Below are 57,671 nucleotides of genomic sequence, written 5' to 3' on the forward strand. Positions count from 1 at the left end.
AGCCCTGTTTTAACAAAAGGCTGGACGACCACTAAAGTTCTAATACAGACATTAATTACCTATGAAGATTGGACTCGCTGCCGACCACGGTGGCTTCGACCTTAAAAATCAAATTGCCGAATGGCTCCGCGGGGCGGGCTTCGAGACGACGGACCTTGGGGCACAAGCCTACGATGCCCGGGACGACTATCCGGATTTGGTGTACCCGCTGGCTAAAGCCGTAGCTGCCGGCAAAGTCGACCGGGGTATTGCTGTGTGTGGCAGCGGAGTGGGCGCGGCGATCGTGGCCAATAAGGTAAAAGGGGTCCGCGCAGCCCTCATCACTGAAACCTACTCTGCCCGGCAGGGGGTGGAGCACGATGACATGAACCTGCTTTGTCTTGGTGGACGGGTCATAGGCACTGAACTGGCCCGGGAACTGATCTTTGCTTTCGCAAAAGCGCAGTACAGCGGTGAAGAACGCCATAACCGCAGGCTGCAAAAACTTCAACAAATCGAAAATGCCAACAATGGATAATAAAGGATACGACTTCGGCATGATTGGCCTCGGTGTAATGGGCCGCAATTTCATCCTCAATGTGCTTGATCACGGCTTTTCAGCTGCCGGGCTGGACCTGGATGCTGAAAAAGCAGCAGCACTGAAAAAAGAAGGAGAAGGCAAGCCCGTGATGAGCACAACGGACACCGCCACGTTCGTAAAGGCACTCGCCCAACCTCGCAAAATCATGCTGCTGGTTCCGGCTGGCAAAGCTGTGGACAGTGTCATTGAATCCCTCCTCCCCCACCTCGATAATAAGGACCTGATCATTGACGGAGGGAATTCCTACTTCCCGGATACCGATCGCCGCTTTGAACAGCTTAAGGCCAAAGGCATCCGCTTTATGGGCATGGGAGTTTCCGGTGGTGCAGAAGGTGCAAGGCGGGGGCCGAGCATCATGCCGGGGGGAGCCCCGGAAGCCTATCAGTTGGTGGCGCCTATTCTGGAGGCGGTGGCGGCCAAAGCTAAAGGCGAGCCCTGCGTGGCGCACCTGGGCAATGGCGCTGCCGGGCACTACGTCAAAATGGTACACAATGGCATAGAGTATGGGCTGATGCAACTGCTGGCAGAAGCCTATGACATCCTCAAAAATGCAGGTAAGCTGGACAACCCCGCTCTACATGAAGCTTTCAAAAAGTGGAATGAGGGTGCCCTTGAGTCCTACCTCGTTGAAATCACCAGCAAGATTTTTGCTCAACCGGATGATCAGGGCGAGGGATGGCTGGTGGATAAAATCCTGGACAAAGCCAAGCAGAAAGGGACAGGCAAATGGACTTCCCAAAACGCAATGGACCTCGGCATCCCGGTACCTACCATTGATGCGGCAGTGACTATGCGTGGCTTATCCGCCTTAAAGGCAGAACGCACGGCCACCGCCCCGCGCTATAGCCGGTCTATTGAAAGCTACCCGGCTGTGGATCAGGGGCAACTCGTTAGTCAGGTGGGGGAAGCTCTTCACTTTGCCTTTATGATCACCTATGCACAGGGCATGCACCTGCTGGCAGAAGCCTCCCGGGAATATCATTTCGACCTAAACCTGCAAACGGTAGCCAAGATCTGGCGGGGCGGATGTATCATCCGGGCAGAGATACTGGAGGATATGCGTCAGGCCTATCAGCAGGAACCGGAACTGAACAACCTGGTGCGGTCGCCACTCTTCCAAAGTTCGTTGCTCTACGGGCAGCGTGGTGCGAGGAGCGTTATTCAGACTGCTGCACAGTTTGGTATCCCCACTCTTGCCCTATCCTCCACTCTGAATTATTTTGATGCTTACCGCGACGAGCGCCTGCCGCTTAACCTGGTACAGGCACAACGGGACTTTTTCGGATCGCACACTTATGAGCGGACGGACCGGGAAGGTGTTTTTCATACAGCATGGGAGTAGGCAAGCGGTAGGAGCGCAAAAAACAAACCCCTTCGACCAGGCATTTACTGCGATCAAAGGGGTTTGTTCTAAGGTTGATGTAGGAAATGACTTATCCGCCGAAACGATAGCCAATCGCCAACTTACCCGTGAACATGATTTCCGGCCAATCGACAACGTTGGTTTCATCGTCAATACTCACGTTATCAATAAAGGCTCGCCCTATACCAAATCCTAGGTCAAAAACGATCCCGCTATTGCCTACGACTTTATAACCAACGCCGAAACCTAAACCAATACGAGTTTGGGAATATTCCGAGACAAAAGCATTATCGTTACCGTCCCAACTGCGGTTTATGAAACGTAGAAATGCACTGGCATAGAACTTATCTGCACCGTCATCCGGATTAAAATAATACTTGCCATAAGCTGTGATCGGTAGGTTGAAATAGTCAAATGCTCCATCGTCTCCGAAGCCTACCCCGATCTGACCCTCCACACTGAAGTTGTCTTTCAACATGAAATCAGCACTTGCGCTAAGGTTACCAAACAGAAGACCGATCGGGTTAACCATTACATCGACCTGCGCCTGAGCTTTGGTAAGACCTGCGAGTGCAAAAACACCTACCAGCAATAGTGGTTTTACAGATTGTTTCATAAGGTTTTAGTTTTAAATTAAAACAATGGCGTAAAATTAAGAATTGGATTGAGAAAACCGGGGGAGGTCAATTAAAAAGTCTAAATTTGAGTGAACCTTAACACATCTTTAGCAATTATATTTGGTTAAGCTTTGCCCGGATCACCATATTACAACATCATTTCATGCATCAATTAGACCAGTTTTTTAAGTCTAGCCGTGATTTCCCTAAGATAGAAGTGGAGAAAGGATTCCGGTTTATCGAGTACCGGTCCTATGAACGGATGAACCGAATACGCACCTGGTCCTCTCAGCACTTTATCGTTTTCGTATTGCAGGGAGAGAAAGTTATTGAAACAGGGGGCGCCAAATTTCCTGTAACGGCAGATAAAGCATTGTTCCTGCGCAAGGGCAGCTATCTGATGTCTGAAAAACCTATTGATCAGGGGGTATTCCAGAGTGTCCTGTTTTTTCTGGACGAACCTTTTTTGGAGCAGTTTGCCCGTCGGCATGCGGATTTGCTCCCCAGCCCCAACCGGGCCAGTCAGGCACAGGCGATCCGGTTGCACATCACGGAACCCGTAAGCCAGTTTTACCATGCGGTACTGCCTTATTTCAACACGCCCCTCAACGAAGCCCGCCGCCGGGGCCTTACCCTCAAACTGGAAGAACTACTGCTCAACCTGATTGCTGAGCCTGAAAACGCAAGCTTTGCTTTATTTCTGAATGGACTGCTACAGAGCAAGCCTACTATTGCCTCTGTAATGGAGCAGAATTTCATGCTCAATTTACCCCTGTCTGCATTTGCCCAACTGGCCCAGCGCAGTCTTTCCGCGTTTAAGCGAGACTTCAAAGAAGCCTATGCCCAACCGCCCGGCCGGTGGCTGCACGAACGCCGGCTTGAACACGGTGCGCATCTGCTGGAACATACCGGGCTGCCAGTCACTCAAATTACTTTTGAATGTGGCTTCCAGGATTTATCCCACTTTAGTGCGGCTTTCAAAAAGGCTCACCGGTTAAGCCCCTCCGATTACCGGAAAAGGGCTGCTGCACACAGCTTTTGAGCTCGGTACCAAAGCATTGGGCATTCAGGATGCCGTATTTTGCCCTAAAAAAAATGTCAACCACTACACCACTTAACTTTCTGGACAACATCCGTCCGCTCTTCAGTTATTACAAGTCACTTGGTGAACGAGCGATGGCACAGGCCCCTGACGACGCGCTCTTTCAAACTACCGGTAATAGCCAGAATAGTATTGCAACCATCATCAAGCACCTGCACGGCAATATGTTGTCACGCTGGACCAACTTTCTGACTGAGGACGGGGAAAAACCCTGGCGGGACCGGGAAGGGGAATTCCATCCCACCTTCGTCAATCGAGCCGAGGTCATGCAGGCCTGGAAAGAAGGCTGGGCTTGTCTGTTTGAAGCGATTGGCCTCTTAAAGCCTGAACAGCTGCAAGACCTCATCTACATCAGAAACGAAGGGCATACGGTACTGGAAGCCCTGCAGCGTCAACTTGCTCATTACAGCTACCACTGCGGTCAAATCGTACTACTGTCCAAACATGCAGCCGGGCAGTATTGGCAATCTTTAAGCATTGCCAGGGGCGAAACACAAGCCTACAATGCAAAGCGGTTTGAACAACCAAAGGAAAGAAAGCGATTCTACGAATAAGAAAAAAGTTTCATATCTAGCCATGTTCTATGCATGACTCTTAAAAAAATAGACGATAAGACCTTATTACACATTTCATTTATGTGAATATTTTTTTACTTTTGTAAAGACACTACATTAATAAGTCGATTTAACGGCTTGAGAGCTTAATCTTTAGCGACTACCAACGCGAAGCCTGCTGAACCTAAAGCTCCGAGAGGCAATCAACATCAAACAAAAGCACAGTTGCGACCAACCCTGCCTTTCCCCGATCGATCTGAAAACTAAATCATTTTACAGTAAAAGAAACGTCTTCATTTTTTGGCATAGTAATTGCACTTGACTTGAAGAGTTTCTTTAATATGTAAAATAGCTTGATATGAGAAAACAGAAGAACGAAACCGTAACACTAAATCAGGGCGATAGCGATATCACACTGGATTATGCCGAGCTGCGAAAAGCTGTATTGGTTTTGCGCGCCATCAACCATAAGCTGCGTCAGCGGATTATCGGGCTGTTGGAAGAAAGCGAAAGCATGACTGTAACCGATATTTACATCAAACTGCGGCTTGAACAGTCTGTCGCTTCACAGCATTTAGCTATTCTGCGGCGTGCAGGAGTGGTTGATACGGAGCGACAGGGCAAGTTCATCAACTATTCGCTAAACCGGGACCGCATTGCGCAAATTTCCCGCCTGGTGGATGAGCTGGCTTCTTAATCAGGCTAGCCTTCTTTTCCTTCAATAAGCGCATACTTTTTTCATGACTTCTTTGGGAAGTTCATTTCTGTTTGTCAATGCCCCCAGCTTGACCCTGTGTGTTTATGCCACGATCTGATTGTAGCTGTTACAGTTCAAAGCAATAAAAAAGCGGTGCCGGACCTGAATCCGAAACCGCTTTTTCATTTTACAAACCTAGTGGTCTGTCAAGTGTTAATTTATGGGTTGAGTGGGAGCGAATTTTGAGGCTAATCAAGGCGGATGTTCCCGCGCATAGCAGCGCTACGTAAGGGGTTATCCAACGAAGAGTAGCCTCAAAAGTCGCCGCAGGCAACCCCTAGTTTTAGTCTTGACAGACCACTAGCTTCAGCAGCAATAGCGGAATAATTTCTCCAGCCTTTTGCTGCCTACACTAAAGCAAATTATTTCCTTAATAAGACCACAGATCGTGCTCAAAGTTGAAGATCTCCTGACGGATCCGTTCTGACTCCATAAGTAAGTCTGTACCGGAGAGGTAATCTTCAAGACGGCGGTCAAATACATTAGACTCTTTATAGATATAGCTTGAGAAGAACCGCATCTCAAACAGGTCCTCGTAGCTCATAGGGCTGGAGTCATTGGCAATATTGAACACGCGCTCCCTTGCCAGTACTTCGCGAGCTTCAGGGTAGTAAACCCAGAACATAGGGCGCTCATATCTGAAATTGCCATTATCATCAAACTCCTCGATAAGCGGTGCAATACCGAGGATGCGTACCTGCATGGTAGAGGTTTCCTCATCGAAGAACCAAATCTCCTTCAGGCGATAACGCTTGACGTCAGTAGGGTCAACTTCGTTGCGGACAACCTGGAAAGTCTCTTCGTACGTTTCCGGGTCTACGGTGGCGATGGTATCCACACTGGCACCCATTGAGGCTACCTCATCGGGCGTAAGGGGAATAGAGAATTTATCGTCCTCAGTGCTGTAAACAGTAATTTCACCAGCTTCAGCAGCTTCCATCAAAATGGTGAAAAACGGGCGCTCAGGATAAGCGAAAGCAAGGTTCATCTTCTCACGTACGTCAATGACCCGCCAGATGCGCTTTTCCCAGAAAATGTCTGCCTCACGGATATGGTCGTAAGGTAAAACGCGCTTCTCGAAGGTCAGGCGCTTTTCTACGATATCATCGAGGGGCTTGTCCGCATTCATCTCCCCTGACTCAGTCATGATGATGTTATCGGGGGTCTGTGCATTAAGCGGACCAGCGAGGAAGAACATCAACAATCCTAAGCTGAAAAATTTCAGAGCGATCTTCATGGCTGATTTTTTAATTTAATTTGTTTGAACGAGAATTTGACCACGGCCAAAAGCCTTAGGATGCGAAAAATACTGCTTTTCCTATGAAGGAAGAAAGTATAGCAGCGGATTAACACCACGTTTTTCCTTTTCGCGCCACCAGATGACCGCAAAAATAAACTATACGCAATACGAAGTGGTTTGCGACATCGGAGCAAGCCACTTCCCAGCGTAAATGCTGACATTGAGTAGGTTTGCTGTGGCAAACCACTTAATCGTCAGTATAATCTGTTACAGTGGTGCGTTCTTGGGAATTATTCCGGCTAGATTGAATATATAGTTTTCTGCTACGCACCAGCTTTCACGGCAAGCCATCAAAGCTTTTCTGTATTAGAACTAACGGCAATTTCACGGCTGCTATTTTACAACCTCTGCAAAATAACAGAAATTCCTACCGCTTAGATTTTCAATACATTAGCCCTTTCAGGCTGAATGGACTTCAGCCAGCTCTCCCGTTTGAAAAGCTGGCTGAAACCGCTAAATCCAATCAGGTAAATAAATACCTTACTTGATTTTGAATACCATTGAGTTGATCGGGCGGCCCACTTTATCACCAGGGCAACGAGCCTTCACATCATCATAGTAGTAGATATCGCCCGGCTTAGCCTGATTAACCAAACGGCGGGACTGATCATTGTATCGTGCGCCGGCGTTGATTACTTCAACAGGGTCCTGACGGGAAGCCACATAAACCAGGGTGAAGCCCTGAATCTGACAAGTGGCATCAAAGTCAAAGTTATCCAGGAATGCTCCTACACCGCCTTGTGCTTTGAAGGTACCGTTACCCATGGTTCCACCGCTAGACTGAGAAAGGCGGGCAACCGGGTCAGGAATTTTCTTGACGCGGAAGTCAAATGTAGTACTAGGCAGACCACCACCAGAAAGGATGATTTTTGCGTCACCTGGCTTATCTGCTGTGACCACATACTTACCACTGGCTTTATTTGTTGCCCGGATAGAACAACCGGAAGCCCGAACATCAAGATCGTTGGAAGACACACCGGAAGCAGAAACAGATACGGGGTTATCCACACCGATGTAGAATACATTCATCTTATCCGCAGAAACGGTAGCAGAACGGGTACCTACTTCATATTCGTAGATGCTTTCCCCTTCTGACACTTCGCCGGTCAGTGGGTTACGGACTTCTACTTTCAGCTTCAGCTGCTTGTTACCTGTAGAAGTGGTGCGGGTGGTGTACTCCGCTTTACCGCCTTCGCCTACAGAAACAGCACTGCCGTTGACGTAGATATTGATGTCATCCGGGTTGATCTGAGAGCTGTAGGTACCTACAGAAATCTCTGCCTTGAATGGATCACCCTTAATAACGTATGCTTTCTCAGCCTGAACGACCGGGAAGAAAGAGTCAAACTCAACCACACGGCCGCCGGCCAGCTCAGCCATACTGTTGATCAGTGCAGCTTCAGAGCTTTTTGCATCAGACTGCATCTGGCTCATGAGCGGGAGTACAGCAGCAAGGGGCATCTGACGGAATTTAAAGTCCGCCCAGCTCGTCTTGTCTTTGCTTGCCTTCCAGGTTTCGTCATCGATGCCAAATGGAAGGTTGTTGCCGATGTTCTCGATCCGGTTGTTGATTTCTGCGTCTTTCAAACCAAAGGCTTTGCCATGGTTGCGAAGCAGATCGGTATAGATCTTAACAAGTTGCTCTTTCGTTTTAATGATTTCAGCCTTGAGTTCTTCCCCACGGCCTTCATCTACGAGCATACGGGTAGTGATATCTTTGTTTTTCTTACCCTTTGGGACCACCTTACCATAGCTTTCGGTGTAGTCATCATCATCCACTTCACCGTTTTGGTTACCTGCGGAGTCAATCAGATTACCCCGAAGATCATTGACGTAGCTGTTGAAGCTGGAAATGGTTTCACGAACCTGATCCACGGCAGGTTCGATTGGGCGGTACTTGGCTTTGGACTCGTCGCTAAGCAGGCTTTTCAGCCCGCCTACTGTTTGCTCCAACTGAGACTCTACAGTTGCGATACTTTCTTTGTTACCGTCATCCAGTGTAAAGAAAGCATTCATTACCTCGGCCGATACGTTAAGGGCAAGTAGCGCGGTCAGCACCAGATACATGAGGTTAATCATGAGCTGCCGCGGTTCCTTAGGTATTGACATGCTATATAGCTTTTAGAAAATTCAAAAATAGGGGTGCGTCAACTCAGATTATTTGCCAACGTTTGACATGGCAGAGATTACGTTGCCATACACGTTGTTCAGCTGTGCGTAAGTGCCGTTCAGCTGTCCGATGTTCTGGTTGAGTGCGTTGAGCTGCTCCTTGTATTGCTTGGTGTCTTCCAGTGAGTCAGACAGGTCAGCCATTGCTTCATTCAGTTTAGAGTAGAAGTTGCTCATGGCTTTGATCTGATCGCTCGTACCGGAAAAGTCCACTTCCTGTAAAGCTTTTAATGAAGATAAGCTTTTGGACATGGTTTGCAATTCAGAGAGCATGCCTCCAAGCTGCTGCTCCACAACTTCTCCGTTCAGAGGAGCTGCTGCAGGAGTATTAGGAGTGCCGCCGGCCGTCAGTGGTGCAATATTTGAGCTGTAATCGCTCAGGCCTGGGTACAACTTGTCCCAGTAGTAGTCAGGCTCAGGGCCGATAAGACCAAGGAAAAGGAAAATAAATGCCTCAACGGACAGACCGATGATCAACATTTCGGAAGCGCCTTCCCAGCTTTCAAGCTTAAAAAGTGCACCCATCAATACCACTGATGCACCGAGACCGATGATCAGGTTTTTAATGTACTTAAACCCTTTTGACTTCAAGAAACTCATCTTAGTTCTCTTTTAATAGTTTTGATGATCTAAATTCTTAGCAATTTGGGAGATTGATTCCTCCAAACTCTACCACATAATGCACTGCTCCTGATTGGTTACAGGCTTCAATAATTTTTTTCGCTTTTTCCCAGCAATCGAACCGGACATTTAAAGAAATGCCCCTCAAAACGGCGTCAATCACAGACTTGTCTGAGGCGTGAGAAAAGCTTTGATGAAATGATGAGGTGAGCTTATAGATAGAGGAGATAACCAAAAACATATTGGATGCATGCCCCTTATATTCAAAGCATGCATCCAATAATAATTATGGTGTTATCATTAGAAATCGTTCAGTGAACGACCCAGGAAAGTCAGTGCACAACGGAACCCGATGTAGGACTTCGTTGTATCCTGATACTCCCAATGGCGTGTGCCAGTCTGAAGGAAATGCGCAACATCCTTCCATGAACCACCGCGAATCACTTTGCGCTTATACGCTTCAGGATCATCATCCTTTGCATCATAGCGGATATCAGGGTTGAGGTCATGCAGGAAAGAATATGCGTTGTCGTAGTAAGCGGTTACTGTCCACTCCGCAACGTTACCGCTCATGTTGTACAGACCGAAATCGTTGGGGAAGTAAGCATCTGCACGCACTGTGTAATAGCCACCGTCCTCAGGGTAGTTACCACGGCCAGGCTTGAAGTTGGCAAGCAGACATCCCTTAGCATTACGAGTGTAGTACAAACCCCATGGGTACATCGCTACATCGTGGCCACCGCGTGCTGCATATTCCCACTCGTGCTCGGTTGGCAGGCGGAAGTCCTCAGAGTTGATACCATCGCCCCGTGTCAGCGCGTAAGTATTCCACAGCTTGGTACGCCAGTAAGCGAAAGCATTCGCCATATGCCAGTCCACACCCACTACCGGGTAGTCGTCAAAGGCAGGGTGCCAGAAATAGTTCCGCGTCATTGGCTCATTATAAGAATAGGCGAAATCACGAACCCATACAAGCGTGTCCGGATAGACATTCACCTTGCGGCGCTGAATGAAGGCATTGCGCGGAGAACGCCCCTGATCATGTGCGGCCTTCTGCCAGTCGAACCACTCGTATTCGAATACCAGCTTACTGGCATCGAGTTCTTTCTTACCAGCAAAACGGTCATCGCCCTGATAGTACAAATCTTCCAGGGTTTCGTCTTCCCAGTCGATTTCATACTCCCAGTCGATCCGCTCTTCACCGTCTTCGGTTTCGACGTAGTGGTCGAGGTAAGAGTGAGCTAATGAATCCCGGACCCAGTTAACAAACTGGCGGTATTCGTTATTGGTGATTTCGGTATCATCCATATAGAATCCCTGAATAGAGATGGCTTTCTGACGCTGCACGAACGTATTACTAACGTCCTGGTCAGATGGGCCGATGTGTAACGTACCGGAGGGTACGTAAACCATTCCATATGGATTAATTCCTTTCCAGTCCGGGCGGTCTAATACACCTACCAGCTGGCCGTTTTCACTGCTGCCACAGGACGCGGCAACAAACACTAGCAAGACTAGTGAAAGCTTGATTAATTGTTTCATGTTAACACCCTTGTTTTCCTTCAGAATATATAATGCGGTCTAATAAACGCAGTCGTAAATATAGGCTGTTTGCCTATCTTATCAAAAATTAATTTTTTTCTTTTCTGTTTCTGCCCACGAAAAGCCGGGCAGCTTACATTTTGAAAAGGGCTGGTACAGCAGGCTCCCGCTGTTTAACAGACTTGAATCAATGCAACCACTTTTGTGGTTAAAATAATTCTGCCCTGCCAATTTCCTTTTAGAAAAGAACCGGACCACCGAGCCACATCTGTCATTTCACGCCTTCCCACTCAAAATCAGAGGGAACGTGGGTTATAAATGATCTTGGGTGGACGGCCGGTACCCAGCGATTTATTCAGATTATAGCTGACCATAACTTCGTGCGAGCCATTGCTCACCTGATTCAAAGTAGACAGCGTAAAGTCATAGGCATAACCTACTGTGATATTATCACTCAGCTTGAAGCCAACGATTGCCGCTACAGCATCAATCGAATTGCTGTCGTAACCTCTAAACGAAGCCCCTGCTATTATATTGTCGTTGTAATGAAAAAGGGCAGCAATATCAGTTTGGGTCTGTATCAGGTCTGAACGCACCAACAACGCCGGATGGAAGCTGACCATAGAGCTGAGGTCGAAGTGGCCTTCCGCATTAAAGAAGAAAGCCCGGGAAAGGCGGATACTTAGTGCGTCCCCAACCGGCGTAACCGGCTCAGTAAGGTTACGGACGGCTAAACCGGCTTCAAACCGCTCCGTCAGCAGATAAAGGCCTGCCCCGTAAGTGAGCGCACTGCCTGAGACTGCAGTGACCGGCAGAAGATCATCGTTATGAATTAGGATTCCATCCGAAGGGGAATAGTCGCCATCCGGTGTGCGGAGTGCGGCACCATCGAGGGTGCGCTGGGCATACCCCACGCTGCCGCCTGCAGCAAGGATGCCCCAGCGGCCAAGCTCCACCTGATAGTTGTAGGATAGGGATCCGGTAGTGCGCTGCCGGGCCCCCAGTTCGTCATTCTCCAGGTTCAACCCAAAGCCGCTTCTAATCACGCTTACCGGCAGGTGCACGCCGATATTTTGAGTAACCGGATTGCCGGGAAGGCCCTGCCACTGCGACCGGTAGATGCCTGTAGCGACCAGAGAGTTCTCCATCCCTGCATAGGCGGGGTTCCAGTTAAATTTGTTCATCATGAACATGCTGTACTGAGCAGCCTGCTGAGACCAGCCTATACCGGTAATCAGCGTAACCAGAAATATTGTCAATAAATGCTTCATGCTTGCCGGGTTTGAAATTTTGATGATCATCCGTTGTTGTTTAGCAACTCAAGCGCTGCTGCTACCGTATCAACGGGGCGTTTACAGGCATATTCTTGGCACACATATATATTGGTATCACCACCAGTATCCCTGCCAGCCAGCAAAGGCCAGTCTTCATTTGCTGTTGCGGATGCCATCACAACAGCATTCGGGATAAAAGATTGTTGCAGATGTATGGCTTTAGCAGCAGCCTGTTGCCCTACTAAAGCTATTTCGTAATAGGGATAGCTTTGGTATAATAATGCGTTCGCCCAGCGCCCGAAAGAATTGGGGTACTGCTCTACTGAGGTTTTTACGCCCCGCAACATATCAACGGCCAACTTACTGAAAACTGGTTTACCAAGGAGCAACCCCAGTTTATGGAGGTTGTGTGCCATTGTAGAGTTACCGGAAGGCGTTGCGCTATCGTAAAGTTCCCTTCGTCTAAGCGGGATATCTTCCTGGGACTGACCAGTAAAATAAAACAAATTATGCCCGGAATCAAGGAAGTGGTCCATCAGATACCTACATAAGTCTCCGGCTTGACGCAAAAGTGCTGTATCGAGATTGATTTGATAAACCTCGATGAGGGCTTCAATAAGAAGGGCGTAGTCGTCGAGAAAGGCATCATATTGTGCCATCCCTTCCTTGTAAGTGTGGAAAAAGGAAACACCATCGGGCTGCCTGAACTTGTCCAGAAGGAACTGAATATTGGCTACTGCTGTATCCAGATAGTCCTGCTCGCCAATTGCTGCATAGGCTTTGGCATAAGCCGTAGTCATCATGGCATTCCAGCCCAACAGAATTTTGTCGTCAAGCCCCGGGCGCACCCGCTGCTCCCTGGCATTGAACAGCTTCATGCGGCCGGCGGCGAGGGTAGCCTGTAATGCTTGCGGATCTTGTCCGCGAGCGGTGCAAAAATCATCATTAGAAACCGGCCGGTGCAAAATATTGGTGCCTTCCCAGTTGCCGCCCGGGGTGATGTCATAAAACGAACAAAACACCTCAGCATCATCGCCCAGCAATTCTTGCACCTCCTCATAAGACCAAACATAAAACCTCCCCTCCTCCCCTTCTGAGTCTGCATCAAGTGCAGCGTAGAAGCCACCTTCCGGACTGGTCATTTCTCGTTTGACCCAGCCCAACGTTTCCCGTAAGGTGGTTTCATAAATTGGATTGGGCGTGTGCCTATGGGCATCCGCCAGCAACCCTGCGAGAAGGGCATTATCGTACAGCATCTTTTCGAAATGAGGCACCAGCCATTTCCGGTCAGTGGCGTAGCGGGCAAAACCGCCGCCAAGCTGATCATAAATACCGCCTCGTATCATTTGACTCAGTGAAAAATGAAAGTGCTGCAGCGGCGCTTCATCACCTGACAAGTAAGCGTATTCCAGTAAGTACCGCAGCCCCATCGTACCGGGAAACTTCGGCGCACTGCCAAAGCCACCGTGTTTGCGATCAAAGGACTGTGCCAGGTTTTCGTAAATGGCTTTGGGGCCACCCGTGGAGAAAAGTTCCTCCGAAGGAACATTCAAAAGATCCTCTTTGAGAAATATGGTGTCGCTTCGAGCCACAGAGTCCATTAGCCGGCCGGCCTGCTTTTCCGCTTCCTCATACCGGTCATGAAAAGCATCTTTCATATACTGTAGTACCTGAATCCAGGAGGGGCGGTTATGCATTGGCCGGGGCGGGTAATAAGTGCCTGCGAAATAAGCTCTGCGGTCAGGCAGCAGGAAACAATTTAAGGGCCAGCCACCGCTTCCGTTTATCACCTGGCAAACTTCCATATAAATCTGATCGACATCAGGCCGTTCCTCACGATCCACTTTGATGTTGACGAAATGCTCGTTCATAAAAGCGGCGACTTTGTCATCTTCGAAACTCTCCCGCTCCATTACGTGGCACCAATGGCAAGTGCTGTAGCCTATGCTAACCAGAATTGGCTTATTTTCCGCTTTGGCTTTTTCGAAAGCCTCTGGTTTCCAGGCATACCAATGGACAGGATTGTTAGCGTGTTGCAGAAGGTATGGGCTCGTTTCTTGCCGTAGTCGATTCATATATAAAGCAGTGCTTTATGGAAGAACGGGAAGGCAGCAGCTGTAGTTCACGGACAATCCAATTCCAGTAAAGCCTGAATCAGGCAGACAAAATTTGGATGAGGTTGTCATTACCCTGCATACGGGCATGATCGATGGGGGAATGCCCTTTATGGTCTTTCACTACCGTATTCGCACCGTGGGCCAGCAAGATGCGGGCGATGTCGGCCTGCCCGAATGTTGCAGCGAATGTTAATGCTGTGGCACCGTTGTGATTTTGAATATTCACGTTGGCACCTTTGGACAGCAGCATCTTTACAATATCATTGTGCCCTTTGTAGACCACTCCCATCAGCGCGGTGTTCCCGGAAGCATCCTGTGCATTGATATTGGCACCTTTTTCCAGGAGGAATTCCGCTATAGCCTGACTCCCGGTATAGGTGGAAAGTACCAAAGGCGGGAAACCACGCTGATCAGGAATATTAATGGATTCGGGGTTAGACTCGATTGCTGCAGCTACGCCTTCCAGGTCATTGGACCGGATAGCATCGAACAGTTTTTCGTTCATAGAGCGTCATGTGTAGTTGGTTTCTAAATCTCAGATATCGCCAAGATAACGCCCGTTTCACCCTATAAGTTCTTCTGTCGATACAGGAAGCAGGAACGCTTTGCAGTCTATAACCCGAATTCAGGCAATCGCGTAGGAAGTCAACCGGCATTTGACCTTAAGGATCTGGCGGATTTCCTCCAGCTCCACCGTGTAAGGCTTGTATACGTGGTCATTATCAGAAATCAACCGAAGGCTGGTGACCCGGTCTCCTTCGCGGACCTGCTGAATCCGCTTGGCCACAACAGAGTCCGTAACCACAACATAAACATGGTTATCCCGCAAAGGCTCCCCTCTTTCGATAGGGTCGCATACGACGAGGTCTCCGTTAGTGATGGTCGGCATCATGCTGTCCCCCTGAATCTCAAAGGCGATCAGCTCTCCATCGAGGTTAGGGATGGAAAACTTGGTAAGATTTTTCAGGTAGGAGCTATCCTGATGCTCAAGTGCGTAGCCAGCCATGGCCTGCTCAGGGACCAGGGTGATATTGCTGCGGCTGCCCATTTGCCGCTCGCTAATAGAGCGCACCGGAATTTCTCCCGGCAGGGTTGCGCCATCGGCAAAAATATCATCTGCAATCCCAAAGAGGTAGTTTGCATCGACACCGTAGGTTTCAAACAAGCGGTGCAGCTGATCGACGGTAATATTCCGCTGCCCTTTCAGAATACTATTGATGACATGATTGTAAGTCCCTAAATGTTTGGCAATATCAGACTTGCCCTTAATGAGATTCAGGCGCTCCAGCTCATAATAAACATCCTTAAAGCGCTGATTTACAATGTGGTCGGAAAAATCTGCCATTTTAAATGAAAATGTTTTAAAACAAACTTGCTTTTTAAAAACTTATTGTTTTATATTTGTAGCAAGAGATGAAACAATAACTCAATTTGTTGCGAAAGATACAAAACGTTTTGCAAAAAACCTAATTCATATGCCTACCTACCAACAACATAAGTATGCCGTGCGGGAGAAGGAGCAGACTGCCGCCCGCCAGCCCCGTCAGGAAAAGGTGCTCAGCCGTTCTTCCCGATCAGCTATCCATTTGCCAACGCTGCAGGAGCTTTTACATAAGCTTGGCATTGGCCTTCAGAAGCTATTTACTGCACTGCGGTTCCGGTTTCATCAGGCAACCGGTGGTACGCTAAGTGAAGTGCGCCTGCCTTGGTTTAAAATTGCGCTGGCAGCGATTGCTTTCTTTATCCTGACGCAAAAAAACATTCAGTTTTCGATCAATATGAAGTCGCCCATGTCTGGCTTTTCTGACGACCGGGAGGCCGATGGGCAGGCCGAACAGATGTCTTTGGCACAGCCTATCTCCCTTAGAAAGAGCGCTCCTCACTTGCCCACTCTGTCCAAAAATCAGGTGGAAGCCTATGTGGAGCGCTTCGGCAAAGTTGCACAGGCAGAGCAGGATAAATATGGTATACCGGCCAGCCTGAAAATGGCACAAGCCATATTGGAAAGCCATGCAGGGCTGAGCGAAGCAGCAAAATCCCGGCACAACCACTTTGGTGCTCCATTGGCCAACCGTATTTTCGACAGCGCCTGGGAGAACTGGCGTGCTCACAGCCTGATGCTGGTCCGGTATTTTCCGGAATTAGCCGGGCAGCACGCGCCGGCAGCAGATTGGGCCGCCGCACTGCAGCAATCGGACCTGGTCAGTGACAAAAACTATGCAAAAAAATTAATGGCAGCCATTCACCAATACCAACTGGATGAACTGGATTAGCCTAAAAATCTCTCCTTAAGTGGTTTTCTCATGATTGAAGCAGGCCGCCCCATATGCGGGGCGGCTTTTTTTGCCCGGAGCCCAAAAACGTGTTACCACCTTCTTAATGCGCCCCTATACAAAAACATGTTTTCCCGGGTAGTGTTATTGCAAATAAATCCCGTTGCTCATGTCCACTTATTCCAGCTTCAATCTGAATTACGCGCCCGGCGTTCAATCGCTTGTACCTATTCTGTATACCGCCTGGGCGGACCATATCCTTACACCTACTGAAATAAAAACGCTGCGCCGGCTGGCAGAGGAAGCGCCTTTCCTCACCGCTGAAGATAAAACGACGCTACTTCAGTGGGGACAGCCTACCCGCCCTCCTTCGCCTCATCTTTTTCGCTATTGGGAAGTGGAACTGCAAAGGGCTGCCGAGCAACTGCCAGCTGGCAAGCCCCAAACCCTGGCAGAGCTGGGCTTCTACATGGCTCAACAGGCAAGTGAGCAGCCGGAGCAATGGGATTCACCAGAAATTTTACAATACCTCACAGCATTTGAAGCCGCTCTTGGGCAGGTCAGCCTGGATACACACCGGTTCATTTTCAATCTGCCAGAGCCCGACCTGGAAGGGCAGGCACCGGGCACGCCATCCTATCAGGACCTAAAAGCAGTACTCGACGGAGACTTCGGCGAAATCAGAGACCGGATGCGTACTTTCCTTTCCGACCCTGTTTTCCAATACAGGGAATACAACGATAAACATCAGCACCGGGAGCAAGTCGTAGAGTGGCTCCATCTGTTGTCTGAGCAGGGATTTGGCGCCCTCGCCTACCCTTTTGCGCAAGGCGGGCAGCACGATATGGGCACTTATGCCACCGTTTTTGAAATGCTGGGCTACCACGACCTCAGCCTGGCCATCAAATTTGGCGTGCAATTTGGATTATTTGGCGGCAGCGTACAGCAACTGGGCACCGCCCCCCATCACAAAAAATACCTCGAAGCCATCGGTAAAGGGGAACTACTGGGATGCTTTGCCATGACTGAAACCGGGCATGGCTCGAACGTGCGCGGCCTGGAAACCACCATCACCTATGATGTTAAAAAAGAAGAATTTGTAGTACACTCTCCAAAGGAAGAATCTGGCAAAGAGTACATAGGCAATGCTCTTCATGGGGAATTAGCTACCGTATTTGGGCAATTGATCGTAAAGGGGGAAAGCCATGGCATCCACGCTATTTTGGTCCCATTACGGGACAAATCCGGAGCCACCCTTCCCGGTATACGGGTGGAGGATTGCGGTACCAAACTGGGGCTCAATGGAGTAGACAACGGGCGCATCTGGTTCGATGCAGTTCGAGTGCCCCGGGCCAATCTGCTTAACCGGTTCGGTGATGTTTCCAAAGACGGTCAGTACAGCAGCCCTATCGAAAGCCCGGCCCGCCGGTTTTTCACCATGCTGGGCACACTCGTAGGCGGGCGGGTATGCGTACCCCGGGCTGGCTTAAGCGCTGCCAAATCGGGACTAACCATAGCCATTAAATACGCACTCAAACGGCGGCAGTTTGCGCCCCGTCAAAACGAACCGGAAACCTTATTGCTTGACTACCCGAGCCATCAGCGCCGCCTGATGCCAAAGCTGGCTAAAGCCTATGCTCTGCATTTTGCCTTAATGGAACTGAGTAAGCGTTTTGTAGCTCACGAAGAAGAGGACATGCGGGAAATAGAAAGCCTGGCCGCCGGGCTGAAGTCCGCCGCCACCTGGTTTACTACCGAAACCTTACAGGAATGCCGGGAAGCCTGCGGGGGCAAAGGCTACCTTTGGGAGAACCGCATTGCCGACCTGAAAGCCGACACCGATATCTTCACTACCTTTGAAGGGGATAACACGGTACTGGCTCAGCTCGTGGCCAAGGGCCTGTTATCGAAATTCAAAAAAGCCTTTAATGAAGAAGGCAACCTGGCATTACTCCGTTATGTTTCCAACCGGGTAACCACGGCGGTCACGGAGCAGAACCCCTTCGCCGTGCGCAACACCAGCCGAGGGCATCTGCTCAGCGAAGAATTTCACAGTAGTGCCTTTGATTTCAGAGAGAACCGGCTTACGGCTTCCTTAGGGCAACGTTTACGGGGGCACATCAAAGCAGGTATGCCTTCTCATGAAGCCGCCATGAAGTGCCAGCCTCATATGATTGCCCTGGCCGAGGCTTACGTGGACCGGGTGACCCTGGCTGCTTTTCAAAAATCACTCCGGCAGGATATGCCGGCAACGGCTCAGGCCGCTCTTCGTACATTATATCAGCTTTATGCTTTGCACACTATAGAGTCCCACAAAGGCTGGTACCTGGAAAGCGACTACATGCTTGGCGTCAAAACCAAGGCTATCCGCAGTGAAGTGGACCGGCTGTGCGCAGAAGCCCGAACGTGGGCTAATGTGTATGTAGAGGCATTCGCAATTCCCAATCCACTACTCGGGGCCGCAATCGTGCAAACCAAAGATAAATCATGAAAACTCTTATCTTGCCCATCCCTAAACAGGAGCGAAAAAGCAGTCCCGTATGAAATCAGTCATCCAAAATATTTTTATCGCAGTGGTTAGCGCTGCCTGTACTTTCCTGTTCATGCAGCGGTTCTACCAGCAGCCACAGACTGTGGCTCAGCCCGCTGCTACAGCTCAACCATTACTAACCGGCCAGGAACCTTCCGGCCCAATGCCCGACATTGAAGCGCCAATTAATCAGCGCCCCCGGGCATGGGCGGAAAGCCCTATTGAGGACTTCGTCAACACCTCCAAGCTGGTCACATCAGCAGTGGTGAACATCAACACGCTAAGTGCCAGCGGATACCGGGTCTCTTCCGGCTCCGGGGTGATCATAGCTACAGACGGCTACATCATCACCAACCACCATGTGATAGAGGATGGCGCCAAATACGAAATCACCATGTATGACAAGCGTAAGCTCGAAGCTGAGCTTATAGGTTCCGACCCCACTACCGACCTTGCGCTGCTCAAACTTGACGTCCGGGGGCTTAAACCAGTACTTTACGGCGATTCCGACAAAGTGGAGGTTGGACAGTGGGTCCTTGCAGTGGGCAACCCCTTCAACCTTTCTTCTACTGTGACTGCAGGTATTGTGAGTGCCAAAGCACGCAATATCAATATCTTGCGTGGATCGTACAGCATCGAGTCTTTCATACAAACGGATGCCGTAGTCAACCCCGGCAACAGCGGAGGCGCACTGGTGAATGAAAAAGGCGAACTAATCGGCATCAATACGGCCATCATCAGCGAGTCGGGTGGCTACGAGGGCTACTCCTTTGCTATTCCCGCTAATCTGGTCCGGAAAGTGGTACGCGATATCCGTGAATTCGGCACAGTGCAACGGGCTATCCTTGGCGTAGGCATTGCTGAAGTCACCGGCGAGATCGCCCAGCAACAGGCATTGCCAGGCGTAGCGGGTGTCTATATCAACAGCGTCAGTCAGGGCAGTAGCGCAGCAGAAGCCGGTCTGCGGGAAGGCGACGTGATCATCAGTATCAATAATGCCAGTACCAACTCCGTGCCTGAACTGCAGGAGCAGATCGCCCTATTCCGCCCTGGCGATAAAATAAGCCTGGAGTTTTACCGGCAGGGGCAAAAATTCCGGCGGGACAACGTGGTCCTGCAAAGCTTATCGGAAGCCGGTAGCCGGTAAAAGATCAGCTACTGACCGGCACGAGTGCTTTGAATAATGTGGTGTGCTCCTCTACATCAAGCTCATAGCTTGTCCCGGCAGGTATAAAGAAGGCTTCTCCCTGCGCGAAGACCTGCCCGTCGTTACCGGAGACAACTGTTCCTTCGGTAACGAGTACAATCTCTGCTGTCTTAGGAGGCTCAGGCTTGTACTTTCCTCTTTCCGGGAAATACACCCGGTTCAGCTGAAAGTCGGCTGCCGGTGTTTTATAGGCTGCTTCGAAGCTGTTAAGCGCTTCTCCTTCCAGAACTTCCGGCGTGACCGCATCAAACTTCAGGTGGCTCAGCAGCATAGGCACATCCACATGCTTGACCGTTAGGCCGCCCCGGAAGACGTTGTCTGAATTGGCCATGAGTTCCACGTTGACGCCTTCCAGATAGGCGTGCGGGATGCCCGCGCCCTGAAAAATGCCCGCGCCAGGAGAAATGTGCACAAGGTTGAACAAGTAAATGGAAAAAATGCCCCGGTCATAATCGCTGCCTTCTCCACCATATTGTTCAAATGCTCGCTTAGCCCAGAAATCAGGGTATTCCTTATCTGTCAGGTGAGCCCTTGACAATCGGGACTGAAGGGGTTGCAACACCTCATTTATTTGTTGTTGTGGCCACTCCATGATGGTTTTGTACAAACCATAAATGCCTGAATCCTTCAGAATAGGTTGTAGTGCTGCAAAAGCAGGCTCTGATTCCAGGGTCGCCAATATCTCAGCTTCCGGTTTGAACCCATGTAGCAACCAGAAATCCGTGAGGGCTACCATAACTTCGGGCTTGTGGTTGTCGTCCTTGAAGTTGCGGTGAGGCGCAGACAGCGGTATTCCGGCCTTGTTTTCCGCTTCGAAGCCCTGCACTGCCTGTTCCTTGGTGGGGTGGGACTGAATCGACAGCATTTCACGTACATCCAGCACCTTAAAAAGAAATGGCAGCTGATCGCCGAATTTAGCCCGGGAAGCCCCAAGAGCATCAGGATGGGCAGCCAGCCAGTCCTTTAGCAAAATTTCTTCACCCCCATCAGTCAGCACTGCTGGCCCACGGTCGTGTACGCCCATCCATAACTCTGCGAAGGGTTCCTGATCAGGATTTTTCTGCCGAATCAATTCAGGAATATATTCATATCCGCCCCATGCGTAATGTTGCACGACTCCTCTAAGCGGAAATAGCGTTTCGTTGTTTTTCATTTTGATACCTTTACTATGCTGGCTAAGTAGTTTGACAGACCTGCCTGTTCGGCCATGGCCTCTCGGATGGGCAGGCAGGAATAAATGATACCATATTCTTTAGGATTCACTAATATTTCCCCACAACCTCCCTTTGATCAGTTGTTTAGAAAATTTTAGCGAATCAAAATGGTATCAGTTATTTTTTCTCCGTCACTAAGATAAAAACTCCCTTCGGATAAACGCCCGAAAGCCGCCTATCTCTTAAAGCAAAAACAGGTAGCTCAACTTTGTACACGATACTGTATTTATTTAAGAAACTCTGAATTGGCAGTCCATTTGCCAATACAGGCGGAAAAAAATCAAAATCCAACTTATTTGTGACAACACAAAACACCAAAAACAACAAACACACAAAATAAAAATCAACCCAAACTACTGAAAATCAGAAATCTAAACAACAAAAACAAACTCCAAAGTGCAACACACTAGATTTAATAAGGAATTCCCTTGAACTTTGTTGGTATCAAACAAAAGGCATTAGAAAGGTCTATCCTCTTCTAATTTCTCCATCCGGAACAAACCACAACAACTAAGGCTGCTTATTGCATACTGGGCATGATGATTCAATCAAAGTCCGGAAAGTTTCTTTTTTCTGGGGATAACGATTCAACCCTTACTTTGAACAACCTCCTGACCAAACATTCTCTGACAACACAACTTCAGATAGCTCCTCCGGGAGCTTTCTGTATTTTTGGCCCAGCCGTTGTGACCCAAATCACTGATTAACCGCCCGCGTGCCTGCATCTTTGTAAAAAAACAACAAGACCATGTTTGGAGTATTCAATCAAATATTCGGAGGCGGCGCAGAGGCCGTAGATGTGAAAGCTTTAATCGATCAGGGTGCACTGCTTATTGATGTACGCACCCCGGCAGAGTTCAACAGCGGTGCCGCACCTGGCGCTAAGAACATTCCATTGCAGGAGCTGCAGCACCATATTGGCAAACTGAAGCAGACAGGAAAACCGGTAGTAGCCTACTGCCGTTCCGGCAACCGCAGTGGAATGGCTGCTCAGATTCTGAATGAAAAAGGCATCGAGGCTTACAATGCAGGCAGCGTTGGGCAAGTACGCCAGATGCTGGCTAAGTAAAAGGAAAGAAAACGGTATGAATCAAAGAGCGGAGATGGGCATAGCCTTGATCCGCTTTTTTTGTTGCCGCCACTCCCATAGCGCATAACCTGCAACCACAACGTACTCCAATGCAACCAGCCATAGATGTTCCTGATATTCCAACCCGGCATAATTGGCATAGGTCAGCAGGATAAGACCTGACCAGAGTACCGGAAAGCGATAAGGCGTAAAGGTGCAAAGCATCAATGGCAGAGCAACGTACCAGGGATGTACAGTGGGGGTAAAAGCCAGGTATAGCAAAATTGCTGCCAGGCAATACTGCATGAGCCCGGGGAGGCGCAATGCTTCACCTTTCAGAGAACGGAAACCCGCACGTATGGCCATAAGAGTCACTCCGGTGAATGTGCCCAATGCCAGTGCCGGCCCGATTATGGCGATCTGATTATACCCTGTCAGCTTAAAGCCCATCCAGCGCAGGATATAGTAAACGCTGGCATTGAACTCAAAACGCCGGAAGTACAGGTCGAGGCTGCTGCCAAATCCATTCAGGAAGGCTTCACCCAGCAGGGGCGCAAACAACAAAAGCAAAACTCCGCCCAAAAGGGCAAAATACTGCAGGCTGCGCTTCCAGCCCAAAACGGGGATCAGGAACATTAAGAATAACAGCGGCAACAACTTGGCAGCAACAGAAAGTGCCATCGCCACTGCGCTTGCCCACCACTTTTGCTGGTGTAGCCACCAGAAACTTAGTACCAGAAAACCAATCATGACGCCTTCGAAATGTAAGTTCCCAATGGTTTCTATCAGAATCAGGGGGTTGAGCAAATACCAAAGCGACCGTTTGGGCGAAAGCCCCATCACCTCCAGCAGTCGTGGCAGGAATACGATCGTGCCGATGTCCGACAGCAATAAAAACACCTTCATCAACAGCGTACTAAAATAGATACTTTCCGGAGCCAGCCAGCAGGATATGCCAAATACAGCTTGCGCCACCGGCGGATAAATGGTGAAGTATTCCGGGGAATTGAGTTGTCTGAACAGGTCTTCTGTAAGCCCTGCAGGCGGATTAGGCAATGCCTGATAGTATGCGGGCAGATGCTCAAAAGGGTTAATGCCGTTGAGCAACAGCCGGCCATCCCAAATAAAGCGGTAGATATCATCGGATAGCTGCGGCATAGCGGGCAGGATGATCAGACGGGCAGCCACCGCCAGACCAAGGTACCAGTCAAGGGGTAGCCCTTCAGAACGATAACACAACCACAGATAGCCCAGAAAAGCAGGCAGGTAGAAAAGCAGGAGTTCAAAAAAATCAGACTGCCCCGGGTCATAAGCCAACCCGGCAACCGATAACAGCAACAGCCCGCTACCCAGCCCAAACCGCACCCGCTCAGACATAAAAACCTACTTGATGCTCAGGTGACGCAGGGTGTAGTAAAAAATAGCTCCATAGCCCAGCGCCAGCATGAAGTGAAAGACCAGGAATGTGGTATTCTGAATGTAAAGCCCGCCCACTACTGCCCCGGCAAAGTACAGGGCCAGCAAACCTTCCAGCACTGTAGTCCAGGTGATTTTCTTGCTCAGGTACTTATGCTTGCGGAAGCTGTCGCGCATGGTTTTAATGTTGAACTTGGGCGTGCGCACAAATGGTGACTTTTTACCGCGGAATCCCTGCAGTACAGCCACGGTATTGTGCAGCGAGAGCCCCATCGACAAAGCCAGGAATAGAGGGAACAGGAAAATGAATTTAAACAGGGCTTTCCCGAACGAGTCCCTGTGCACGGGGGCCTGCACATTAGCGACATAGTAAATACCAATAACAGAAAGCAGCCCCACCAGGAAATAAGCAAAAAAGTTCTTGCTAAAGCCCAATTCAATCAGGTCGCCCAAAAGGAACAACAACGGCACACTAGATACACCGGTGATAAACACAAACAGGAAAATGGAACTCGCCAGCAGGTGACTCGTCGCATGTATTTTCTGATTCAGGGTAAAGGTGGTGGACCGCCATACCGCAGGCAGCATTTTCTTAGCCGTTTCCGCACCGCCCTTCATCCAGCGGAATTGCTGGGACTTCAGGCTGTTCATTTCCACCGGCAGCTCCGCCGGCGAGCCAATATGCTCCAGGAAGTGGATGCGCCAGCCTTTCATTTGCGCCCGAATACTGAGGTCGAGATCTTCCGTCAGCGTGTCGGCTTCCCATCCACCAGCATGTTCGATCGTCTCCCGCCGCCAGACACCAGCCGTACCGTTGAACTGCAGCAGATAATCTCCTGACATGCGCCCCACCTGCTCTACGGTAAAGTGGACATTCAACTGCAGCGCCTGCAGGCGGGTAATCAGCGAATAATCCTGATTGATGTGTTCCCACCGGGTTTGCACCACACCTACTTCCGGATCCTGGAAATGAGGGATGGTTTGTTGCAGGAAATCTGGCCGGGGCAGAAAATCAGCGTCGAAAATGGCAATAAATTCGCCCTGAGCATACTCCATACCATCCCGTAGGGCGCCCGCCTTAAAGCCCTGCCGCTTTTCCCTTCGGATTTGCTCAATATTGAAGCCCTTCGCCCGTACAGCCTCCACCTTCTTGCGCACCACCTCGATGGTCTCATCTGTGGAATCGTCCAGAATATGGATTTCAAAGCGGTCTGTAGGATAATCGAAAGCGGCCACGCTGTCGATCAGGCGCTCAATAACATACAGCTCGTTATAGATAGGCAACTGCACGGTCACGAACGGCCATTCTTCAGCAGCAGCATCAGCCAGTACCAGGGTCTCCCCCTTGTCTTCTCCGTAGCGGCTGGCCCTGGCGCGTTTTAATTCGCCGTGTTGGTTAACCGTAAGGGGTTCCTGTGCGGCAGTTTGCGGTGCGGCGCCTCCTTTTTGGTACTTCTTGTAGTGATAAAGGAGGTTGAATTGCATCACACAGTAAACCGTGATGTAAAACAGCGCAATCGTATAAATGGCTAAAACCGAATAGGCGAGTATGGATATCATGCCCGAAACTTTAAGTTCACAGTTGGTTAAATCAATTTGAAAATGGTCCAAAGGATTTTATGGCCCGCAAGGATACTCCCTTTGACGGTACCTGAAACCTTTGAGACACCGATGCGGCGACGATATTGTACGGGTACTTCTGTGGATTTGAACTGTAGTTTTGCAGCTTTGACCTGCATTTCCACCGTCCACCCAAAATTAGGGTCCCGCATATCCAGCTCCAGCAATCTGGCATATTTAATGGCTCGGAAAGGGCCTAAATCGGTAAATCGATAATTGTAGATCAATCGGATGAGTGTGGTAGCCAGCCAGTTACCGAAAATCTGCTGGGGCTGCATGGATCCAGGTTCGAGGTTGCCCAAAGCCCTGGAGCCAATCACCAGGTCATAGTTTGATTCGATTATAGGCTGAACTACTTGTGGTAGTTCTTCAGGATGATCAGAGTAATCTGCATCGAGGAACACAACAATATCGGGCCGCTCTTGTTGAGGGCGGCGGGCAATATGTTCCATTCCTTTCAGGCAGGCATTGCCGTAGCCTTTTTGGGGCTGTAGCAAAACCGTAGCACCGCCGGCAGCAGCAACAGCCGCTGTATCGTCGGTACTGCCATTATTACATACAATCACTTCCCTGACCCACTCGTTGGGAATGTCTTGCAGTACTTTTCCTATAGAATCTTCCTCATTGAAAGCAGGAATGATGACGTCTATTACCGGTTTGCTCAATATTCACCCTGATTTGCGGCAAAGGTACAGCAAATATCATCAACTTAACTGTCCTCCCTGCAACATTTAATGGGTTGACACAGCCCTGGATTTCGGAATACCTGCACAAGCACAAAAAAGCACCAACATTTCTCTATTTTTGGGCCACTGTACAGAAATCATGGATTGCCCCGTTATTAGGAGGACAATCTTTAATGCATAATTTTGACCCATGAAGAACGTGCCCTACATCGTACTCGGGCTGTGCCTGAGCCTGGCTTTTTTCTCCTGCGACAACGAAGCGGATTTCCTGACTGGCGGCGAATTCGAACTGGAATTCTCTTTGGATACCCTGCGCTTTGATACCGTTTTCACGGAATTGGGCTCCGCTACGCGTTTCTTTAAGGTCTATAACCGCAGCAGCAATCCTGTGCTGATTGACGCGGTGGCTCTAACCGGCAACGAAGACGGCAAATTCCGCATGAACGTCAACGGCACCGCAGGCGACCGGGTGGAGCAGGTGGAAATCTGGGCCAATGACAGTATTTATGTCTTTGTGGAAGTGACCATCGACCCCGACGCCCCGCTCTCCATCAGCCCTTTTGTCATCGAAGACCAGGTGGTGTTTGAAACCGGTGAAAAACGCAGCAGCGTCCTTCTGGAAGCCTGGGGGCAAAACGCCAACTACTTCCCCAGCCGCTTCAACCGGGGTGTGCCAACGCTGCTCACCTGCAACAACCAAACCATCGTATGGGACGACCCTAAACCCTATGTCATTTACGGGCAGATACTGATTGACAGCTGTGCGCTGGAAGTAGCTGCCGGTACGCGGATTTATGTGCACGGCGGCATTGCTCAAAATGACCTCTTCGGCACCTTTAATGATGGTATTATCTATACCCTGGCCAATGGGCAGATTCATTTTAAAGGCACGGCGGAGGACTCCATCGTCGTGCAGGGCGACCGCCTGGAGGAAGGCTTTGCAGAAGAGCCCGGCCAATGGCAGGGCATCATCATCGGGCGGGGCTCCAAGGGCAATACGATGAGCTATACCACGGTCAAGAATTCCATATTTGGCGTCTATGTGGATTCTGTAGGGCAGCTGACCGCCCGTAATTCCCGCTTTTACAATACCAACAGCAGCGGCATCATTGGCTTCCACAGCCGCATTGACCTTGAAAACTGCCTGGTGTACAACAACTTCGCCAATTCCGTGCAGCTGGTCAACGGGGGCGACTACAACTTCGACTACTGCACGGTAGCCAGCTACGGTGTGGACGCCTCCGCCATGTCCCTGTCCAACTTTTTCTGCTACGACAGCCCCTTCACCTGTCAGGTGCGGAACGACTACCGTATCCGGGCCAACTTCCGCAACTGTATCTTCTTCGGTACCAGCCGGGATGAGCTGCAGTTTGCAGATGTGAGCGGGGGCAGTGTACCGCAGCTCTTTCAGGTTCAATTTGAAAACTGCATCGTCAAAGTCGACCAACTGCTCGAACAGCAGGAAGGGCTCTATGCCAACTTCCTGGAATCTGATGCCTGTATCAACTGCATCAACGGGGAGCGGACAGACACCCTCTTTGCCGACCCTAATGGCGATGTTTACCTCCTGGATAGCCTGTCCATTGCGGAAGGCATGGCCCGCCCCCTGCCTGGCATTACTACCGATCTTGTAGGTAATGAACGGGACCCCGTTGCCCCGGATATCGGCTGTTTTGAGTACCAATACTAAAACCAAAATTTCAAGCCCAACCCATGTCACCATTTTTATACGGAAAGCATCATCTCACTGCCGGGCTGTCGCTCAGCATCAGCCGGCAGCATAAAACCGGGGAATTAGACCGTGCTCAGCGGGAAAAGGTAGCGGCTTCGGCTCAGATCGTCCGCAATTTTGCCAAAGGCAGGGATGCGGTCTATGGCATCAACACCGGCTTTGGCCCCCTGTGCAGCACCAAAATATCACCGGACGACACCGCACAACTACAGCACAATCTGCTCATGAGCCATAGCGTGGGCGTAGGCTCTCCCATTCCCCAACAGACGGCCAAGCTCATGCTCATCCTTAAGGTGCATGCACTGGCGCAGGGGTTTTCGGGTATTTCCCTGCCTACCCTCGATCGCATCCTCTGGCATATCGACCAGAATGTTATCCCGGTGGTGCCCAGGCAGGGCTCCGTGGGAGCTTCGGGCGACCTGGCACCGCTTTCCCACCTGTTTTTGCCGCTCATCGGTCTGGGGCAGGTGCACTACAAAGGACAGGTGGTGCCTACGCCAGAGATGCTGCAAAAAGAAGGACTTGCCCCATTGCAACTGCAGCCCAAGGAAGGCCTCGCCCTGATCAACGGCACACAGTTCATCACCGCTTTTGGAGTGGAGGTAACCGACCGCCTGCAAGCCTGCCTGAGTCAGGCGGACCTGATCGGGGGAATGATGATTGAAGGGCTGTTGGGTTCCGTTGCGCCCTTCCATCCGGAACTGCACAAGATGCGCCCCTACAAAGGCAACCAACATGTGGCTGCACGCATCCGGGCGCTACTGCAAGGCTCCGAAATCCTCAACTCCCACAGCCACTGCGACCGGGTGCAGGACCCTTACTCCCTGCGCTGCATCCCTCAGGTGCATGGGGCTTCCCGCAATGCCTGGCTGCACCTCCGGGAAACCCTGGAAATTGAGCTCAACTCCGTCACAGACAATCCGATCATCGTGAATGAAGAGCTCTCGATCAGCGGGGGCAATTTCCACGGGCAACCGATGGCCCTACCGCTGGACTATGCCTGCCTGGCAGCCTCGGAAGTTGGCAATGTTTCCGACCGGCGCTGCTACCTTTCGCTTACAGGCATAGATGGTGCCGTCCCCAAATTGCTGATGCAAGAGACCGGGACGAATTCCGGGTTTATGATCCTGCAATATACCGCTGCTGCCCTGGCGAGCGAGAACAAGAGCCTGTGCTTCCCGGCCAGTGCTGACAGTATTTCGACTTCACTGGGGCAGGAAGACCACGTGAGCATGGGCTCCATTTCCGGCCGCAAAGCCCTGCAGGTCGTAGGCAATCTGGAGCGGATACTGGGGATCGAACTCGTATGCGCAGCTCAGGCATTCGACTTCCGCCGGCCACTAAAGTCGAGCCCGCTGATGGAAAACCTGCACGCCCGGGTACGGGAAGAGATTGCATTTGCGGACAAGGACCGGGTATTCGCTACCGATCTGGATAAAGGGGCGGAGCTGGTTCGGGAGCGCGCGCTGATTGAGGTGGTGAAGCAGAGCAGTCAGGATATTAGTACTGAATTTGAGGGATTGTTTGAAAATTTTTAACAAGGCTTACCATTAATCCACAATTACTTTCCCTACTTGCAACAGGGCTCCGGACTGGCTTATCTTATACAAGTAAAAGCCTGAAGGGAGCTGAGCCGTGTCCCAAACATACTGCCCGTTTATTTCTGCCTGATGCACCAATGCACCGCTTTCATTATAAATTTCCAGGCGGGCCGATCCTGAAGGTGCCTTGCTTTCAAAAGACAAGGGCCCACGTACAGGATTGGGATAGACCCGATAGGAGTTTTGTGGCTTGGCCCATGCTGAAGCACTCACTACCTCTCCAATCGGGTTGGTTCTGACCAGCCATGTTGTTGATGTAGCGCTTGGGCCAGAGAAAGGTGTGTATTGCCCGAGCAGCAGGAATGAGGCATCTGGCAGTTGTTTTATGTCTTCAGGGTAACAATACCCCAACAAGTCGCTGTAGATTTCTACTGTAGTTGCCTGCCCTAAAGAGTCGGTAACGATGAGCACAGGATGGTCATAGTAGAACGCAGTCAGCATAGCAAAGCCCCCTTCCATAGTACGTACCAGGGGACCAGCCCAGGTGCCTATGCCTCCCAGCTCATCATAGTACTCTTCTTCCCAAAGTATTGTTCCGGAAGTATCTATTTTCACTAACGCTGGCACAATGCTATTGTACGCTTCGTAGGAGATACCCACCGACACCATCAGGTTCCCATCTGCCGTAGTAACCATGTCTTCGGGCTGGGCGTCACCACCCATATCATAGACCTCTGACCACAACAAATCGCCCGTTGCCGAGAACTTGGTCACCATCAAATCAAAAACATACAAATGATAACGGGCCTGGCTCAGCACGTAAATATTGCCTGAATCATCGTGAACAATGGAAAGGGGAAAAAGCTGGTCCTCATCTTCACCTTCAATAAGCTTGATATCGCGCTCCCACAACAGTTCACCGTCACTTGCTATACGCCATACGCCACCGTACCAGGGATAATTTGACGAATTCACATCTATTTTCCTCCCGCACAGTGTGTAGCCCCCCAGGGGCGAAGGGGCAATTGAAATGCCCCATTCATGGGCCCGGTTATAGTCAAGCACTCCGTAGGTCTTTATCCAGTTCAGTTCTCCAGTTTTGGTGTGGCTGGCAATAAATGCATCCTTAGAATCAGAACTTAGAAAAGGGTACTCCTTTGAAATACTACCTATCGAAAGTACCTCATCGTTATGCACTATTCCACTGTGTAAATTTATAGAGTTGGTATCAGAAAGGTTGAAATTGTAACGCTCTATTAACTGCCCGCTACCCATATCGATGCGCCGGTTAAAGAGCGACCATTTGGCGCTCAGGGTATCAATCAGCTTACCTGATGTTAAAATAACTGCTTCTTCACTGCTGATGGGTAAGATAACGCCCGGCCCTTCTGCTTCTATTCCATTGTTGTCATACTCCATGGCGTAATTGATCTGCCCGCTAAGGTTCATACAGGAAACCAGTACGCTGAAAAAGCTTAGGAAAATATGTTTCATGGTTGGTGCAATATTGAAACATGGCAAGCGCATAGCGCTGCGCTTGCCATGAGGTAATTTTAATTTTAAAACTTAGAGATCACTCTGGTGTAAAGCTCTCCGTCCAGAAAAAACTGAATAGCATGGTTTCCAGTGCTCCAGCCAGAGGTACTAACCGTCAGTTGCACTGTTTGACCGCCAGCCAGCGTACCCGGTGACCATAATACAGTGGTCATATTTTTAGCTAAATCTACATGTCGTATTTCCAGCGTCTTCCCTGTACCGCTATCACTTTGTATTTCTATTTCCACAGGGCTGAAACCACCAACCGGATTAGGCCATACTTCGATATCATAGTCACAGAGTATTCGATATCCCAATGCGGGGTCTGTGTAATGGTGAGGAATGGAAAGACTTACTAGCTTTGCATCAAAACTACATTCATTTTCAGCACTAACCAATAGGGTAAAAACATCTCCTCCTTCCAGGTTATTGAGCCGCCAGGCTTCATCAATACACCCATTGGCATCAAATGGAAGGCTAACGGTATTGCCCAATTGGTCTTCTACATTGATCACACTAAGATTACTGAAGTCGCCTGTACCACTAAAATCAAGACAAGCTGTAAATTCGCTTTGCTGAGCCTCTTCAGCAACCGAAATATGGCCACAGCCCTCACACAGGTCTTGATAACAATAATACAGCTCATCTATGTAAGCATGGAATAGCCAGAAAATAGCAGCAGCGGAAGCTGTTTGACTATGAACCATAGCACCTCCCAGCGCTCCATGCACTATATTATGACTTGCATAATCATCATTATTCGCACGAATATACCCGGCAAAGGCGTCAATATCGCTGAACTGCGAGCAGGTCATGTCATCCACCTGATACATACCATAGGTATTAGCCGGGATTTGGTTAACGGGCATCCCAAATTGTGTACCTCCGGCAGCGTATTGATAAGGCGTATTATAGACTTCAGAAACCATAGCCGACTCGGCCAAAAACTCATCAGGTACTGATGTATTGGGATTCCAACTGGGTAGCGGGACGTAGTCGTGGTAGCCTTGTTCAAGCAGGTAATCTTCGAGCCCACGGATATAGTCCCGGTGCCAGCTTAGGAAAAGCTCAGTATCGCTATGCCAGGTAATGGAGACTGAGGGATCCCCGTAGGCGGAATGCGCAGCTACTACTTCGTACTTTAAGGAAGGGTGCCTAAGAGTAACTTCGGGGTGATTGGGGTCATACCCGGACCACTCTTCCGATGTAAGGTAATCGTAACTATTTAGGTGTGGGTTCCTGCGGCAGCGTAGCTGCGAAGGAACGACTCGCCCCGCCAAGCGTTGAGCAACTCTTCATAGGCAGACAAGCCGTGCTTTTTTGCCGTGCTGCAAAAGCTTTTGATCCTTGCATAGTGCCGCGCACCCTGTAGGGTACGGAAGCAGCCACTGACTTTTAGCTTCGTTTTTAACGGGCGGATATCACGTTCGGCCAGGTTATTAGTGAAGGGCACTTCGTGCTCCCGCGTGAACCTCAGTACTTCTTCTTCGTATCGTTCCAGCCTTTCGAGCAGGTTCCTCCCTTTTGTTTTCTTCGCCCGGCCTTTTGGGCGGAGTTCGGGCGGCGGCTCTTCACGGCTGGCTTCTTTTAAGATTTGCCGGTAGCGGGACAGGACCGTTTTATATTTTTTAGCCGGCAGCACTGAGCTCCCGCCACTGCTAAATTCGTAAGCGTACATTAACAAACTGTGCATCTTGTCAGCCCACTGGCGCTCATGGTTTTCAGCTAGGCCTCTAAGCTCGCGCAGCAAGTGCGCCCCACAAAGCGCATGGCGGGCGTTTTCCAAGCCAAAATAGCTTGCCCAGCAGTCGTGCACCAGTGTGCCTGTATAGTTTTGAGCTATGCTTTCGTCGCTGTGCAGCGCCTGTGCGCCTCTTTTCTCATGCACAAACAGATAAGTAAACAGGCCACAGACAAAATTATGTGCCCAGTGCAGTTTGCCTGCCACCCGGGCACCGCTTTCGTCAGCATGCGCTACGGGGCTGGACAATGCCTGCTCTTTGATAACCGCCTCATCATCGGCCAGCTTCCCGTACATGCGCTGTACGGAAGTGGATACTGTATTCTCATTAAGCTCATACCCTGTCAGGCTGGCAAAGAGCTCCCCTATGCGCCCTACGGGCATGCTTTGCTCCACATTCAGCAGGCTGACTAAGGCATGTACCCTGTCGCCGTATTGTACGGGGGCTGGCACGCCGGACGGGAAGCTGCCTGTATGCTGCTCGCCACAGCAAGGGCAATGTTTGACCTCCAGGCGGTGCTCTTCTATTTGCAAAAGCTTCGGGGGGAGGTCAAAAACCTGGCGGCGCTCTAAGCTTATGCTTGGCACAGTGCTTTCCAGGTTCTGGCCGCAGCTGCATTTTTGCTCAGCTACCGGGTGGACAACAAGGCGGTCTGCTGCAGACGGGGCGACCATCTCAAGCGTCTTCCCCTTATGCCCAGACTGGCCTCCCTTCTTGCCGCCTTTCTTGCGCGGGAAAGCAGGGGCCTTCTTCAGCCCATCGCTGCTCGGAGGCCGCGACGAAGTCCGGCTGTTGGCTTTCAGCTGTGCTTCCAGCTCTGCAATACGAGCCAGCGCTGCTTCCAGCAGTGATTCCAGCTTTGCTATTTGCTCAGCTTGTTGCGCTATGATCTCGTCCTTGTTCACCTGTGCTAGTTCGCTATTTTTTCGCTATTTTGCAAATTGACCTAAATAGTTACAGGTAATCAATGATAAGACCGGCTAACTCTGCCCTTTCTTCCGGCTCAAGCTCATAGATATCCTTGCGATAACCATCACAAACACTATTCGTGTTCAAAGACTGTACCACCGTTGTTGAGTAGCTGAAATAATCAGAATAATCTATGAAGGATGGAGAACTTTGGGCTCTAGCATTCGTCAAAACAAAGCTGGCCAGAATGATGCCCATTAACTGAGGCTTAAGCCATTGTGTGTGTGTGTAAACAACACTTTTGCACCACTGCTGTAATGTAATTTTCATTACCTGTGGAATTTGAAAAGTTAAAGGAGATTAAGAGCGCTTACAGAGATGCTCTCAATTTATCGTGCGTAAGATAAGCAATGTTGTCAGAAAACACAGCAGGAAGCTGATAAATTCTCCTGAACCAGCACACCGGGAACTTACTCAAAGCAGTGTTTCAACCAAAAGTATGGAAAAATATTATATTTATCGCAGTGACTACTAACAAGCCTTAGGCAGCGGCTTCCCATCCACCGAAATCAAGTGGTCGAGGCGGATGTCCAAACCGGTGCTGAGCAGCATATACTCCACCTTGCTGCGGATGTAGAGGTCTTTGATCACAGCCTCTGTGGTTTGAACCTGACCGGAAGCATCCCGAAATTCAATAGGGCAGGAACGCCGAAGCGTGGCGCGGGCTTCCAATTCGTCGTAAAAATCACAGCTGATGGGTTGGTAGTGGTCCATTTTCGGGAAAGTTTTGAATAGAATAATAAGCTTTTCAGGTTTGAAATTGTTGCATAGCCAAAACATCGATAAACTTTGATCCAGACCATTTCCATTTTAGGTTGCGGCTGGCTGGGGCTCCCGCTCGGCCAAACCCTGGCGCAGGCGGGCTACACCGTAAAAGGCTCCACCACCACAAGCGACAAGCTACGCACACTGACCGAAGCCGGCATTACCCCCTTTCTGATCAAAGCCGGCGACCAACTGGAAGGCGACAACCTGCGCGACTTCTTCCAGACCGATCTGCTTTTTGTAAACATCCCTCCCGGTGGGCGGCGCGACCCCGATGTGGAAGAAACGTACCCCCGGAAGGTCAAAGCTATTGTGGAAATGGCTATGCGGATGGAAGTGCCGGAGCTGATTTTCGTTAGTTCCACGGGCGTATATGGTAATGACAATACCACCCTGGACGAAAGCGCAGCCCTGAACCCGTCCACAGCTTCCGGCCGGGCCCTGGTGGTGATCGAACGGTATTTACAATTACTGCGCGCGCCCCGGTCTACCGTCTTAAGGATGGGTGGGCTGGTAGGCGGCAGCCGCAAGCCCGGCCGTTTCCTGGCAGGCAAAAAGGACAGCCCCAACGGAGAAGCTCCCGTCAACCTGGTGCACCTGGACGACTGCATCAAGCTTATAGCGTCGCTGATTGAGCAGGAAGCCTTCGGGCACACTCTCAACGTGGTAGCCGATGAGCATCCAACAAGAGCCGCTTTCTACACCGCTCAGGCGGAAAAAGAAGGGCTGGAGCCGCCCACCTTCAAAGGGAATAAGGAATTGGCGTACAAAATCATCAGCAATGAGCGGGCTAAAACACTATTGACGTACACTTTCCGGCACCCGGACCCGATGATGTTTTAGTGGATGACAATTCGCTCCGTACCTGACAACCCTTTCGTTGTCCATATCCGGAGGAAGTAGATGCCGGGCACAAGACCGGCTACGTCCATGCGCTGATCCGCTACGTTGCGGACCACTACCCCACTGCTGTTCAATAGCTCTAAATGAGCAATATCCGCTTTGCCGCTCACCCTAATTTCATCCGTCGTTGGGTTGGGGGCAATGGTCCAGTCGGGCCGGGGCTCAACTTCAGCGGCAGCAGTCAGGCACTCCATTTCCGACAACCGGGCCCACAGCTGATTGTCGAAGGAAGAAGCGGCGGCGGCTACCGGGCCTGCGTTATTGCCCTGCCGCACAACGACCAGCCTTTCGCTGGGGACCACGTAGATTTTCTGGTCGTTTTTGCCCAATGCGGCATACATATCGGCTGGTGCTTCGGGTATCATTGGACCATTCAGCACCAGTTGAGTAGCCGGCAGCATAAATGAAGGCTGCCCGTTGAGCCACCAAAGGTACCCGTAGCTTTGGTTGAGGCTCTGAGAAGGGGTAATCATAGCGTTGAAATAGGCCGTATCGGTCATGACCGGTGTGCCACCCCATTGCCCCTCTGCCAACATCAACAAGCCAAAGCGCGCCATATCCCGCGCCTTGCTGTAGTAGACATTGCCAAACCAGCCCCCCTTCATGCCGATCGCGTTGCCCAGGCGCAGGCGGGTGTAAAGGGTGAGGTTAACGCCAGTGGCGGCTTCCACCAATTCCTGGGTATAGTGGTAGGGGGAGTTATGGTAAGCCCAGCGCGTGCCTGCATCCACCAGGTACTGAAAGCAGGCAGGCTCGAAGCAGCTGTTGGTGGTGTCATTCTCCACGGCATCGTCCAGCCCGGTGGTCATTGTGATTTGGTTGCGGATGGTGATAAGGGCTTCCTTCTCCGGCGGGCATTCCGTCCAGCCTATTCCCATATAGTCCGAAACCGGATCATTGATATCCAAATAGCCATCTTCCTGAGCCAGCCCGATGACGGCTGCCATCAGGCTTTTGCCGGCGGAGGCCCAGTACCATATAGAGTCCTGCTGAAAAGTACCAAAATACCGTTCCAGCACGATTTTTCCGTCCTTGAGTATGATGAAGGCTTTTGTATCCCGGCTTTCCACGAAGGCCAGCAGGCTGTCGACTTTCTCCGGGCACCAGTTGAGGCTGTCGGATTGGAGGGTTGCCCATTCATCGCCCTCTGTAGGTGGGAAATAGAGCGATTGGGCTGAAGCTGCATTTAGCAAGCTGAGCAGGAAAAAGGTATAAATCAGGCGCATAGGCTTTTTTTATGGCTTAGACGCTTGGGTGTGGTAAGGGTTTAAATATGAAAGGCCCGGATGTGAGATTGTGAATTCTGGTCTGATACTCCTGTATCCTATCTTTAGTCTTTATGTCTCTTGCGTAGCAGATAAGCATAGGAAATACCAAACAAGGTGCTTTGTTGCCTGACTGGCAGCTCAGTGAGATAAGGGTCAGGGCCGCATATCATCTGGATTCTGGCGCGTATCAAAGATGTCCGTAACAAAAATGAAAGGTGCTGAAACCAGGTAAATTAATTTGTAAAGCTTTGCTACAATAATGTATCGATGCCCCTGCCCCAATTCCTTCAGGTAATCTTCTTCCTGACCAAGCTCAGGATTTTGGCTTAACAAAGCAGACTTCCGGCTAATTTCCTGCTTCAGCTTTGCGAAGTGAGACCGGTTGCCTTTCTTTTTGTAGTAATCGTCAATTTGGCTAAGCCGGCGCTGAGCTGGCTTTGTGATCCTTACTTTCATAATCAGTCTCCCAACTCCGCAAGCGCATCATCTATGTCGACATGCTCCCCCTTTGCAATAGCTTGATTAGACTCCTCTGCTCGTGCTACCAGTTCTTTTTTTGTCATTGGCTTGAGCGCAGCTTCATAAGCACTTGCTTCATTGTCTTCTTTTACCCGAAGTAAGTGCTGTACGACCTCAGCGTCTTGTAGTCGTGCCAACCATTCGATAAGCTGTAATTTTTCTGCCTGTAAATTCATTCTAAGCCATTTTTCAATTATCAAAGATAACGGATTTATGAATTAATCCGTTCACGCAGCCACTTAGTCTCAATATACAAAAACGGGGCGGCCTTCCCAACTGGAAAACCGCCCCGCTTAAGCTTACAATAGATGCAAAATTACTTGCTCCACTCCTCGATAGACGCCTTATTCATGCGCACATAATCGTCGTTGCCTGCCTGTTCAGCCAGCTTCATCGACATTTTAGCAGCTTCGATCGCATCTGCTTTCTTACCCATATCCGCCAGGATGAGTGCCTTGCGGCGTACCTGCCAGAAACGTGGGCTGTCTACATCGGTAGCGATGGTAATCCACTCCAGCGCTTTGTCCAGGTCTTTGCCCATATCGTGGTAGTAAGAAGCAGCAGCGTAGTAATCGTTTGGCGTAGGGCCTGCCATTACGCCGTCAATTGAGGCCTGCACCTGCTTTTCGGTGTGTACTTCCACAGGGATTTTCACCATAGTCTTGTCCCATGCGAAAACGATATCTGCACCAGTCATAGTGATGTTATCCACCGTAAAACGCATTTGCTCGACCATTACCGGGCTTTTCTCCGGCTTCACAGAGACTGTTGCAGCAGGGTCTTTGTCTACATAGCTGCCCCAGCTTCCAGACTCGTATGGATAAAACATCAGCATCCACTCCTTAGCCATTGGCTTGCAGAGTACTGCGTATTCGCCCGCTTCCATTTCCTGGCCGCCAACTACCACGTCCTTATCAAAAGCAAATTTAGTCGCTGCGTTTGCACCGAAGCGCCAGACTTTGCCGTAAGGTACCAGGCCGTCTTCCCCGAAAACAGTACGCCCCTTCACACCCGGACGGGAATAGTTGATCTGAATATCCGTCAATCCAACCATTTGCTCGATTTCTGCCGAAGGGCTGGGAGCAGGCGTTTGGATTTGTGCATTTACCTGCGGCACCATCAGGGCAATGAGTGCCAAAGCGACAAGTGAGCTTAACAGTTTCTTCATTTTACTTGGTTTTAAGTTTAGAATTGTCAAAATTCGTGCACGAAAGTAAGACTTTCGCAGCAACCAAAGAACAACGGGAACATAACTTAGTTGTTTTCGCGGGGACACATTAATCACAAATGATTCAGAGCAGGGATATCCCAAATGCCTGAATACTGAAGTAACCTCTGGCTTTCATGAGTATGACAATCGCAATTATCGCCCACGATGGCAAAAAAGCGGAAATGGTGGCTTTTATCAAAGACCACGCACCGCTGTTCCAGCAAAAGAATATAGACCTTATCGCCACCGGCACCACCGGTTCTCACCTCGAACGCGCCGGTCTGGAAGTGAAGCGCATGGAAAGCGGCCCCATGGGCGGTGACGCGCAGATTGCCAGCCGCCTGGTGGAAGGCAAGGTGGACATGGTCATCTTTTTCCGGGACCCGCTCGGCAAGCACCCGCATGAAGTGGATGTCAATATGCTCATGCGCCTTTGCGATGTACATAATATCCCGCTGGCGACCAATCAGGCAGCCGCGATGCGCTTTGTGAAGACCTTGTAATTTAAACCTTTGCAGTGCCCAGCCCGTTTTACTACAAAACCCTGGCATGCAAAGACTTATATTTGCAACACTATTTCTCTGCTTACTTTTCGCCACCTGTTCACCCGAAGAGCAAGTGCAGGCAGTGAACCCCGACGCTGCATTTCCGATGGTAGACCGGGACCTGGAAAACATACAGGAGTCTGGCGTACTTAGAGCTATTACGGTCTACAGCGAAACCAGCTATTTCCTCTACCGGGGGCAGCCGATGGGTTTTGAATACGAGCTGCTGACCAGACTGGCGGACCACCTCGGCGTACGCCTGGAAATTGTGCCCGCTCATGACCTGGACGAACTTATTAATATGCTCAACCGGGGGGAAGGGGACCTCATCGCCCACGGGCTGACCATCACCAAACCCCGAAAGCAATACATTGACTTTACCAACTACCTCTACCTCACCAAACAAGTGCTGGTACAGCGCAAGCCTGAGAACTGGCGTAACTGGAAACTCCACGAAATAGAACGGACGCTGGTTTCTGACCCTATTGAGCTGATTGAAGATACGGTTTCCGTCCGGCTGGCCTCTGCTTACCACGACCGGCTGAAAAACCTGGAGCAGGAAATTGGCGGTGATATCTACATCGACACCGTATCCGGGGATTTATCTACGGGCAGGATCATCAAGAAAGTCGTGGAAGGCGAGTTGGATTACACCGTTGCCGATGATAATATTGCAGAGATCAACAGTGCCTACTACCCTATCCTTGACGTTTCCACGCCGATCAGCTTTTCGCAACGTGCGGCCTGGGCAGTACGCAAAAACGCCCCAAATTTGCGCCAAGCCCTCAACACCTGGATTGAAGAAATGCGGCAGAAGACCGATTACTATGTGATCTACAATAAGTACTTTGAGAATGAGCGTGCATTCCGGGCCCGCATCGAAAGCGATTTTTTTAGCGAAGCGGGCGGGAAAATCAGCCGGTACGACAGCATCGTCAAACAATTTGCGGACTCTATCAATTGGGACTGGCGCTTTCTAAGCGCCCTGATTTATCAGGAATCCCAGTTTAATCCATCGGCTACATCCTGGGCCAAAGCCAAAGGATTGATGCAACTGATGCCTGCCACTGCGCGGGAGCTGGGCGTCTCAGACAGAACGAACCCTGAGGATAACCTTGAGGCGGGTACGGTCTACCTTGAGGAACTCTACAACCGCTGGGAGAGCATACCTGACAGCGTACAGCGGGTGAAGTTCGCCCTGGCCTCCTATAATTGTGGCTATCAGCATGTCGTGGACGCTCAGGATTTGGCGGAGAAGTACGGCAAAGACCCAGGCGTCTGGGATGAACAGGTCGAGGTGTTTGTCAAGCGCCTGTCCTATCCCAAGTATTACAATGACCCGGTGGTGGACTATGGCTACGTTCGGGGCATTGAGCCGGTCACCTATGTCGATCAGATTTTCGAGCGGTTTGAGCACTATCAGCAGCTGATCCCGGAAGAATCCTAGTGCTCTGTCAATGATTAAATGACGGATAAGGTGTCTGCGAATTTTTGTTCAGACCAAGAAGCACCCGGAGCCTGATAGCCAAAGCTATCAAGGCGAGGAGGCGACGCAGAGCTGGACAAAAAGGCGCCACAGATTACCCGTTAATTTGATATTGACAGAGCACTAACGCAACAAAGTCACATCACCGTTGAGCTCTACCACTTCACCATTGGGCGTTTCCACGAAACACTGGTAGAAGTAGACTTCAATCGGTGCATCCTGCCCGTTGAAGCGGCCATCCCAGCCGGTTTCCGGGTCATCCGTTTCGAAAACAATACCGCCCCAGCGATTGAATACCCGGAGTTCAAAGCTGGTGGCCGGGCAATTGCGGAGCAGCTCAAAGGTATCGTTGGTGCCGTCTCCATTTGGTGAGAAGGCATTAGGCAAGGCATAGGCACAACCACCATCCGGCTCACAAAAGCGGACCTCAAAGCTGAAGTTGTCGCTGTACGTGCAGCCTGCTTCATCAACGGCCAGCAGCACCACACTGTAAATCCCATTCTCTTCGAAGGTCGCCGATGGCATGGGCTCATCAGCGCTTCCACCCACATCCAGATTCCAGTCGTAAATGACGATACTGTCCGGCCCGGAAGCGGAGAAGATTGCAACATCTCCGAGGCAAACCACGCTGTCTCCTTCAATGACGAGTTCCGGATTATCCAGACAGGGGTCAAGTTCTTCGCATATTTCAATTTCAAAAGAGAGGCTCCCAGTCCGGGTACAGCCATTGGCATCCACGGCAGTTAGTGCAGCCGTGAACAGCCCGGTTTCCTGAAAGACGTTTTCCGGACTAGCTGCTGTGCTGGAGGTCAGATTGGAAAAAGCCCAGTCGTAGGTGACCAAATTGGCGCCACTGGCACTAAATACCAGGGTGGAATCCAGGCATAGCGGACCGGTCACATTCAGTTGCAATTCCGGGAGCCCCTCGCAAGGATCGTCCCCGCAGTCCACCAGGTCATCCTCAATGGCAATGGAGTAAATGCAGCCATTCACATCTGTTGCTTCCAGAAAAACGGTGCCTACGCCGTCCTCATCAAAAGTTACGGTGAAGGCAGGCTGATCACTTGTCGCGCCGTTGTTCGCACTCCAGGAGTAAGTGACCAAATCAGCAGAAGTCTGAGCCGTAAAGGTCAGAGGTTGCTGTAAACAATACTGGTCCGGCGGAATGATGGCAATGGGAGGCTGCCCAATGCAGGGGTTATCACTGCAATCCTGAATCTGTACCTCATTTTGCCCGATGTAAGAGCAGCCCTGCAGGCTGATAGCTTGAAAGGTTACCGTATAGTTACCGGGAACCGGAAAGGCGTACTCCAATGCACTTAGGTTTTCAAAGGTCTGCCCGTCTACCGTCCAGGTGATCTCCAGGGGTGGGTCATTGATTAAGAATTCTGTGAGTGGAAAGACCAGGACGGAATCCACACAGGCAAAGCCTTCAAATTCCAAATCCACCAGCTCAGGCCCGCAGCCACCGCAATCGAGCACCTCGAGTGTAGCGGTAGCCGTATATTCGCAATTGAGCTCGTCCCGCACGGTGACTGTGATGGTGTACGTTCCGGATTCATTAAAGTTCACCTGCGGATTCAGCCCGCTGGTCTGCCCAATCCCGCCTAAATCCCAGGTTGCACTCACCGCCTGCCCTTCAAAATCGATACCCAACTGCGCCGGGCTGTTGGCACAAATCTCAATAGGAGCCTGTATGCTTAGGCTTAGATCATCCGGACAGGGGTCCTCTTCACAAAGCTGAATGGCCACCTCCAGCGTATCCGTGAAAGTGCCGGTGCTGGTGGTCAGTGTGAGCACAACGGTAGAGGTGCCAATATCTCCATAACTCATAGCAGGGTTATTCTCAGCTGAGGTTTGCCCATCTCCAAAATCCCAGTTGACATCAGTGACATTCAGGCTGGTTTGATAACTCCACTGTAAGGTAGAGTCTACACATAATACCCCTTCCACCTGAATGTCAAGGCAAGCATATTCCTCTTCCTCCACCTCGGTGTACCCGGCAAAGTAGGTATAGGCATCGGCAAAACCTCTGCCATACACATAGGCCTGAAAAAGCTCAGGACTACTAAGTGTATGTTCCCCCGGGCCTAAACTAATTTTGCGGTATACCTTGTTGGGGTCGCCAAGATAGCCCATCCACACCCCAGCAGGCAGTGGAGCGCCATCCAGCAGAATATTATCCACCTCGTCCGCATTGGCCACAATATTCACGCTATGCTGGGTGAAGGAGGCATCACCAATTAGCTCATTGAAACGGTCCAGGCTTTTGAAGCGGACTTCACGGGTTTTGTAATCAGCGGGCCAGAGCCAAAGCATATTAGGGTCGCCCAGCCCCGATCCCGGTGATGAACAACCCCCGTTCGTATTAAATTGGGCTACAGCTATCGGGCGGCTGGCAGAAATCACCCGCCCACTCAGGTAGGATTCATCATAAACGGTGTAGTACTCACCCTGATCGAGCGTTGCTACCTGATTGCAGTCCACAAACACCTCTGTATTATCTTCGGAAGCAAGCACCCGGATGACTTGTATGCCCTGATTTTGGAAGGGCGTATGGTAGTACAGCGTCCCCCATTTATCTACCGGTACAGCCTGATCATAAACGTGGCTATCTGCTGGTTGCCCGCAATCAATGATGTCTGCCTGTTTGGCACCGGAAAAGACCGCTATTGGCTGACCAGAGACACTTTGCACTCTGCTACCAGTCAGGTCTCCCACCGCCTGCACCTGGTAAATCTGTCCGGCATTGAGCGTAATCGTGAAGGGCACACCGGGTGGGCGGAGCCCCAGGGTCAGGACAGCGGGCGTAATCTCGATTTCCGTTCCATCCTCGGTGCTAAGCACCACAAATGAGGAGGGATCATTGCCCACATCATCGGCATAACAGATGGGAAAGTACTCCGTGCCCAGCTCCGGTTCCGGCAGCAGGTGCGTGGCTTCTGAAAAGTAGGCCCGGTAGTGGACGCCCGTAGCCCGTACCGGTACATCTGAGACAACTCGAATACCGGTATTGCCCGTGATATCCGAGCCCTGAATATAGTAGAGGGCAGGCGGCAGCTCCACTTCTTCGGTACCTCCCGCGCTAACTGAAAAGGGGATGGAAAAGCCCGTTACCGGGATTTGTATTTCGCCGGTAGCTTCCTGATCCGCATGCAAAACAACGGCGAAGACAGGATCGTCGTTGAAGATCAGGTCAAGGTTCTCCATGTAAGCCAGCCAGAACGTGGTGCCGGTACTGGTTTGACCTGCAAGGGTACTAATATTCAGTGCAAGAACTGAAAAGAACAGGAGCAGTCGTTTCATAAGTCGGGGAAGTCTTGTTGTCCAATATGCAACGGCAAATAGCTGGTTTAGGTGCAAAAAACCTAAAATGGAGCTCAAAAAAGCAGGATATGGCAAGATTACGGCAATTCGGGCAAAAGCCTTATTTTGATTCCAAAATTGCCCCTATGCCTCAGTCCGCCCCGGAACGGATCACTACACGCCACCTGATCAACGACTTGCTCCTTATTGCCAACCTGGAGAAAGGCTTTGGCTACACCGTTAAGCAATTGTTCCGGTGACCAACTTTTTAATACTCATCGCGTTTTTTGGGTATTGGGTTTACCAATCTATTTTCTCATAAAAATCCAGGTATGAAATCAGCACTCGTTTTTTGCGGTGCAAACACAGGCAATCATCCGCTTTACGCGGAGGCCGCACGGGAAGTAGGGCAACAGCTGGCACAGCGCGACATCCGACTGGTTTATGGTGCGGGCAAAGTGGGCCTCATGGGCGAAGTTGCGGAAGGCGCTTTGCAAGCCGGCGGTGAGGTCATTGGCGTTATCCCTTTCTTTTTGCGCAAAGCGGAAGTCTGCCATGAGGGGCTCAGCCATTTGTACGTCGTTGACAGCATGCACGAGCGAAAGATCAAAATGGCACAATTGTCAGATGCGGTCATCGTCTTGCCAGGCGGCTACGGCACCATGGATGAGGTATTTGAAATGCTCACCCTCGCGCAGGTCGGGCAGGGGCAGCACCCAGTTTGCTTTCTCAATGTCAATGGCTACTTCGATTTGCTCCTGAAGCAACTGGACCACATGGAGGCAGAGGGCTTTCTAAAACCGGTGCACCGGCAACTGACGATGACCGCATCGAGCCTGCCTGAATTATTCGAAAAACTCGAACAATACGAAGCCCCGCCCAAAGAAGGCAAATGGATCAAGCTTTAGCCTCTGATGCCTGATAAAGCATCAGTTTCTACAAATGCCTGACGCTCAAAATTGAATAAGGCCGGGAAATACCGTATTTTTGCGGCAAAATAGCAGCGGAGATTACTTCCCTGCGTGCATTTATTTTCACTTTAAAAACCAATTCTTTAATGCAATCAGTAGATCAAAAGCTGAAATACAAAGTTAAGGATATCAACCTGGCGGACTGGGGCCGTAAGGAGATTGAACTGGCAGAAGCAGAAATGCCGGGCCTTATCGCCCTGCGCGAAAAGTACGGCGAATCCAAGCCACTCAAAGGCGCTCGTATTGCGGGCTGCCTTCACATGACGATTCAGACGGCCGTGCTGATCGAAACATTGGTTGAGCTGGGTGCAGATGTCACCTGGTCTTCCTGCAATATTTTCTCCACACAGGACCACGCTGCTGCTGCCATTGCGGCTGCCGGTATCCCGGTATACGCCTGGAAAGGCCAAACGGACGAAGAATTCTGGTGGTGCATTGAGCAGACGCTGTTTGCATTTGAAGACGGGCAGCCCCTGAATATGATCCTCGATGATGGTGGCGACCTGACCAACACCGTTTTGGACAAGCATCCTGAGTTGATTGAAGGCGTTCAGGGCCTGAGCGAAGAAACGACTACCGGCGTACACCGTTTGTACGAGCGCATGCGCAAAGGCACTCTGCCTATGCCGGCGATCAACGTCAACGACTCCGTAACGAAGTCCAAGTTTGACAACAAGTACGGCTGTAAGGAATCTGCAGTGGATGCGATCCGCCGTGCCACCGACGTGATGATGGCGGGCAAGGTAGCTGCTGTTGCCGGTTATGGTGATGTGGGCAAAGGTACCGCCGCCTCTCTCCGTGGCGCTGGCTGCCGGGTGATCGTTAGCGAAATCGACCCAATCTGTGCCCTGCAGGCGGCCATGGACGGCTTCGAAGTGAAGCGCATGGAGAATGCCATTCCGCGTGCCGATATCATTGTGACGGCAACAGGTAACAAGGACATCATCAGCGAGAAACACTTCAAGATGATGAAGGACAAGGCCATCGTTTGTAACATCGGCCACTTTGATAACGAGATTGATGTTGCCTACCTCAACCGTGAGCACGGCCACACCAAGACCGAGATCAAGCCACAAGTAGACAAGTACACCATCGACGGCAAGGATATCATCCTGCTGGCAGAAGGCCGCCTGGTCAACCTGGGCTGCGCTACCGGCCACCCTTCCTTCGTGATGTCCAACTCCTTCACCAATCAGGTACTGGCCCAAATCGAGCTGTGGACCAACGGTGACAAGTATGAGAACGAGGTCTACACCCTGCCTAAGCACCTCGACGAAGAGGTAGCTCGCCTGCACCTGGAAAAAATCGGTGCCGAGCTGGAAACCCTGCGCGAAGATCAGGCGGAGTACATTGGCGTGAAAGTGGGAGGCCCGTACAAGCCGGAATACTACCGCTACTAAGCCGATATCACCAAGGGTCTTTACCCAAAATTAATATCATAAAGAGCGCCGTTTCGGGGAATAAACTGGGACGGCGCTTTATTTTTGCATCAGACTAACCGCACCAATCTATGCAATCTGTTTTTCAGACTTATCTCCAACTGGGTTTCAGCCATATTTCTGACCTGGAAGGCTATGACCACATCCTGTTTATCGTAGCCCTTTGTGCCATTTACCAGCTCCGGGAGTGGAAGAGTGTGGCTCTGCTAGCCACGGCATTCACCATTGGGCACTCCATCACGCTGGCCCTTGCGGTTTTGGGGATTATTCCGGTCAATGCTGCCTGGATAGAGTTTCTGATTCCGGTAACCATCGCGCTGACGGCCATCTACAACGTCGTTGCCCACCGCAAAGCCGGCAGCAACCGGGTGTGGGACCGGACTATGAAAGTGAATTACGGTTTTGCCGCCCTCTTTGGACTCATCCACGGCATGGGCTTTTCCAATTTTTTGCGGTCCAGCCTGATGCCCGGGCAGGAAGATCAGCTCGTGACCCAGCTACTGGCTTTTAATATAGGCGTTGAACTGGGCCAGCTGGCGATTGTGGCGGTGGTACTGATGCTTTCCGCTGTAGCCCTGCAACTCATGCGGGTCCGGCAACGGGAGTGGAACCTCTTCATTTCCGGAGGCGCCTTTGGTTTGGCGCTGGTCATGGCGCTGGAGCGGGTGGGCGCGGTGCTTTAAGGCGCAAGATCGAAGTTTACCCTTATTTCAAATCCGCTCAAAACAGAACCTAAGACTTATGCAAAGCCTCTACTACGCGCTCCGCCAACTGGTGTTTGGTGCTCTGAGAAAGCTGTACCCGCCTCAGGGGTGCATTCCACGCATCAGCGAGCGCTGCCCATACATGGTAGTTCCCGGCCGGGTCCTTCTCACAATAGGCCCCCAGTGGCATCTGACAGCCCCCGTCGAGCAGATTTAAAATCTTACGCTCAATATTGGTCAGCTCAGCAGTTTCCTTTTCGTGTATGTGTTTGAGCAGGCGGCGGGTGGGCTTGTCCTCCTCCCGGGTTTGCCAGGCCAGTACGCCCTGTGCAGGCGCTGGAATGAATTCTTTAGGGTTGAACTTCAGGATTTCCAGGTCTTCTGCTTCAATTTTAAGGCGGGTCATGCCGGCAGCAGCCAGTAGAATGGCGTCAAACTGCCCTTCCCGCAGCTTGTTGAGCCGGGTGGGAACGTTACCGCGTATGTCTTTGATCTCCACATCGGGCCGAAAATCCAAAATTTGCGCCTTGCGCCGGGCAGAGGAAGTACCGACCACTGCTTTCTCCGGCAGCCATAAGTCCTGCGCTTTATCCAGCTTTTCCTTACGGATGACCAGCCAGTCTGCCGGATTTTCCCGGTAAGAGACGGCTGTGATGCAGAGGCCTTCCGGCGAATTGGTCGGGAGGTCCTTCATGGAGTGTACCGCCACGTCAATTTCATTGCGCAACAGCGCGTCCTCAATTTCCTTAGTGAAGAAGCCCTTGCCTTCCATTTTATCGAAGCTCAGGTGCTGGATGCGGTCGCCCTGCGTCTTTATGATGATCAGCTCAGTTTCAATGCCTGCTTCTGAGAGGCGGTCTTGTGTATGGTGGGCCTGCCAAAGGGCCAGTTTGCTGCCCCGGGTGCCTATACGTATTTTATCGCTCAAGGTGTCTTGTATTTTCTGCTTTTTGAAAGCCCCAAAGGTAAGCATTTTCACCCTTCCTACCCACCGGCTGGCGTTTCACAAGCTCAGCCTTCCACTATTTACGCCTTCTCTATCACAAATACTTGCAATCCTTTCACTTTCCATTTGGGCTTCCGGGATCACCATATCCCTTACTAACAGCAAAGCAAAGGCTACTGCCGTCCAGATTGCCCAATGCCCAAACTTGTCCAACCGCTTGAACGCATCCAGCAGGCCTACCGCCAGAAACACCCAGAAAAGCGAGGGCAAATACCAGTAAAGCGTGTAGGGGAACACGTAAATTTTCCAGATTTCAGCGAGGTTCCCGGTTTTATTGGTGCCCGGTACGATGTACTGCAACAGAAAGTAAGCCGTGCCCACAAAAACCATGAGGTACAAAATCCGCCTTACTTTTTTTGTGGTAAAGGCTTTGTACTTTTCAAGGGACACCGGCCGGAGTGCATAAACCCAGCCGGAAATCACGGTGAACAGGGGCATCCTCAGGTATTCAAATGTAAAATAGAGGTGCCTCCAGCCTGAATCATCGCCTACTTTCATGCCCCATCGGAGCCGGAACCGATCACATGCCCCATTACCACCAGAATGATTGCGAAACCGCGAAGGGTTTCTACGGAGTAGTCTTTTTTTGTGCTCACTTTGTTTAATGTTTTGTGCCTCCTGGATTTAAGGATATGCGGTTAGCATTTCTCAGGCCTTGGGCAAAGTAAATGCAAAAGTGGTGCCTTCACCGACGGTGCTTTCAACACTTATTTTTCCATTGTTTTTCTGAACAAAGTCCTGAACCAGCAGCAATCCTAAGCCGCTGCCTCCTTCCTTGTTCGTGCCTTCCGTAGTGGTCTGCACATTGGGGTTGAAGATCTTGTCCAGGTTTTCCGGTGGTATACCCACGCCAGTGTCTGCCACTTTTATGACCACCTCATCACCGTCTTCCGCTGCGGTGACGGTGATCGCGCCACCGGTGGGCGTGAATTTTGTAGCGTTGGAAATCAGGTTGCGGACAATGGCGTTGAGCATATGCAGATCGGCCATGACCAGCACATCTTCCGGGATGTTGAGGTCAAGCTGAATCTTTTTGTTATCCAGGTTGAGTTTCACCAGGCGGGCAATACTCTCGATAGCATCCCGCAGCTCAATTTCCTCCGGGGTCACGATCAGGGCATCGCTCTGTGACTTGGCCCAGCCTAATAGGTTTTCGAGCAGGTTGAGCCCCTCATCCGTTGACTGCAGCAGCTTAATGACGGTGTCCTTAAAATCCTCTTTACGGGGGTCAATCAGCCCCCGGTTGATAAAGTCGAGGCTCAGCTTAAGGGAACCAAGAGGCGAGCGTAAATCGTGCCCGATGATGGAAAACATCCGTGACTTCAGGCGATTAGCGGCAGCCAGGTCGGTAGCCTGCCGTTCTACCTTACGGCGGCTCGTCAGCAGGTCAATATGGTTTTTGATACGGACCAGCAGTACCTTTTTATTGAAAGGCTTGGTCACATAATCCACTCCTCCCAGTTCGAAACCTTTGACAATATCCTCCGTCTGATCTAACGCTGTGATGAAAATAATGGGCAGGTTTTCATTAGCCGGGTCCTTTTTGATGCGCCGGCAAACTTCAAAACCGTCAATATCCGGCATCATGACATCGAGCAGCAGCAGGTCGGGCTGTTCGGCTTCCAGCGCCGCGATGCCGTCCTCCCCGTTAGAAGCGACAACGGTTTCATACCCGGCTTCATCGAGTATGAATTTCAGCAATTTTGTATTGAGGGGGCTATCGTCAACGATCAGTATCTTGGGCGCAAGATCGGTTTGCGCTTCGGTTGCCTTCATGGGGTATCTAGTTAAGCAAGTTTTTGTGCATAAGGACCTTCTTTAAGCAGGTGGCTTAAATTTGTTACAAACTACATAAATTCGTATGATCTTCAAAAACCCGTGCTCAATTGAAAGGAAAAAAGGAGGAGCGCCCCTCTTTCCCGATCAAGCCTAATACACCTCAATTGCCTTACTCGTGCGCCCCTATTCAGCTTCTTGATACCAAGACTACTCTGATATTACGATCTTTTCCACCCATCGCCCTGCCTGCCCTGAAACGTCCAGTATATACATCCCACTTTTTAGCCCGCTAACATCAATAGTAGAGGCCCCTTGCAAATCCGTAACCTGCTGCTGCCAAACCAATCGCCCCTGTAAATCTGCCAGGCGCATACTCAAAGGGCCTGATACCGAACCCGTTTCAGGAAATAAATGTAACACCCCATTTTTAACCGGATTAGGATAAGCTGAAAAGGACAACGGCTGCCAGGGCACAGCTACCGTTGAAACGGGGACCTGAGGCAGCAGCTTTACCTTGGCGATGAACATATTCCTATTAAAAGGCCCGCCGTTACTGCCTACTCTTCCTACAAAATATACGCCTGTAGAGTCGATGGCATACGCCTGGACAATCCCGTGAATAAAAGGCAGCCACTCATAGCTGGAAAACAGGACTCCATTGCCCTGAGCACCAACAAACTCATTTTGCACAAAGTTACTGTCCAGCTGTCCGGCCTCATCCATGCGCATTAGGCCGAAAGTCAATCCTGAGTGCTCATCATCCCAGGTAACGTAAGTCATTTCCCCGATTTGAATAGTGCTGGTCGGCTTTATAGACTCCGTCCCTCCAATGATATTTTTAATAAAGTAATCTCCTCCTAGAAAAGAAGAGTCGACCTCTCCATTCGGTAGAAGCCGGGCTATAAATACGTTGGTGGGCCAGTTGAGAAAACCAAAAGTAACGCCTCCGGAAATCACGATTTTGCCATCTGCTCGAATCTCCATCGAATAAGGTACACCCTCTATTGAAGGGAGGACCACCGCTCCTTCTTCCCCAAAGGAGAGATCTGCCTCTCCATCCGGGCTATGTTTAAAAACAAACATCCCATTCTCGAGGCAATAACCATGTTCCCAGTTCAATTCGCCCGGATAGGGGTCATAGCTTATACCAGCAATTACGATACCCCCATCTGGTGCCAGTGCCACATCCGCGATCATCGGTGCCAGACAGCCACCGTAGTCCTGAGGGGTATGGTACAAAATTCCGTTATTTGCAAAAGTAGAGTCTATTCGTCCATTGGGCAAAAGTCTTACTACAAAGTGGTGGGTAGAATCCGACTCATACCAAAGTTGCCCGCCGTAAAAGGCATTTCCAGCTACCAAAATTTTCCCATCTGGCAACGAGATAGCCTCCGTTATCATTTCTTCTTTAGACGGCAGGTCCAGAATCAGGTGCCCGCCATTTCCAAAAGTGGAATCAGGTACACCATCAAAATCCAGTCTGGTCAAAAGCCCTACGTAATCCTTCTGCCCTGGCAGATAAGTGCACCCGCCCATTAAAAAACGGCTTTCATCGTAATTGGCGATCAGGGTACAGCTGTCGTTTGCGTATCCAATATCTATAGTCTTACGTCCCATAGGGCCTATAGCCGTATCGTACCGGCCGTTAGGCAGCAAACGAGCCATAAGAAAATCAAGGCTGTCATTTTTTACCGTGTAGCCTCCTAGAATGATTTTGCCCCCGGGCGTATGAATGGCACCTTGGCAAACATCGTCTCCTACCTCACTGAGTATTACAGTGTTGCCAAAAAAAGTTCCTACTGGCCAAGAGTTAAATTCCCCGAAGGTAGAGTCCGGTACTTGGGCAGATGCTTTAAAAAGAAGTAGGTATACAAATATAATTGCAAGTGAATATTTCATGAGAGTAGTAAACTTGAGTGGCACCTGTCAGGAAAGGTGCTACACCGAAACAAGTCCAAACTAAATAGTTAGTAGTCTTCATTACCAAAATTGTTCCGGTTCAAATCATTCCTGCCAGGCACCAGTAGTTATTAAATCTATGGTTTGACAACAAAGGTTTGACGCATTAGGCGTTCATCATCCAATTGAACGTGCATTATGTACAAGCCAGCCGGGAGACCAGATACTGACAGGGGACTAACTTGTCCAATCAGATTTATGGCTCTAACCTCTCCTCCCTGACTGTTGAATACTTTTACCAAGCCACTTTCAAAAGGCTGCATGATTTGGACGTTTATCAAATCAGTAGCAGGATTAGGAAAAATTTTAATGCCGCTCTTATCGGAATAGTGAACACTGCCTTCCGGGCTTGCCTCTGGTACCTGAATCGGTTGTGCACCACAATCAGCATCCTGAGGGTATTCAAATTCAGGATCAAGAAAACCACGAGCCAAAACCACAGCATATCCTCCGGATAATCTGCATTTATTGGCGATCGCTTCTATGATTACTTGCTGTGTATCTGATAGTTCATCATCTAAGTTATGGGACTCCAGCAAAACCTGAAGTACAGACTTCATATCAATTTCATAAGGTTCAGCTACCGTTATTGCAGACAATTCCGTTTTCAAATCGCTTACTATCAGGGCTACCTGATGGTTCAATTCAGCAGTCGCTGTCTTTAAAACCGCTTGCCATTCTACGATCAAAGAATCCGCTTCTAGCATTTGCTGCTGTACGGCATGATTCTCTTCTGGGCTGATTGAAAGTAGATGCTGCAAAGCAAACCGGTTATTAATCGCTTCGTTAAGAGAATCTGCTAAAGAAGCAACTTGCAAAGCGGAAGGTGCATCATTCCATCGGTTTAGGTAAGCCTGGTATACCCTGTTTAAGCTACTGTAAGTTTCCTCGTAGGTATCTGAGAAATACTGTGCTGTTTCCGGACTACTGTCAACAAGATGAGGGTTGCGATTGAGCCGGTCCGCAAACTGCCATCGTGCTTCCCATTCTAAAGCGGGATAACCAAACGGAGCCTCGTAAGTGCCGTTTAGAATAGTGCTATCAGTGCCGGCTAGGCGACCCTCAAACTTTGGAAAAGGTTCCTTAAGGAAACATGCTATCACCGTCTCATCTGCTTCTGGACCAGAGGAAGCAGGGACAAACCAAACAAAGTTATCTGGAGACGTATTGATCAGTCGTGGGTCCGGCCAGAAAAAACTACCTAAATTGCTACTGTTTATCTCAAAAACAGAGGTCAAAGCAGAAGTCAGGTTTTTAGCATAAGCCTCAATATTAGAGGCGCTACCATACCACCGGTTTTCTTTGTTGATTTGATTCCCCATGATGTTTAAAGGCTGAGAAATCTGTGGGTGTCCCAAAGCTAACCCTATATCATGGGTATTGAATTCATTCTCTAAAAAGTCTGTATTATCACAGTTCCCGATAAAGAGAGCCCCGGTATTAATATTATCCATATAATTGCATTGGAATATTCCATTTGGCGACTCATCCCATCTGATGCCATAACCTCTGCTATAATTTGTACCCGCTCCTTCGATCTCATTATATAGTACGCGAATACCATTACAAGGTTCTGAAGCCCAAATACCATTAAAAGCTCCGAAATTACCTGTTAGACCTGTGCCTCGTATAGTGTTTTGTTCAACGGTCAGATAAGAAAGGTATTGCAATTCAATCCCTGTAGAAGCCCCTGTAAAACCTGAGTAGAGTGAGATATCATTGTTAAAAACCCGGCTACGTGAGAGATCAATAATTTCTGATGAAGTGTTTACCCTTCGCACAACAATTGCAAAACGATTAACACCGAAAGCATCAATAGCATCTGCAAATTCATTATTTGAAATATCCACATAAGCTGACTTTCGTAAATCGATTCGTGCACCAACTATATTAAAATCAAGAATTTGATTATCACGGATTTGGCAACTATACGAATTTTGACTGCTATTAGCATTTCTGGTCCGGATACTAATCACAGAGCCTCTTGAGACTATATTTTCAACTGCCGCATTTACTCCGAGAAGATTTATATCCTCAAAACAGTTTTCAAAGTTGCTGTTTTCAATAATCACGCTTGGAAGGATCGTTTCGAGACTATATGCATATATAGCTTCTGCATCAATAGCTTGTTGCGGGTTAGTAGAATTATAAACTCCAAAGTTCATAAATTCACAATTTGTAATCGAAGCACTGGATGTATGTATCCTAATTCCTTGCGCCTGGGTAATGTCGGATAATGCAAAATCTCGAAACACATTAGCTGCATGGCTATCATTTCCGATATTCAGCGCAGCTACCTTTTGCAGCCAAATTCCTGCAAATGGAAAATCAGATAATATAGGAGAAGCGCCAATAGCTCCAGGGAGTGAAGAAGGGCTGATGGATTCCAATAATTGTGTATCCCCCTCAAAAGTGTTCCCCGACAACCCATTAGAACTCGCTAAAAAAATACTCATTGGTGCTATGATTGGGTTGCCTCGGTCTGCATAGATACCACAAGCATTTGCTCTAAATGTGTTATCAGCTGACCTTTCGCACGCGAAATATTTGGAAAATTGATTAATAATGTCAGGGCAGTTATCTTGCAGCTCAAAGGAGCGAAAGATGAAAGACCCAAAGTTACTAGACTTCTATTCGGACTACCTGCTGGCATCGTTTCGCATGGCGACAGCCACCGGCTTGTCCGAGCTGACCGATCAGGCACTGAGCCATGACAAGATCAGCCGTTTTTTAGGGCAGGAAGCCTTCACGGCAAAGGACTATTGGCGTTGCATAAAGCCTTTGGTACGTAAAGTGGAGCACCCGGACGCGGTCATCAAGATAGATGACACGATCGAGGAGAAGCCGCACTCTACGGAGAATGAAGTGGTCACTTGGCACTGGGACCACTCCAAGAAGCCGAAAGCGGGGCACACCAAAGGGATCAACATCCTGAATTTCCTTTACCAGAGCCCACAGGGCATAGAGCTGCCTGTTGCTTTTGAGATCGTGCGCAAGTCGCAAGAATACGTGGATACCAAAAGCGGGCAGGTAAAGAAGCGCAGCCCCCGCAGCAAGAACGAGATGCTGCGCGACCAGCTTTTTGCACTTGTCAAATACAACCGCGTGCCCTTCCGCTATGTGGTCTGGGACACTTGGTTTGCTGCCAAGGAGAACTTTGAGTTCGTGCACTATGAGCTGGGCAAGCATTTTATCAGTGCCTTAAAGAGCAACCGCAAGGCTGCCCTTACCATGGAAGACAAACTGGAAGGCAAGTTCCACCGAGTCGACGGGCTAGAACTGCAAGCAGGCCAGGCCATTACTGTTTACCTTAAAGGGCTGGACTTCCAAGTCCAGCTGGTCAAACAGGTCTTTATAAACCAAGACGGCTCAACTGGAGACTTGTACCTGGTCACCAACGATCTGGAGCTAAGCGGCCCAGCTATCTGCACAACCTACGGGACACGCTGGGGAGTGGAGGTATTCCACAAATCGCTCAAACAAAACGTGGGGCTGGAAAAGTCCCCCACCAAGCACGAGACATCCCAGTGCAACCATGTTTTTGCTGCCATGATTGCCTGGACTAAACTCGAACTGCTGTCTGCAAAAGAGCAGACCAACCACTTTGCCCTAAAAACCAAAATTTATGTCAATGCCCTCAGGGCGGCTTTTCAAGAGGTGCAAAGGCTCAAAGCCTATGTCCCTGCAATTGGGCCGCCAAACGGGCTAGCCACCCCTCTTTTGGGGTAAGGCTTTGATTAACTTGTTCATGCGAGTGCTTTTTCAGTGCCATGCACTGAGTGGGATTGCTGTGCCAAGCACCCTGAATACTGCTAATTTTTTCAATTATCATAACCTTTCGCGTGCGAAAGGTCAGTTATCAGCAATAAGTATTTCCGCCCGATCCCGGAGCAGGATCGCTGTAATGGCATCCTCAAAAGTCGAAGATTGCGCAATTATGCTCCCTTGAACACGGACTTCCACTCCCTTCCAAAGTTTGTTACATCCTCTTAGATGGCTGCTATTTAAGGTTAGTTCTGCACCTATTTCTACCCGAAATCCGCTATTATTGTCTAGAAAAATAATATCTGAGCCCGGAGCGAAAGTGTAGTCTAAAGTGAACGTAACCATTCCTGTTATTTTCAAAAACTGAGGAGTAGTTTGAGCCTGGGCAGGAGGCAGCAACTGACTACCATACAAATCTAATGCCTCAAAATCGCCTTGGATTTCAGTATAACCAATGCCTTCATTACACGTTTCCTGTGCAAAACTACCAATTGGGATGCAAGCCAAACAGATAGTCATCAATACAACACAAAGCAAACAGAAGGTTTTACCCCCCCCAAAGACATTGCCAAAAATGATACTAATATTCACATTAAATGTATTAAATAGGTTAAATGATGACAAATACAAAGAATACGCGGCAATGCCATCTTGATTTGCAGGATGGAAGAGCGCTATTCAAACCAGAATATACTGACGATTAAGTGGTTTGCCACAGCAAACCTACTTAATGTCAGCATTTACGCTGGCAAGTGGCTTGCTCTTGTCCTGACAAGCTACGCTTCGTCAGTGACCGATGTTGCAAACCACTTCATATTACGTATAGAACAGGAATGTACCTAAAAGAAGCAGACAAAAATCTACCTCTTTAGCAGACCCATAACAAGATCCATGACAGATTAATAAGTTGCCTCGCCAATCTTTTGTGGATAACTTACCGTAGGCTGAAAACTGATTTTAAAACATACAGGAACGCTTCTGATTATTACAGAAAACGCAAAAACATTATTTTGAATTTACAAAGCAAATATAAACAATGTCTGCAAATATCGCAAGCAAGACAAAATAATAACCTGAAAAAAACCAAGGTAATTATAAAAATCACTTCTACCGGAAAAATGTATGCCTGTCAACCCAAAAGGCAGCCATTCTCTTACACCTGAGTTCATTAGGCTGTTACCTAATGCCAACATGGAATGTGTGTATGACAAATTGCACTTTTTGAATAGCTTGGCAGCATTTGCTGTTTGCCTTTCTTGGATAAGCTGGAGCAGAGCGGGAAGCTCTACCCCAGCAGCCATAGCGCTTAAGTGCAGAGGATTGCCTTTCTGTTTTTTGCAATGTACGATGCACACCTATGGAATTAACGATGTACAATAACTGGCAATTTATGTACCTTAGTTTCCTATTATAACAGGCTCTATCATATGAGATTCCTAATCGTAGAAGACGAATACCCCGCAGCCAAACGGCTCAGCCAGCTGATCCTGAAGATAAGGCCGGGCACTGAAATATGCGGCACTTTGGACAGCGTGGAAAGCACCCTGCAATGGCTGAAGGACAACCCAACTCCGGATCTGGCTTTTTTCGACATACAGCTGGGGGATGGGCTGAGCTTTGACATTTTCCAGCATTCGCCCTTTATGGGGCCGGTGGTTTTCACCACTGCCTATGACCAGTATACCCTGAAGGCTTTTAAGCAGGACAGCGTAGACTACCTGCTCAAGCCGATTGAAGAGGAAGAGCTGGCCGCCGCCCTGCAAAAATTCGACCGCCGGCAACAGTCGCCCAATATGCTGTCCCCGGACGTCCTGCAATCTCTGGTCAACAGCCTGTCCCAACCCCAGTATCAGTCCCGGTTTATCATCAAGATCGGGCAACAGCTGAGCTACATTGCCACCGATGAAATCCAGTACTTTTATTCTGAAGACGGCATCGTTTTTGCGCAACTGGAAGGCAAAAAAAGGCACGCCCTGGACTATACACTGGATGCACTGGAGCCCCTGCTGGACCCCGCCTCTTTTTTCCGTTTAAACCGCAAAGTCATTGCGCATATACAATCCGTACATAAAGTAGCGCCTTTTTTCAATGGCCGGCTGCTGGTCACCCTTAGGCCCGCTGCTGATTTTGAGGTGACGGTCAGCCGGGACCGGGCTTCCGACTTCAAACGGTGGCTGGGGGCATAGCGAAACAGCCAGGCAATGTTACCTGGCTGTTCTAAACGATCTAACTATGCGCCAATTTCTTCTTTAGGGCTTCTTATTGATCTCTACCTCATCCCCTTGCCCCAGGCGGGAACCGGTAGACCGCTCGTACAGATTCTTATACCGTTCAAAAACACCATCCGGCATGCGCTTGCCATTGATGCGCAGTTTGCCCTTGCCGCTGAGCTGAAATTTGTATTCCTCTGTACTTTCTATAAATCCGTCACGGAGCATTTGCTGCTCAATGGTTTGCTTCATGCTGCCTCCTCCGGGCCTGGGAAAACGATAGTCTGCTCCACGAAGCTCCGGTG

51 protein-coding genes (1 of these 51 only partly in view) are annotated in these 57,671 nt (G+C 49.9%); 20 read left to right on the forward strand and 31 right to left on the reverse strand.

Annotation, left to right across the window (positions count from 1 at the left end):
• Positions 1-61: 61 nt before the first annotated feature.
• On the forward strand, positions 62-517 hold the full coding sequence (locus IX84_RS01805) for an RpiB/LacA/LacB family sugar-phosphate isomerase (protein WP_044216074.1): 456 nt from the start codon (positions 62-64) through the stop codon (positions 515-517).
• Positions 510-1,922: an NADP-dependent phosphogluconate dehydrogenase gene (gndA, locus tag IX84_RS01810; RefSeq protein WP_044216077.1), complete on the forward strand. Its 1,413-nt coding sequence runs from the start codon at positions 510-512 to the stop codon at positions 1,920-1,922. Before IX84_RS01805 ends, gndA begins: the two co-directional genes overlap by 8 nt.
• Positions 1,923-2,013: 91 nt before the next feature.
• On the opposite strand, the gene IX84_RS01815 is transcribed toward gndA, so the two are convergent.
• Positions 2,014-2,559 (reverse strand): hypothetical protein, encoded by a 546-nt coding sequence (locus IX84_RS01815; RefSeq protein WP_044216078.1) that lies wholly within the window; start codon positions 2,557-2,559, stop codon positions 2,014-2,016.
• 164 nt (positions 2,560-2,723) lie between these two features.
• Between IX84_RS01815 and IX84_RS01820 the strand changes: the two genes are divergently transcribed.
• The 3 genes from IX84_RS01820 to IX84_RS01830 all read left to right on the forward strand — a co-directional run bounded on the left by IX84_RS01820 (position 2,724) and on the right by IX84_RS01830 (position 4,913).
• The gene (locus tag IX84_RS01820) at positions 2,724-3,602 is read left to right on the forward strand and encodes an AraC family transcriptional regulator (protein WP_044216080.1); all 879 of its coding nucleotides are present in this window, start codon (positions 2,724-2,726) and stop codon (positions 3,600-3,602) included.
• A gap of 53 nt (positions 3,603-3,655) precedes the next feature.
• Entirely contained in the window at positions 3,656-4,216 is a 561-nt protein-coding gene (locus IX84_RS01825) for a DUF1572 family protein (protein ID WP_044216182.1), read from the forward strand.
• Between the two features lie 358 nt (positions 4,217-4,574).
• Positions 4,575-4,913, forward strand: coding sequence for an ArsR/SmtB family transcription factor (locus IX84_RS01830; protein WP_044216082.1), 339 nt, complete (start codon positions 4,575-4,577; stop codon positions 4,911-4,913).
• A 430-nt stretch (positions 4,914-5,343) separates the two neighbouring features.
• On the opposite strand, the gene porN is transcribed toward IX84_RS01830, so the two are convergent.
• From porN to IX84_RS01870, 8 genes are all read right to left on the reverse strand, one after another.
• Positions 5,344-6,210: a type IX secretion system ring subunit PorN/GldN gene (porN, locus tag IX84_RS01835; protein ID WP_044216084.1), complete on the reverse strand. Its 867-nt coding sequence runs from the start codon at positions 6,208-6,210 to the stop codon at positions 5,344-5,346.
• Between the two features lie 543 nt (positions 6,211-6,753).
• Positions 6,754-8,382, reverse strand: a complete 1,629-nt coding sequence (gene porM / locus IX84_RS01840; RefSeq protein ID WP_044216086.1) for a type IX secretion system motor protein PorM/GldM — start codon at positions 8,380-8,382, stop codon at positions 6,754-6,756.
• 48 nt (positions 8,383-8,430) lie between these two features.
• Entirely contained in the window at positions 8,431-9,042 is a 612-nt protein-coding gene (locus IX84_RS01845; RefSeq protein ID WP_044216088.1) for a GldL-related protein, read from the reverse strand.
• Between the two features lie 321 nt (positions 9,043-9,363).
• Positions 9,364-10,605 (reverse strand): T9SS ring complex lipoprotein PorK/GldK, encoded by a 1,242-nt coding sequence (porK, locus tag IX84_RS01850; RefSeq protein WP_044216090.1) that lies wholly within the window; start codon positions 10,603-10,605, stop codon positions 9,364-9,366.
• A gap of 296 nt (positions 10,606-10,901) precedes the next feature.
• Positions 10,902-11,876: a PorP/SprF family type IX secretion system membrane protein gene (locus IX84_RS01855; RefSeq protein ID WP_160213617.1), complete on the reverse strand. Its 975-nt coding sequence runs from the start codon at positions 11,874-11,876 to the stop codon at positions 10,902-10,904.
• A 26-nt stretch (positions 11,877-11,902) separates the two neighbouring features.
• On the reverse strand, positions 11,903-13,954 hold the full coding sequence (locus IX84_RS01860; protein WP_044216094.1) for a thioredoxin domain-containing protein: 2,052 nt from the start codon (positions 13,952-13,954) through the stop codon (positions 11,903-11,905).
• A 79-nt stretch (positions 13,955-14,033) separates the two neighbouring features.
• Positions 14,034-14,501 carry an ankyrin repeat domain-containing protein gene (locus IX84_RS01865; protein WP_044216096.1) on the reverse strand — a complete coding sequence of 156 codons (468 nt, stop codon included), beginning with the start codon at positions 14,499-14,501 and terminating at the stop codon, positions 14,034-14,036.
• 120 nt (positions 14,502-14,621) lie between these two features.
• Positions 14,622-15,341 carry a LexA family transcriptional regulator gene (locus tag IX84_RS01870; protein ID WP_044216098.1) on the reverse strand — a complete coding sequence of 240 codons (720 nt, stop codon included), beginning with the start codon at positions 15,339-15,341 and terminating at the stop codon, positions 14,622-14,624.
• A gap of 130 nt (positions 15,342-15,471) precedes the next feature.
• Between IX84_RS01870 and IX84_RS01875 the strand changes: the two genes are divergently transcribed.
• From IX84_RS01875 to IX84_RS01885, 3 genes are all read left to right on the forward strand, one after another.
• Positions 15,472-16,269, forward strand: coding sequence for a glucosaminidase domain-containing protein (locus tag IX84_RS01875; RefSeq protein ID WP_044216100.1), 798 nt, complete (start codon positions 15,472-15,474; stop codon positions 16,267-16,269).
• Positions 16,270-16,438: 169 nt separating this feature from the next.
• Positions 16,439-18,760, forward strand: a complete 2,322-nt coding sequence (locus IX84_RS01880) for an acyl-CoA dehydrogenase family protein (protein ID WP_044216101.1) — start codon at positions 16,439-16,441, stop codon at positions 18,758-18,760.
• 49 nt (positions 18,761-18,809) lie between these two features.
• The gene (locus tag IX84_RS01885) at positions 18,810-19,946 is read left to right on the forward strand and encodes a S1C family serine protease (RefSeq protein ID WP_052515687.1); all 1,137 of its coding nucleotides are present in this window, start codon (positions 18,810-18,812) and stop codon (positions 19,944-19,946) included.
• Positions 19,947-19,950: 4 nt separating this feature from the next.
• Here the strand turns inward: IX84_RS01885 and manA are convergent, their stop codons facing one another.
• Positions 19,951-21,159 (reverse strand): mannose-6-phosphate isomerase, class I, encoded by a 1,209-nt coding sequence (manA, locus tag IX84_RS01890; protein ID WP_044216103.1) that lies wholly within the window; start codon positions 21,157-21,159, stop codon positions 19,951-19,953.
• An 809-nt stretch (positions 21,160-21,968) separates the two neighbouring features.
• On the opposite strand from manA, the gene IX84_RS01895 reads away from it, so the two are divergent.
• Positions 21,969-22,289 (forward strand): rhodanese-like domain-containing protein, encoded by a 321-nt coding sequence (locus tag IX84_RS01895; RefSeq protein ID WP_044216105.1) that lies wholly within the window; start codon positions 21,969-21,971, stop codon positions 22,287-22,289.
• A gap of 21 nt (positions 22,290-22,310) precedes the next feature.
• Here the strand turns inward: IX84_RS01895 and IX84_RS01900 are convergent, their stop codons facing one another.
• From IX84_RS01900 to IX84_RS01910, 3 genes are read right to left on the reverse strand one after another with little or no spacing between them, the layout of a single operon-like run.
• Positions 22,311-23,666 carry a putative hexosyltransferase gene (locus tag IX84_RS01900; RefSeq protein WP_044216107.1) on the reverse strand — a complete coding sequence of 452 codons (1,356 nt, stop codon included), beginning with the start codon at positions 23,664-23,666 and terminating at the stop codon, positions 22,311-22,313.
• A gap of 6 nt (positions 23,667-23,672) precedes the next feature.
• Positions 23,673-25,265 (reverse strand): cellulose synthase family protein, encoded by a 1,593-nt coding sequence (locus IX84_RS01905; RefSeq protein ID WP_044216109.1) that lies wholly within the window; start codon positions 25,263-25,265, stop codon positions 23,673-23,675.
• Between the two features lie 26 nt (positions 25,266-25,291).
• A complete protein-coding gene (locus IX84_RS01910) occupies positions 25,292-25,990 on the reverse strand; it encodes a glycosyltransferase family 2 protein (RefSeq protein ID WP_044216110.1) in 699 nt (232 codons plus the stop codon).
• 211 nt (positions 25,991-26,201) lie between these two features.
• On the opposite strand from IX84_RS01910, the gene IX84_RS01915 reads away from it, so the two are divergent.
• Positions 26,202-27,701, forward strand: a complete 1,500-nt coding sequence (locus tag IX84_RS01915; RefSeq protein ID WP_044216111.1) for a right-handed parallel beta-helix repeat-containing protein — start codon at positions 26,202-26,204, stop codon at positions 27,699-27,701.
• 23 nt (positions 27,702-27,724) lie between these two features.
• Positions 27,725-29,281 carry a histidine ammonia-lyase gene (hutH, locus tag IX84_RS01920; RefSeq protein WP_044216112.1) on the forward strand — a complete coding sequence of 519 codons (1,557 nt, stop codon included), beginning with the start codon at positions 27,725-27,727 and terminating at the stop codon, positions 29,279-29,281.
• Between the two features lie 12 nt (positions 29,282-29,293).
• Here the strand turns inward: hutH and IX84_RS01925 are convergent, their stop codons facing one another.
• The 5 genes from IX84_RS01925 to IX84_RS01945 form a co-directional block, all read right to left on the reverse strand.
• Positions 29,294-30,778: a T9SS type A sorting domain-containing protein gene (locus IX84_RS01925; protein WP_044216114.1), complete on the reverse strand. Its 1,485-nt coding sequence runs from the start codon at positions 30,776-30,778 to the stop codon at positions 29,294-29,296.
• A gap of 65 nt (positions 30,779-30,843) precedes the next feature.
• Complete coding sequence (locus IX84_RS01930) at positions 30,844-32,100, reverse strand: tyrosinase family protein (RefSeq protein WP_044216115.1); 1,257 nt, start codon at positions 32,098-32,100, stop codon at positions 30,844-30,846.
• Positions 32,046-33,467 (reverse strand): IS66 family transposase, encoded by a 1,422-nt coding sequence (gene tnpC, locus IX84_RS01935; RefSeq protein ID WP_052515688.1) that lies wholly within the window; start codon positions 33,465-33,467, stop codon positions 32,046-32,048. Before tnpC ends, IX84_RS01930 begins: the two co-directional genes overlap by 55 nt.
• A gap of 49 nt (positions 33,468-33,516) precedes the next feature.
• Positions 33,517-33,801, reverse strand: a complete 285-nt coding sequence (locus IX84_RS01940) for a hypothetical protein (RefSeq protein WP_044216116.1) — start codon at positions 33,799-33,801, stop codon at positions 33,517-33,519.
• Between the two features lie 201 nt (positions 33,802-34,002).
• The gene (locus tag IX84_RS01945; RefSeq protein ID WP_044216187.1) at positions 34,003-34,245 is read right to left on the reverse strand and encodes a hypothetical protein; all 243 of its coding nucleotides are present in this window, start codon (positions 34,243-34,245) and stop codon (positions 34,003-34,005) included.
• 75 nt (positions 34,246-34,320) lie between these two features.
• On the opposite strand from IX84_RS01945, the gene IX84_RS01950 reads away from it, so the two are divergent.
• Positions 34,321-35,139 carry an SDR family oxidoreductase gene (locus IX84_RS01950; RefSeq protein WP_052515689.1) on the forward strand — a complete coding sequence of 273 codons (819 nt, stop codon included), beginning with the start codon at positions 34,321-34,323 and terminating at the stop codon, positions 35,137-35,139.
• Here the strand turns inward: IX84_RS01950 and IX84_RS01955 are convergent.
• From IX84_RS01955 to IX84_RS01970, 4 genes are all read right to left on the reverse strand, one after another.
• Positions 35,136-36,425 carry a serine hydrolase gene (locus IX84_RS01955; protein ID WP_044216118.1) on the reverse strand — a complete coding sequence of 430 codons (1,290 nt, stop codon included), beginning with the start codon at positions 36,423-36,425 and terminating at the stop codon, positions 35,136-35,138. The two genes, IX84_RS01950 and IX84_RS01955, sit on opposite strands and share 4 nt — an antisense overlap.
• A 195-nt stretch (positions 36,426-36,620) precedes the next feature.
• Positions 36,621-36,923 (reverse strand): type II toxin-antitoxin system RelE/ParE family toxin, encoded by a 303-nt coding sequence (locus IX84_RS01960; RefSeq protein WP_044216119.1) that lies wholly within the window; start codon positions 36,921-36,923, stop codon positions 36,621-36,623.
• Positions 36,924-36,925: 2 nt separating this feature from the next.
• Positions 36,926-37,186, reverse strand: coding sequence for a hypothetical protein (locus IX84_RS01965; RefSeq protein WP_152604879.1), 261 nt, complete (start codon positions 37,184-37,186; stop codon positions 36,926-36,928).
• Between the two features lie 116 nt (positions 37,187-37,302).
• The gene (locus IX84_RS01970) at positions 37,303-38,154 is read right to left on the reverse strand and encodes a DUF2911 domain-containing protein (protein WP_044216121.1); all 852 of its coding nucleotides are present in this window, start codon (positions 38,152-38,154) and stop codon (positions 37,303-37,305) included.
• A gap of 182 nt (positions 38,155-38,336) precedes the next feature.
• Here IX84_RS01970 and IX84_RS01975 point away from each other — a divergent pair, with 182 nt between their 5' ends.
• The gene (locus IX84_RS01975; RefSeq protein WP_044216191.1) at positions 38,337-38,699 is read left to right on the forward strand and encodes a methylglyoxal synthase; all 363 of its coding nucleotides are present in this window, start codon (positions 38,337-38,339) and stop codon (positions 38,697-38,699) included.
• Between the two features lie 46 nt (positions 38,700-38,745).
• Positions 38,746-40,188 (forward strand): MltF family protein, encoded by a 1,443-nt coding sequence (locus tag IX84_RS01980; RefSeq protein WP_044216122.1) that lies wholly within the window; start codon positions 38,746-38,748, stop codon positions 40,186-40,188.
• A gap of 162 nt (positions 40,189-40,350) precedes the next feature.
• On the opposite strand, the gene IX84_RS01985 is transcribed toward IX84_RS01980, so the two are convergent.
• A complete protein-coding gene (locus IX84_RS01985) occupies positions 40,351-43,533 on the reverse strand; it encodes a T9SS C-terminal target domain-containing protein (protein ID WP_044216124.1) in 3,183 nt (1,060 codons plus the stop codon).
• An 89-nt stretch (positions 43,534-43,622) separates the two neighbouring features.
• On the opposite strand from IX84_RS01985, the gene IX84_RS33210 reads away from it, so the two are divergent.
• The 4 genes from IX84_RS33210 to IX84_RS02000 all read left to right on the forward strand — a co-directional run bounded on the left by IX84_RS33210 (position 43,623) and on the right by IX84_RS02000 (position 46,626).
• On the forward strand, positions 43,623-43,793 hold the full coding sequence (locus IX84_RS33210; RefSeq protein WP_160213619.1) for a hypothetical protein: 171 nt from the start codon (positions 43,623-43,625) through the stop codon (positions 43,791-43,793).
• A gap of 72 nt (positions 43,794-43,865) precedes the next feature.
• The gene (locus IX84_RS01990; RefSeq protein WP_044216125.1) at positions 43,866-44,441 is read left to right on the forward strand and encodes an LOG family protein; all 576 of its coding nucleotides are present in this window, start codon (positions 43,866-43,868) and stop codon (positions 44,439-44,441) included.
• Between the two features lie 149 nt (positions 44,442-44,590).
• A complete protein-coding gene (gene ahcY, locus IX84_RS01995) occupies positions 44,591-45,904 on the forward strand; it encodes an adenosylhomocysteinase (RefSeq protein ID WP_044216127.1) in 1,314 nt (437 codons plus the stop codon).
• A 110-nt stretch (positions 45,905-46,014) separates the two neighbouring features.
• Positions 46,015-46,626, forward strand: a complete 612-nt coding sequence (locus IX84_RS02000) for a HupE/UreJ family protein (RefSeq protein WP_044216128.1) — start codon at positions 46,015-46,017, stop codon at positions 46,624-46,626.
• A 49-nt stretch (positions 46,627-46,675) separates the two neighbouring features.
• Here the strand turns inward: IX84_RS02000 and hemC are convergent, their stop codons facing one another.
• The 6 genes from hemC to IX84_RS02025 all read right to left on the reverse strand — a co-directional run bounded on the left by hemC (position 46,676) and on the right by IX84_RS02025 (position 53,847).
• Positions 46,676-47,575, reverse strand: a complete 900-nt coding sequence (gene hemC / locus IX84_RS02005) for a hydroxymethylbilane synthase (RefSeq protein ID WP_238578216.1) — start codon at positions 47,573-47,575, stop codon at positions 46,676-46,678.
• A 75-nt stretch (positions 47,576-47,650) separates the two neighbouring features.
• Complete coding sequence (locus IX84_RS02010; RefSeq protein ID WP_052515690.1) at positions 47,651-48,151, reverse strand: acyltransferase family protein; 501 nt, start codon at positions 48,149-48,151, stop codon at positions 47,651-47,653.
• Positions 48,148-48,249, reverse strand: a complete 102-nt coding sequence (locus IX84_RS34045; RefSeq protein WP_238578217.1) for an acyltransferase — start codon at positions 48,247-48,249, stop codon at positions 48,148-48,150. The genes IX84_RS02010 and IX84_RS34045 overlap by 4 nt, the downstream gene beginning before the upstream one ends.
• A gap of 52 nt (positions 48,250-48,301) precedes the next feature.
• Positions 48,302-49,429 (reverse strand): hybrid sensor histidine kinase/response regulator, encoded by a 1,128-nt coding sequence (locus IX84_RS02015; RefSeq protein WP_044216131.1) that lies wholly within the window; start codon positions 49,427-49,429, stop codon positions 48,302-48,304.
• Between the two features lie 210 nt (positions 49,430-49,639).
• On the reverse strand, positions 49,640-51,331 hold the full coding sequence (locus tag IX84_RS02020) for a T9SS type A sorting domain-containing protein (protein ID WP_044216132.1): 1,692 nt from the start codon (positions 51,329-51,331) through the stop codon (positions 49,640-49,642).
• Positions 51,332-51,468: 137 nt separating this feature from the next.
• Positions 51,469-53,847, reverse strand: a complete 2,379-nt coding sequence (locus tag IX84_RS02025; RefSeq protein WP_044216134.1) for a T9SS type A sorting domain-containing protein — start codon at positions 53,845-53,847, stop codon at positions 51,469-51,471.
• Positions 53,848-53,995: 148 nt separating this feature from the next.
• Between IX84_RS02025 and IX84_RS02030 the strand changes: the two genes are divergently transcribed.
• A complete protein-coding gene (locus IX84_RS02030; RefSeq protein WP_044216135.1) occupies positions 53,996-55,120 on the forward strand; it encodes an IS701 family transposase in 1,125 nt (374 codons plus the stop codon).
• A gap of 123 nt (positions 55,121-55,243) precedes the next feature.
• Here the strand turns inward: IX84_RS02030 and IX84_RS32730 are convergent, their stop codons facing one another.
• A complete protein-coding gene (locus IX84_RS32730) occupies positions 55,244-55,747 on the reverse strand; it encodes a hypothetical protein (RefSeq protein WP_152604880.1) in 504 nt (167 codons plus the stop codon).
• Between the two features lie 836 nt (positions 55,748-56,583).
• On the opposite strand from IX84_RS32730, the gene IX84_RS02050 reads away from it, so the two are divergent.
• Positions 56,584-57,342 carry a LytR/AlgR family response regulator transcription factor gene (locus tag IX84_RS02050; RefSeq protein WP_044216142.1) on the forward strand — a complete coding sequence of 253 codons (759 nt, stop codon included), beginning with the start codon at positions 56,584-56,586 and terminating at the stop codon, positions 57,340-57,342.
• A gap of 63 nt (positions 57,343-57,405) precedes the next feature.
• On the opposite strand, the gene IX84_RS33820 is transcribed toward IX84_RS02050, so the two are convergent.
• A protein-coding gene (locus IX84_RS33820; RefSeq protein WP_044216144.1) for a M56 family metallopeptidase crosses the window boundary here: on the reverse strand, positions 57,406-57,671 show its 3' end. Its footprint extends 1,894 nt past the window's final position; 266 of the gene's 2,160 nt are visible here — the last part of the coding sequence; its start codon lies off the right edge, out of view — the gene reads right to left on this strand; it ends in the stop codon at positions 57,406-57,408.

This window comes from Phaeodactylibacter xiamenensis (assembly GCF_000759025.1).
GTDB lineage: Bacteria > Bacteroidota > Bacteroidia > Chitinophagales > Saprospiraceae > Phaeodactylibacter > Phaeodactylibacter xiamenensis.

Bases quoted from the DNA above. Each gene is read 5' to 3' on its own strand.
- hutH (WP_044216112.1), top strand. From the start codon at position 27,725: ATGTCACCATTTTTATACGGAAAGCATCATCTCACTGCCGGGCTGTCG.
- IX84_RS01805 (WP_044216074.1), top strand. From the start codon at position 62: ATGAAGATTGGACTCGCTGCCGACCACGGTGGCTTCGACCTTAAAAAT.
- IX84_RS01825 (WP_044216182.1), top strand. From the start codon at position 3,656: ATGTCAACCACTACACCACTTAACTTTCTGGACAACATCCGTCCGCTC.
- IX84_RS01820 (WP_044216080.1), top strand. From the start codon at position 2,724: ATGCATCAATTAGACCAGTTTTTTAAGTCTAGCCGTGATTTCCCTAAG.
- IX84_RS01915 (WP_044216111.1), top strand. From the start codon at position 26,202: ATGAAGAACGTGCCCTACATCGTACTCGGGCTGTGCCTGAGCCTGGCT.
- IX84_RS01885 (WP_052515687.1), top strand. From the start codon at position 18,810: ATGAAATCAGTCATCCAAAATATTTTTATCGCAGTGGTTAGCGCTGCC.
- IX84_RS02020 (WP_044216132.1), bottom strand. From the start codon at position 51,331: ATGAAATATTCACTTGCAATTATATTTGTATACCTACTTCTTTTTAAA.
- IX84_RS01845 (WP_044216088.1), bottom strand. From the start codon at position 9,042: ATGAGTTTCTTGAAGTCAAAAGGGTTTAAGTACATTAAAAACCTGATC.
- IX84_RS01945 (WP_044216187.1), bottom strand. From the start codon at position 34,245: ATGGACCACTACCAACCCATCAGCTGTGATTTTTACGACGAATTGGAA.
- IX84_RS01955 (WP_044216118.1), bottom strand. From the start codon at position 36,425: ATGCGCCTGATTTATACCTTTTTCCTGCTCAGCTTGCTAAATGCAGCT.
- IX84_RS01940 (WP_044216116.1), bottom strand. From the start codon at position 33,801: ATGAAAATTACATTACAGCAGTGGTGCAAAAGTGTTGTTTACACACAC.
- IX84_RS01925 (WP_044216114.1), bottom strand. From the start codon at position 30,778: ATGAAACATATTTTCCTAAGCTTTTTCAGCGTACTGGTTTCCTGTATG.
- IX84_RS01875 (WP_044216100.1), top strand. From the start codon at position 15,472: ATGCCTACCTACCAACAACATAAGTATGCCGTGCGGGAGAAGGAGCAG.
- gndA (WP_044216077.1), top strand. From the start codon at position 510: ATGGATAATAAAGGATACGACTTCGGCATGATTGGCCTCGGTGTAATG.
- IX84_RS01895 (WP_044216105.1), top strand. From the start codon at position 21,969: ATGTTTGGAGTATTCAATCAAATATTCGGAGGCGGCGCAGAGGCCGTA.
- porK (WP_044216090.1), bottom strand. From the start codon at position 10,605: ATGAAACAATTAATCAAGCTTTCACTAGTCTTGCTAGTGTTTGTTGCC.
- IX84_RS01860 (WP_044216094.1), bottom strand. From the start codon at position 13,954: ATGAATCGACTACGGCAAGAAACGAGCCCATACCTTCTGCAACACGCT.
- IX84_RS02015 (WP_044216131.1), bottom strand. From the start codon at position 49,429: ATGAAGGCAACCGAAGCGCAAACCGATCTTGCGCCCAAGATACTGATC.
- IX84_RS01985 (WP_044216124.1), bottom strand. From the start codon at position 43,533: ATGAAACGACTGCTCCTGTTCTTTTCAGTTCTTGCACTGAATATTAGT.
- IX84_RS01815 (WP_044216078.1), bottom strand. From the start codon at position 2,559: ATGAAACAATCTGTAAAACCACTATTGCTGGTAGGTGTTTTTGCACTC.
- IX84_RS33210 (WP_160213619.1), top strand. From the start codon at position 43,623: ATGGCAAGATTACGGCAATTCGGGCAAAAGCCTTATTTTGATTCCAAA.
- IX84_RS01905 (WP_044216109.1), bottom strand. From the start codon at position 25,265: ATGATATCCATACTCGCCTATTCGGTTTTAGCCATTTATACGATTGCG.
- IX84_RS01980 (WP_044216122.1), top strand. From the start codon at position 38,746: ATGCAAAGACTTATATTTGCAACACTATTTCTCTGCTTACTTTTCGCC.
- IX84_RS02000 (WP_044216128.1), top strand. From the start codon at position 46,015: ATGCAATCTGTTTTTCAGACTTATCTCCAACTGGGTTTCAGCCATATT.
- IX84_RS01990 (WP_044216125.1), top strand. From the start codon at position 43,866: ATGAAATCAGCACTCGTTTTTTGCGGTGCAAACACAGGCAATCATCCG.
- IX84_RS02030 (WP_044216135.1), top strand. From the start codon at position 53,996: ATGAAAGACCCAAAGTTACTAGACTTCTATTCGGACTACCTGCTGGCA.
- IX84_RS01830 (WP_044216082.1), top strand. From the start codon at position 4,575: ATGAGAAAACAGAAGAACGAAACCGTAACACTAAATCAGGGCGATAGC.
- IX84_RS02025 (WP_044216134.1), bottom strand. From the start codon at position 53,847: ATGAGTATTTTTTTAGCGAGTTCTAATGGGTTGTCGGGGAACACTTTT.
- ahcY (WP_044216127.1), top strand. From the start codon at position 44,591: ATGCAATCAGTAGATCAAAAGCTGAAATACAAAGTTAAGGATATCAAC.
- IX84_RS02050 (WP_044216142.1), top strand. From the start codon at position 56,584: ATGAGATTCCTAATCGTAGAAGACGAATACCCCGCAGCCAAACGGCTC.
- IX84_RS01970 (WP_044216121.1), bottom strand. From the start codon at position 38,154: ATGAAGAAACTGTTAAGCTCACTTGTCGCTTTGGCACTCATTGCCCTG.
- porN (WP_044216084.1), bottom strand. From the start codon at position 6,210: ATGAAGATCGCTCTGAAATTTTTCAGCTTAGGATTGTTGATGTTCTTC.
- IX84_RS01865 (WP_044216096.1), bottom strand. From the start codon at position 14,501: ATGAACGAAAAACTGTTCGATGCTATCCGGTCCAATGACCTGGAAGGC.
- manA (WP_044216103.1), bottom strand. From the start codon at position 21,159: ATGAAAAACAACGAAACGCTATTTCCGCTTAGAGGAGTCGTGCAACAT.
- IX84_RS01880 (WP_044216101.1), top strand. From the start codon at position 16,439: ATGTCCACTTATTCCAGCTTCAATCTGAATTACGCGCCCGGCGTTCAA.
- IX84_RS01960 (WP_044216119.1), bottom strand. From the start codon at position 36,923: ATGAAAGTAAGGATCACAAAGCCAGCTCAGCGCCGGCTTAGCCAAATT.
- IX84_RS01870 (WP_044216098.1), bottom strand. From the start codon at position 15,341: ATGGCAGATTTTTCCGACCACATTGTAAATCAGCGCTTTAAGGATGTT.
- porM (WP_044216086.1), bottom strand. From the start codon at position 8,382: ATGTCAATACCTAAGGAACCGCGGCAGCTCATGATTAACCTCATGTAT.
- IX84_RS01975 (WP_044216191.1), top strand. From the start codon at position 38,337: ATGACAATCGCAATTATCGCCCACGATGGCAAAAAAGCGGAAATGGTG.
- IX84_RS02010 (WP_052515690.1), bottom strand. From the start codon at position 48,151: ATGAAAGTAGGCGATGATTCAGGCTGGAGGCACCTCTATTTTACATTT.
- IX84_RS01900 (WP_044216107.1), bottom strand. From the start codon at position 23,666: ATGTCTGAGCGGGTGCGGTTTGGGCTGGGTAGCGGGCTGTTGCTGTTA.
- IX84_RS01855 (WP_160213617.1), bottom strand. From the start codon at position 11,876: ATGAAGCATTTATTGACAATATTTCTGGTTACGCTGATTACCGGTATA.